Annotated in this window: 40 protein-coding genes; 18 read left to right on the forward strand and 22 right to left on the reverse strand. The window is 55.3% G+C overall.

The genetic code is table 11. The features are described from left to right. The 4 genes from AABZ39_01260 to AABZ39_01275 all read left to right on the forward strand — a co-directional run. Nucleotides 1–432: DUF4432 family protein (locus AABZ39_01260; GenBank protein MEK6793374.1), on the forward strand; the 432-nt coding region annotated here is incomplete at its 5' end. Between the two features lie 138 nt (nucleotides 433–570). Then, complete coding sequence (locus tag AABZ39_01265; protein ID MEK6793375.1) at nucleotides 571–1230, forward strand: hypothetical protein; 660 nt, start codon at nucleotides 571–573, stop codon at nucleotides 1228–1230. 18 nt (nucleotides 1231–1248) lie between these two features. Next, nucleotides 1249–2514: a hypothetical protein gene (locus AABZ39_01270; protein MEK6793376.1), complete on the forward strand. Its 1266-nt coding sequence runs from the start codon at nucleotides 1249–1251 to the stop codon at nucleotides 2512–2514. A gap of 3 nt (nucleotides 2515–2517) precedes the next feature. Then, nucleotides 2518–4101, forward strand: a complete 1584-nt coding sequence (locus tag AABZ39_01275) for a hypothetical protein (GenBank protein MEK6793377.1) — start codon at nucleotides 2518–2520, stop codon at nucleotides 4099–4101. 86 nt (nucleotides 4102–4187) lie between these two features. On the opposite strand, the gene AABZ39_01280 is transcribed toward AABZ39_01275, so the two are convergent. The 10 genes from AABZ39_01280 to AABZ39_01325 form a co-directional block, all read right to left on the reverse strand. After that, nucleotides 4188–5123: a PrsW family glutamic-type intramembrane protease gene (locus AABZ39_01280; protein ID MEK6793378.1), complete on the reverse strand. Its 936-nt coding sequence runs from the start codon at nucleotides 5121–5123 to the stop codon at nucleotides 4188–4190. A 1-nt stretch (nucleotide 5124) separates the two neighbouring features. Next, on the reverse strand, nucleotides 5125–7206 hold the full coding sequence (locus AABZ39_01285; protein ID MEK6793379.1) for a glycosyltransferase: 2082 nt from the start codon (nucleotides 7204–7206) through the stop codon (nucleotides 5125–5127). 143 nt (nucleotides 7207–7349) lie between these two features. Then, entirely contained in the window at nucleotides 7350–8333 is a 984-nt protein-coding gene (locus tag AABZ39_01290; GenBank protein ID MEK6793380.1) for a kelch repeat-containing protein, read from the reverse strand. Between the two features lie 185 nt (nucleotides 8334–8518). After that, nucleotides 8519–9808 (reverse strand): hypothetical protein, encoded by a 1290-nt coding sequence (locus AABZ39_01295; protein ID MEK6793381.1) that lies wholly within the window; start codon nucleotides 9806–9808, stop codon nucleotides 8519–8521. Then, nucleotides 9808–10539: a class I SAM-dependent methyltransferase gene (locus AABZ39_01300; GenBank protein MEK6793382.1), complete on the reverse strand. Its 732-nt coding sequence runs from the start codon at nucleotides 10537–10539 to the stop codon at nucleotides 9808–9810. Before AABZ39_01300 ends, AABZ39_01295 begins: the two co-directional genes overlap by 1 nt. Continuing rightward, nucleotides 10536–11276 carry a class I SAM-dependent methyltransferase gene (locus AABZ39_01305; GenBank protein ID MEK6793383.1) on the reverse strand — a complete coding sequence of 247 codons (741 nt, stop codon included), beginning with the start codon at nucleotides 11274–11276 and terminating at the stop codon, nucleotides 10536–10538. Before AABZ39_01305 ends, AABZ39_01300 begins: the two co-directional genes overlap by 4 nt. Beyond that, nucleotides 11251–11943, reverse strand: a complete 693-nt coding sequence (locus tag AABZ39_01310) for a class I SAM-dependent methyltransferase (protein MEK6793384.1) — start codon at nucleotides 11941–11943, stop codon at nucleotides 11251–11253. The genes AABZ39_01305 and AABZ39_01310 overlap by 26 nt, the downstream gene beginning before the upstream one ends. Further along, entirely contained in the window at nucleotides 11936–13768 is a 1833-nt protein-coding gene (gene asnB, locus AABZ39_01315; GenBank protein ID MEK6793385.1) for an asparagine synthase (glutamine-hydrolyzing), read from the reverse strand. The genes AABZ39_01310 and asnB overlap by 8 nt, the downstream gene beginning before the upstream one ends. A 12-nt stretch (nucleotides 13769–13780) precedes the next feature. After that, nucleotides 13781–14296, reverse strand: coding sequence for an acyltransferase (locus AABZ39_01320; protein MEK6793386.1), 516 nt, complete (start codon nucleotides 14294–14296; stop codon nucleotides 13781–13783). 10 nt (nucleotides 14297–14306) lie between these two features. Next, a complete protein-coding gene (locus tag AABZ39_01325; protein ID MEK6793387.1) occupies nucleotides 14307–15266 on the reverse strand; it encodes a glycosyltransferase in 960 nt (319 codons plus the stop codon). A gap of 80 nt (nucleotides 15267–15346) precedes the next feature. Here AABZ39_01325 and AABZ39_01330 point away from each other — a divergent pair, with 80 nt between their 5' ends. Continuing rightward, on the forward strand, nucleotides 15347–16837 hold the full coding sequence (locus AABZ39_01330; protein ID MEK6793388.1) for a radical SAM protein: 1491 nt from the start codon (nucleotides 15347–15349) through the stop codon (nucleotides 16835–16837). Nucleotides 16838–16843: 6 nt separating this feature from the next. Here AABZ39_01330 and AABZ39_01335 read toward each other — a convergent pair whose 3' ends face one another. The 3 genes from AABZ39_01335 to AABZ39_01345 all read right to left on the reverse strand — a co-directional run bounded on the left by AABZ39_01335 (nucleotide 16844) and on the right by AABZ39_01345 (nucleotide 20297). After that, nucleotides 16844–18268: a radical SAM protein gene (locus tag AABZ39_01335; GenBank protein ID MEK6793389.1), complete on the reverse strand. Its 1425-nt coding sequence runs from the start codon at nucleotides 18266–18268 to the stop codon at nucleotides 16844–16846. A gap of 129 nt (nucleotides 18269–18397) precedes the next feature. Beyond that, nucleotides 18398–19369, reverse strand: coding sequence for a kelch repeat-containing protein (locus tag AABZ39_01340; protein ID MEK6793390.1), 972 nt, complete (start codon nucleotides 19367–19369; stop codon nucleotides 18398–18400). A gap of 67 nt (nucleotides 19370–19436) precedes the next feature. Then, the gene (locus tag AABZ39_01345) at nucleotides 19437–20297 is read right to left on the reverse strand and encodes a CsgG/HfaB family protein (protein ID MEK6793391.1); all 861 of its coding nucleotides are present in this window, start codon (nucleotides 20295–20297) and stop codon (nucleotides 19437–19439) included. A gap of 280 nt (nucleotides 20298–20577) precedes the next feature. Between AABZ39_01345 and AABZ39_01350 the strand changes: the two genes are divergently transcribed. From AABZ39_01350 to AABZ39_01360, 3 genes are all read left to right on the forward strand, one after another. After that, nucleotides 20578–21576 (forward strand): hypothetical protein, encoded by a 999-nt coding sequence (locus tag AABZ39_01350; GenBank protein MEK6793392.1) that lies wholly within the window; start codon nucleotides 20578–20580, stop codon nucleotides 21574–21576. A gap of 171 nt (nucleotides 21577–21747) precedes the next feature. Then, nucleotides 21748–22098 carry a hypothetical protein gene (locus AABZ39_01355; GenBank protein MEK6793393.1) on the forward strand — a complete coding sequence of 117 codons (351 nt, stop codon included), beginning with the start codon at nucleotides 21748–21750 and terminating at the stop codon, nucleotides 22096–22098. After that, complete coding sequence (locus tag AABZ39_01360) at nucleotides 22095–23465, forward strand: hypothetical protein (GenBank protein ID MEK6793394.1); 1371 nt, start codon at nucleotides 22095–22097, stop codon at nucleotides 23463–23465. Before AABZ39_01355 ends, AABZ39_01360 begins: the two co-directional genes overlap by 4 nt. 47 nt (nucleotides 23466–23512) lie before the next feature. Here the strand turns inward: AABZ39_01360 and AABZ39_01365 are convergent, their stop codons facing one another. The 7 genes from AABZ39_01365 to AABZ39_01395 form a co-directional block, all read right to left on the reverse strand. Next, nucleotides 23513–25030 carry a hypothetical protein gene (locus AABZ39_01365; protein ID MEK6793395.1) on the reverse strand — a complete coding sequence of 506 codons (1518 nt, stop codon included), beginning with the start codon at nucleotides 25028–25030 and terminating at the stop codon, nucleotides 23513–23515. Continuing rightward, nucleotides 25011–25622 (reverse strand): sigma-70 family RNA polymerase sigma factor, encoded by a 612-nt coding sequence (locus AABZ39_01370; protein ID MEK6793396.1) that lies wholly within the window; start codon nucleotides 25620–25622, stop codon nucleotides 25011–25013. Before AABZ39_01370 ends, AABZ39_01365 begins: the two co-directional genes overlap by 20 nt. A 195-nt stretch (nucleotides 25623–25817) precedes the next feature. Beyond that, complete coding sequence (locus AABZ39_01375) at nucleotides 25818–26801, reverse strand: 4-hydroxythreonine-4-phosphate dehydrogenase PdxA (GenBank protein ID MEK6793397.1); 984 nt, start codon at nucleotides 26799–26801, stop codon at nucleotides 25818–25820. A gap of 26 nt (nucleotides 26802–26827) precedes the next feature. Then, nucleotides 26828–27211: a polymer-forming cytoskeletal protein gene (locus tag AABZ39_01380; protein ID MEK6793398.1), complete on the reverse strand. Its 384-nt coding sequence runs from the start codon at nucleotides 27209–27211 to the stop codon at nucleotides 26828–26830. A 16-nt stretch (nucleotides 27212–27227) separates the two neighbouring features. After that, a complete protein-coding gene (locus AABZ39_01385) occupies nucleotides 27228–28034 on the reverse strand; it encodes a protein-glutamate O-methyltransferase CheR (GenBank protein ID MEK6793399.1) in 807 nt (268 codons plus the stop codon). A gap of 53 nt (nucleotides 28035–28087) precedes the next feature. After that, nucleotides 28088–28522 carry a response regulator gene (locus AABZ39_01390; protein MEK6793400.1) on the reverse strand — a complete coding sequence of 145 codons (435 nt, stop codon included), beginning with the start codon at nucleotides 28520–28522 and terminating at the stop codon, nucleotides 28088–28090. A gap of 45 nt (nucleotides 28523–28567) precedes the next feature. Beyond that, nucleotides 28568–29035: a chemotaxis protein CheX gene (locus AABZ39_01395; protein MEK6793401.1), complete on the reverse strand. Its 468-nt coding sequence runs from the start codon at nucleotides 29033–29035 to the stop codon at nucleotides 28568–28570. A gap of 136 nt (nucleotides 29036–29171) precedes the next feature. On the opposite strand from AABZ39_01395, the gene AABZ39_01400 reads away from it, so the two are divergent. Continuing rightward, a complete protein-coding gene (locus tag AABZ39_01400) occupies nucleotides 29172–30143 on the forward strand; it encodes a KpsF/GutQ family sugar-phosphate isomerase (GenBank protein MEK6793402.1) in 972 nt (323 codons plus the stop codon). A gap of 114 nt (nucleotides 30144–30257) precedes the next feature. Beyond that, nucleotides 30258–30995, forward strand: coding sequence for a hypothetical protein (locus tag AABZ39_01405; protein MEK6793403.1), 738 nt, complete (start codon nucleotides 30258–30260; stop codon nucleotides 30993–30995). On the opposite strand, the gene AABZ39_01410 is transcribed toward AABZ39_01405, so the two are convergent. Continuing rightward, nucleotides 30992–31837 carry an AraC family transcriptional regulator gene (locus AABZ39_01410; GenBank protein ID MEK6793404.1) on the reverse strand — a complete coding sequence of 282 codons (846 nt, stop codon included), beginning with the start codon at nucleotides 31835–31837 and terminating at the stop codon, nucleotides 30992–30994. The genes AABZ39_01405 and AABZ39_01410 overlap by 4 nt on opposite strands. A 253-nt stretch (nucleotides 31838–32090) precedes the next feature. Between AABZ39_01410 and AABZ39_01415 the strand changes: the two genes are divergently transcribed. The 6 genes from AABZ39_01415 (at nucleotide 32091) to AABZ39_01440 (ending at nucleotide 44002) form a co-directional block, all read left to right on the forward strand. Next, entirely contained in the window at nucleotides 32091–37028 is a 4938-nt protein-coding gene (locus AABZ39_01415) for a LamG-like jellyroll fold domain-containing protein (protein MEK6793405.1), read from the forward strand. A gap of 96 nt (nucleotides 37029–37124) precedes the next feature. Next, complete coding sequence (locus AABZ39_01420; protein MEK6793406.1) at nucleotides 37125–38201, forward strand: Gfo/Idh/MocA family oxidoreductase; 1077 nt, start codon at nucleotides 37125–37127, stop codon at nucleotides 38199–38201. Beyond that, complete coding sequence (locus AABZ39_01425; protein ID MEK6793407.1) at nucleotides 38180–39232, forward strand: zinc-binding alcohol dehydrogenase; 1053 nt, start codon at nucleotides 38180–38182, stop codon at nucleotides 39230–39232. The genes AABZ39_01420 and AABZ39_01425 overlap by 22 nt, the downstream gene beginning before the upstream one ends. A gap of 123 nt (nucleotides 39233–39355) precedes the next feature. Beyond that, nucleotides 39356–40552 (forward strand): ATP-binding protein, encoded by a 1197-nt coding sequence (locus AABZ39_01430; GenBank protein ID MEK6793408.1) that lies wholly within the window; start codon nucleotides 39356–39358, stop codon nucleotides 40550–40552. 104 nt (nucleotides 40553–40656) lie between these two features. Further along, nucleotides 40657–41940, forward strand: a complete 1284-nt coding sequence (locus AABZ39_01435) for a sialidase family protein (protein MEK6793409.1) — start codon at nucleotides 40657–40659, stop codon at nucleotides 41938–41940. 4 nt (nucleotides 41941–41944) lie between these two features. Beyond that, complete coding sequence (locus AABZ39_01440) at nucleotides 41945–44002, forward strand: alpha-L-fucosidase (GenBank protein ID MEK6793410.1); 2058 nt, start codon at nucleotides 41945–41947, stop codon at nucleotides 44000–44002. A gap of 10 nt (nucleotides 44003–44012) precedes the next feature. Here the strand turns inward: AABZ39_01440 and AABZ39_01445 are convergent, their stop codons facing one another. Then, complete coding sequence (locus tag AABZ39_01445; GenBank protein MEK6793411.1) at nucleotides 44013–46514, reverse strand: glycoside hydrolase family 2 protein; 2502 nt, start codon at nucleotides 46512–46514, stop codon at nucleotides 44013–44015. Nucleotides 46515–46719: 205 nt separating this feature from the next. On the opposite strand from AABZ39_01445, the gene AABZ39_01450 reads away from it, so the two are divergent. Further along, complete coding sequence (locus AABZ39_01450; protein MEK6793412.1) at nucleotides 46720–50565, forward strand: sugar-binding protein; 3846 nt, start codon at nucleotides 46720–46722, stop codon at nucleotides 50563–50565. A gap of 147 nt (nucleotides 50566–50712) precedes the next feature. After that, nucleotides 50713–54501: LamG-like jellyroll fold domain-containing protein (locus AABZ39_01455; GenBank protein MEK6793413.1), on the forward strand; the 3789-nt coding region annotated here is incomplete at its 3' end.

Raw genomic sequence — 54501 nt, forward strand, 5'->3', positions numbered from 1 at the left:
GGCTTTCCCGTCGTCGATGCGGGAACGAAGCTCATCGCGCCGATACAAAAGACCACACCGCGCGATGCGGCCGCCGAAAAAGGGATGAAGGAATTCGACCGTTTTACCGGGCCGGTGAAGGGATATCAGGAGCAGTGTTTCTATCATGCGATGAAGGCCGGGAATGAAGGTGTAACGGTCTCGCTTGTCAACGCCGAACTCAACGGCGGCATGGGCGTATTCGTAAAATACGATCCGAAGGAGCTGCCTGAGTTCACCGAATGGAAAATGACCGGCGAGGGCGCCTATGTCGTCGGTCTTGAACCGGGTAATTGCCGCGTGGAAGGGCGTGCGAAAGAACGCGCCCGCGGCACCCTGCGATCCCTTACACCCGGCGAGAAGCGTGATTATCATCTTGAGATCGGCGTGTGCACAGCGGCGGTGCGGCAATGACAGCCGGGCTCAGAACACGGGCTCAGAATCGGGTTGCGAATGGCCGATAATGCACATATAATTGAAGAAGGTATGCTGATGCATCGAGTGCACCTTTCCGGACAGGACCGGTTATAGTATATGATCGAAGGAGATCCCATGAAAGCGATACGATTCTTCCTCATGGCCGTCGGCATCATCGCACTGTCAGGATGCGCCTCAAAGCAGTCCATTTCATCGCAGTGGCGCGAGGAGCGCGGCGTGTTCATCGAGAATGACACCATGCCCAAGAAATCGTTCACCGACGCGGCATTGAAAAGTGTTTCCGTCATGCGCTTCGATGCGAAATCGGTGCGCACCATCGGCGGGCGGCTCATCGACTATGTGCAGCTGGGCGAGAATTTCACCGACGATATCATCAAGGGTTTCTATACGCTCAATTCCGTCAAGGTGGCGGTCGGCGAATACGAGGACACCATCGAGGAAAGCGATTATATCGAAAAGAAAAGCGGCGACCTGGACATCAGCACGTCGCAGCTGCGCCGTACGATAACGTTCAAGGCGGTGCCGTTCAAGAAGATAGACTGCATGCTTTCGGGGCGCATCGAGAAATTCGACGAAGCACCGGATTACTACAAGAGCTTCATCGAAGTGAGCTTCAAGGTGATAGGCACCTATGACGGCGAGGTCTATTGGGTGTCGCGCATACGCGGTTTTTACAAGGACGTGGTGAAGACCATGGTCGAAACGATATCGAAGGGCACGTATACCGAACCGGTGGACACGACGCCCAAGCCCGCGAAAACGGAGACGAAGTAGCATCGAAACGAGGTCGGCATGAATACGCGTACGTTCGTACTGCTGATGGCGCTCCCCGCTGTCATCGTGCTGTCATCCCTCGGCTGCACGAATATCTTCGGCGTTTTCGGGGCGCCGACGCCCAACGGCACCTACGATGAGCTTGTGCTCCTCGGACAGAACGAATCGCAGGCGAAACGCTACAATAATGCGCTCATCTATTTCGATGCCGCCATCGCAAAGAACCCGTCGGGGAGCAGGGCGCGGGTCTATGCCGCTGATGCCATCTTCCTCCGCGACGCCGCTCAGATAGCGACCATAGTAACCACCTATAACAACAATGTATCGGGCAATCCGTTCTCGGCGCTTGTGAACGTTATGAACAATCCGCCGGCCGGCAATGACCTTTTTTCCGCGACCGGCAGCTTTGCACAGATGGCGAATTATCTCAATAACAGGTACGGCCACTCCTACGTCTATGGACGCTGCGACGGGGCCATCTCGAACACATCGCTCTTTGCGAATATTGAATTCATCTTCGCGAGCGCGTTCCTGCAGATAGGCGAGTTCTTCGATTCCAACGGCGATAAGCATTATGCCCAGGCGGACGACCTTTTCATGCTCGACGGGGGCGGGAACATCGCGGTCAATACGAACAGTTTCAACATAGGTGCAATGACGAATACGACCGTGCTCGCCAACGGCAATTTCGCGAACATGTCCTATGAAGACCTGACGAACATGATAGACCTCATGCGCACGACGCACAATACGCTTGAGGACGTCATGTCCCTGTTCAAGAGCATCTATTCCTCGATAAAACGCGTCGATGATGTGAACGCTGCGGCAGTGCGCATCGGCACGGCCATGCCGTCGTCGTTCTTCGGCATGTCCCTTTCCATCGACACCGCATCAATAACCAATTCGCTCCAGTCATTCGATGCTACCGTCCGTGCGCCGGTCAATTCCATCGCGGCAACGCTCAATACGCTCCATGTGGTGCTCACCGGGGCGGTTGCGTACCCGAGCAATGACGTCGTGTATTTCACCCCGTCAGCATGGGCGACACACACCGGCGGCCTCAAGGGGACGGCCGACAGCGCAATAAGCGTCCTCAACTCCATCGCCGCGCTCGGTGTGCCGCTCGCGGGGCTCACCGACTGGACGACGCTCACCAACACCATCGCCACGAACGACATGGCGGCGTTCTCGAACTTCATCAGCAATATATCATCGATGAGCAATGAGATGACCAATATCATGAACATGCTCACCAACCTGACCACGAATTTCACGGGGTTTTGATCGGTGAGAAAGATCCCGCGGCAATGCATCATCACGCTTATCGCTGCAGCGGCATTCGGAACGATGCCCCTTTTTGCGACGGTAAAGCTCGATCTGCGCATACAGCGCTCCGCCCTTGTCACGCCGTATGTCATGGCCGTCGGCGGCGCGGATATCGCGAGCGCCTCCGATGAGGATGTGTTCGGGCAGAACCCGGCGCTTCTTTCCTTCCAGAAGCGTGCCAGCGCACGCGAGGGATACGGCAAATATCTCGATGAAGACCTTGTGTATCTCGCGACAAAAATGGGAGGGCGATTCCGTTTTCCCGGGATGAATTTCGGGATGAGCCTTTTTGCGGACATGGCCGCGATCACGACATTCCTTGAATACTCGGGCATGAGCTCCATGTTCACGGGGGGCAGCTCGCCGCTTCCCCTCTATTTTCTCGGGCTTGCCGGCATATCGTTCAATACGAACCATACGCCCGCGTCGCTGTCCAACGCATCCGATCTCTCGAATTTCATCGGCGCCATGCAGACGCTTCTGCTTTCCGGAGGCCTCGACATCAATTTCTCGGTGTATACATACGTTCCCGTGAGCGGCAATTTCGCGTTCATGGTCGGCGACCGCGCGCAGCTCCTGTTCCTTCCGGGCATACGCAACGATCTCGCGATAGACCTCGCCTTCGCCACACAGCTCCCCGGCGTGAACCGCATGTCCTTCGGGCTCACCGTGCGCGCGTTCAACCGCTATGCCATCGAGATCAAAAGCGATCTTGACCTCATCGACATCGCGTCCAATGATTTTATCAACAGGTCGATGTCGATATATGTGTCAGCCATACAGAACGCGTTCTCAACGTTCGGCGCATCGCTCATCAGCGGCACGCCGTATTCCAACATGGCGCCGGTGTTCATCGGCACGGGGTTCTCCGTCGATCTCGGTTATGCCTGGCGCGTCAATCGCGAATGGCGTCTGGGCGCCGTCATCGAGGACCTGTACTCGCCCATATCGTGGTGGGACGGCAGACGCGATGTCATCCCCATCAATCTCAAAGTGGGGGCCACGTATTCCATTCCGTTCGCGCTGCCGGGGCTTTTTGAGGACCCGGAGATCATCATGGGGCTTGACGATCTCTTCTCACAGAAATACAATTTCCTTATCAGCTCGCCTATCGCGGCGCTGCAATCGATACTCCTGAAAACGCATGCCGGGCTCAGGTTCGGGATATTCGACAGATTCGCGAAGATACATATCGGGCTCAATCAGGGATACCCTTCTATCATGATATCGAAATCGTTCGATTTCTCGTTCTTCAAATACACGCCCTTCCTGAAACCGCTCACCCCGCCGAAATATGTCGGCGGACCGTGGCCGTTCGCCTTCCCCGATTATACACCTATCATCATACCGCTCACCGAGCAAGAGACACGCCGATATATATCCGAGAACATATTCGTCTATGCCGCGCAGTGGGCCGCATGCATCGTCCTTACCGGCAATCTCGAGTTCGCCGCGGGCGTGTACGGGTATGAGAACGGAAGCTATCCGGGACAGCTTCCTGTGTATATTGGTTTCGGGAGATTGAATCTGTATTGGTATTTTTGAAACACGCACCCGCAGCGCGAGGCAGGGTGCCGATGTGCGTCAAGGGAAGGGACTGGGGGGGGGGTGTTCCCATGCATGCTTTGCCCCTAGCGCTTTCTCTGCCGCGCACGCGATATTTCCAGTATAATACCGATCATGACAGGTACTATCGTGAGTATGACCCCGCCGATAAGTGCATCGGTGTTCGACGTTTTCCCTTTTGTGTCGGTCACAACACCTGCGATGAGCAGCGCCCAGAAAACAGCGCACACGGTAAAAAGGAAGCGCGCTATGACGATCTTCCATGTCCCCTTCCCTCTCGCGGGCCGCGGCATGTCGGTCGGTGTCCGCATTCCTGCCGATACGCCGTCCCATCGCTTATGCGATAAGAGCTGTCCCTTCTTGAGATGCAGAACGCCGAATATCACGAGCATTATCACAAGGGGTATGATAAGGAGCCCCGCTGCGGTACCCGAAAGCGCGAACGTATCGTAGACGGCGTGAAGGAGCCAGGCGATGAAAAATCCGGCCGCTATCTTTCCGATGCGCCCTGTTGCGGCGAATTTCGCGAGCCCGATGAAATACCCCATGAGAACGCCGGTGAACGTATGGAGCGGTATCGATGTGAGCGCGCGCATGATGCCGTTGCCGAAGCCGTTGCCGACCACATAGAACACGTTCTCGAGCATGGCGAATCCGATGGCGACAGCGCCGGTATATACGATGCCGTCATTCTCCTCATTGAAGTTCCTGCTGCGCCAGAGGAAAAGCATGACGACGAGGAGCTTCACGCCCTCTTCGACCGGGGCGATGACGACGAAGGACTGAAGCCCCGCGCCGATGAACCCGCCGACCTTGAAGATCGGGGAAGACAACCCGACGGATTCTATGAATGCTGCAGGGATAACGGATATCGCACCGAGCACGACCGCTCTGAGCACGGTCTTGACCGGCTCCGGCTCAACACTGTCCATCCGTACGATATAGATGAGGAAAAGTATCGGCGGGGCGATAGCGAGCAGTACCAATCCGATGGTCACCATATCATACCTTTATCACGCCGGCGAGCGCACTCGTGAACGCATGTTCCGAACAATCGCGCCGCATGCGCATGAGCATCGCCCGCTGCATCCTGTTCCACGATCTTTCATCGGTATAGAGATCATGAACGGCGCGTGCGAACATCTCGGGGGTATCGCCCACCATCACCTCATAGCCGTTGCGCCAGCCGACCTGTTCTGCGATGAGCGGTGTGACCACGGAGGGGATGCCGAACGATGACGCGTGATGGAGCTTGTACGGTATGCCGCCGGCGAAACGCGTGGGCACCACGAAAACACGATGCGACGCGAACAGTGTGCCGAGGTCGGGCACGTATCCGGTGACGATAAGCCCTTCACGCGCGAGGGAGACAACCTCATCCGTAACATTGCCCGCAATGGTCACGGTCGCACCGAGGGACTGCCGTATCACCGGGAATATCTCCCTGATGAACCACGTGAGCGCATCGTAATTGGGGCTGTGCGGGGCCGTCGACAATATGCTTCCGGCGAAGAGTATGCCCTGCCGCGCACGGAACGATGACGACGGCTTCACGGCAAGCGCATGCCCGAGCGTCGTCACCGATGCGACGCCCGCCTCGGAGAATATCCTTCCCTCGGCATCCGATACCGCGGTGACCATATCGGCTTTTTTTGCGAGCGCTAATTCCTTCGCAACGGCAATTTCGCGCTCACGCAGAGGCATCGCCCTCCCCGTGACCTCGCGGAATCGCGCATCGCGGAACGCGAATATCGCCTCCGCATCATAGATGATCCTCGAGCGCGGTGAAAGGCGTCGGCAGGCATCGCCGTATGCCGCCATATTGCCGGGGCGTGCGATGAAAATGATGTCGTAATAGGCGTTACGCGCTTTCAGTATGCGCTTCACATCGGCGTACTCATCGTGGAACACCTCCACGCCGCGGCGCGCAAGATCGGCAGCGATGTCCGCACGGGAACGCATGCGTGTCGGGCACACGCTCACAAAGCAGCCGAGCGAAACAAGTCTCGTGACGATATCGTACGACCGCGGCATGCCCGAACCGACAGCGGGGTCGGGTATCCTGTCCTCGATGAAGAGCACACGCGGGCGCTTGTCGGGAACTGACCGATACGGGAAAAGATCGCGTTCCCCCGCGGGGCATCGCACTGCAAGCTCCTTCTCCCAGCGCGCAAGGAATTTCCTGCGATTTACCGCCTGACGCGCGAGCGCATCCGCCGCCGGCATGCTCTGGAATTCATGATGCACGGCATTGGCGAACGGCGTATACACGACGCGCAACCCCGCTTTGCGCACGCGCATGCAGTAATCACTTTCTTCATAGTATGCGGGGGCATAGAGCTCATCGAAACCCTTGAGTTGTGCAAACAGCACGCGCGGTGTGCAGAACAGCGCACCGCTCACATAGTCGACATCGCGCATGAAGGAATACTCGGGCTTGAACGGATGGTCCATACGCCCGTAGCCGCCGGCAGTGCCGTCGGTTCGGAGCACGCTCCCTGCTTCCTGAAGCCGTCCGTCGGGGAACAGCAATCGCCCGCCGACCACGCCGATGTCCTCACTTCGCATCACATCGATGAGCGCGCGGCAGGTACCCGGCAGGAGCTCGGCGTCATTGTTCATGAACAGGATGTAGTCGCCCTTCGCGCGGCGGGATGCATTGCTGCAATTGCGGAGGAAGCCGACGTTCTTTTCCGCGCGGAGAATTATCGCATTGACCGTGCACTGTTCGATCTGTGCCGTCCCGTCGGGCGATGCGTCATCGGCGATGATCACCTCACAGGGAATATCCGTGACCGTACGCGCTATCGATATGAGCGCTCGGCGTGTATGATGCCACTGATCATACACCGGAACGATGATGGAAAGTACGGGCTTTTTCGAGTCGGGGAGCGTGATGACACCGCTGCCGCTGCGTTCGCGTTCCCAGAACGCCGTCTCGAAATAGTACGGACTCTCCTTCGGCACCTTCCGTCTGCGCACGGCGAGAATGCGTATCGGGGAGATCATCCCTGAGAACAGCCGCACTATCTCCTTCACCCGTTCCCTTCGTGCCGAGCCCGGTGGAAGGAGTGTAGTGATCATCCTCGATATTACGCCGCGCATGCCCCGACTATACGGCAAATGGGAAAAACATCAAGGCAAACGATCACTCGCGAGCGGACGATTATAACAAGGTCAAGAGAACGGCAGACCGTCCGGACCTCCCCCTCGATGGTAATAAAAAATTAATGGGTATTCCACACATTTTTCAGATATGTGCTTCCATCGCTCTTTCCGGCAATGATCCATATTTTGCTGTTATGGACCAGGATAACCGCGCCAGTGCGCGCACCGTATCCCGCACTGGATGTCACCGTGCTCCATGTTATCCCATCCATCGACGATATCACATCCTGTTTTGTCCCCGTTTCCGATCCATAACTATCCTGTCCAGAGGTATAATACATCTTCTCCGTTCCGGCGAACGCGCCATGAAAACTTCTCCCAGACGCACCGGCAAAGGTCGACATCCTCGTCCATGTGCCCCCGTCGGTTGAACGGTACACATCGTTGGTGAGCTGTCCATTGAGTGTTCCACCGATCACCCACATCGCATCCTTGAACACACAAACAGCCGTATGGTAGCGCCCACCTGAAGTGAATGCAATATTCGTGACCAAGGTCCAATTAATGCCGTCGGCTGACTGGTATACCGTATTTTGAGGAGACGTTGTGTAACAGCCGATAGCCCAAAGCATATTGTTGTAGACGACGAAACGTATGCCGCTGCGGCCGGAAGGAAATGCATTGGCATTCGCAAGAGTCCAATTCTCCCCGTCGGTCGAATAATACGCATCTCTCAGGAATTGTGAACCGTCATGACCGCACATGACCCACATTTTATTATCATACACCACCATGGAATGGCCGTATCGCCGTGAAAAAGCGGCTTTGTTCGTGGCCTGTGTCCATGAAATACCGTCCGTACTTGACCAAACATCATTCGTGTACACTCCGGAGCTTATCTCTCCTCCGGCGATCCAGATCTTTCCATTGTATGAAACGGCCGTGGCATATCCCCTCGCTGTAAACGGGGAAGTAGCGACTGCCTCCTGCCACGCATTTGCATTATACGACACCGGTGTCAATGAAAGCGGGTTGTTCCCGCCGCAGGATGTCAAAACAAGAGCAACGACTACCAAGGAAACGAATGATATTCGGTGCCTCATTGGTCCTCCGACGATTGTACTTTAATGTAGTATACGCTATTTTTTGGAAAAAGTGCAAACGCAAAAGCATACGGAACAGCAAGGAGCTAGCCTGACGGATGCATAAAAAGAACGATGCCCTTTACCATGTCCTGTTCTATCTGTGTAGCCCCCTCGGGCGATGCATCATCGAAACGATACGCATATCAAATACCCTTTGCGGGGACTTCGCAGATCAATTGTGCCCGGCGCATGATGAAGAACACGACGGCGGTGAACACAAGTATCGATGCCTGGAAAAGCACCGAAACGGTGACAAGATCGCTCACGGACAGGTGAATGCCGCGCACGATGAGATAGAACGCCGCGATGAAAACGATATACACGTAGAGCGGCCAGTATTTCCTGCATGCGGAAAGGTAATTGCAGAAGAGATTGGTGAAGCTCAGGCAGGCGGCGCCGACGGCATAAAGCGACACGAGCGGCGCGACATCGCTGTAGCGTTCGGTGAATTGAAGGACGATGAGCGGCCGCGCGAACAGCGCGATGAAGATGAGGCCGCCCCCCACGACGAATGCGTTCACCAGGAACGTATCGCGCAGATGGCGGCGTTTCGTGCGGCTCTTGCCGGCGGCGCTTATGCGGGCGAAGAGGAGCGGGCCTATCATCGAAGGAAGGAGCGCCAGGACCTTGCCGAGTATCGTCACGGTCGCGAATGCCCCGGCATCGTCCGCCGAAAGGAAGCGTTTTGCGAGGACAACATCTATCTGCATCACCGCCATGCAGATGGTATAGACGGCCATGAGCGGCAGAAGTCCGGCGATGTTCGAGAACACCCATTGAAGACCGCTTGCCGAGAACGCATCGGAAGATCGCATGCCGGGGAAGGAGCGGACAAGGAACAGCACGAAGAGCGCCGCGAGGACGAGATACGGAAGGAGCGCGCTCCACATCGCGAACGCGAACGTGAAACCCGCCGCGACGAAAATGACCGTGAGCAGCAGACGCACGATGACGGACACCATTATCGATGCGTTCACGGAAAATCCCTTCTTGCGCCCGAAGAGCGCCCCGCTCACAATGGTGGTGACGGTCGAAAGCACAACGATAGCGGCAAGAAAGGTAAAGCCGGACTGCGAACGTATCTGCATGTTCCGCGCAAGCCAGCCGGAGAAAAGAACGAGCACGGCGGCGGCGGCAAGAGAAATACTGACAAAGAAGACGCAGAGCGAAATGATGCGCCGTGCCGCGATGGCACCGCGTGATGAGGCGACGGAGCGTATGACGAAGAAGAGCACGGCGGTTATCGGCATTGTCGCGATGGCCAGAAATCCCATGAGCACGGTATAATCGCCGAAATCGGCCGCGGAAAGATTGCGGTTGGTGAAGACCTGGATGATATAATTCCCGAGACCGGCGATGGCTGAAAAAAGGATGCTCGCGATGGAGGAGGATATGAGCGTGTTACGACGCAGGAATGAACGTAATCGTTTCATCACCGTCGTCTTCCCGCCCGGCCGCTGCCGGCCTTTTTCTGCAAGATGCATTCATAATTGAGCGTAACGGATTTTCGGCGGTCAAGGAAGTCCAGCAGGAAGGCGAGCAGGTTGATGAAGAAAATCGGAATGCTGAAGATGACATGGAAAGGATAATATATCCACGGGTGGTCGTTGAATACTTTCGGCAACGCCACCTGTATGAGACGCGCGATAACACCGAATATGCCGCCCTGCGGGCGAATGGACACTACGGAAAATCCAACGTGTTCCGCGAGACTTCGCACGCCGTAGGACGTATAGCGGAAATAATCATGCGGTTCCATATGCGGCGGATGTATCTGCGGCACACAGAGGAAAAGATAACCGCCCTTCTTGAGAACACGGCACATCTCTTTCATCGCACGTTCGGGATCCGGGACATGTTCGAGCACCTGCATCGACAGTACCGCATCAAAGCTGCCGCTCTGTACCGGCATGCGGGAAACGTCGGCGACGATATCGATACCGTATGCCGGTGTCTTGTCCAGGCTCACATAATCATGGTCTTTGAACAGCGGACGGTATTGAGCATCACCGGCACCAGCGTCGAGAACTCGGCTCTTGTCCGGCATACGCTTCGCCGCCAAAGCCACGAAACGGCGGATGCGGTATGCGAGAGGATTGCTGATCGGCTCCGGGAATATCGTCACATATATCCGGTAACATATCCTGAATATCCTGTTCGTCATGCGCATCTCCATGAACGCTGTTTTTCCTTTCGAGCGATGATATAACACGAGGGTAAAAGAAGTCGGAGGAGCGGCATGCGGGCCAGTATCGATGCGGGAAATGGCAGAGGCTGCATAGCCCCCGAGTTGTGAAGGATACGCAAGCCCTGTGCGCGGAAATACCGCACTATCGGTATGCTGTTGGCAACGACAACGGCGTCATCATCAGGCATGAATTGCGGACGTTCTATCGGCTCGTTCATTTCCAAGGGCACACCGAGCGCGTATCGGAGTACGCGCATGAATTTCTCCCTCAGCGAATATCCGCGGACGCTGTTGAATATCCCGAGGAAATTCGGCGTTGCGACGATGCACACCCCGCCCGGTTCAAGAACACGTATCTGCTCCCGGAGGAAGCCATAGGGGTCGGCGACATGCTCGAATACCGTGAACGATCCAACAACAGAAAAATAGCCGTCGGGATAGGGGATGCGGGAGCCGCTATACCGTCGCACGTTGGCCTTGACCCTGCATTCTTTCAGAAAAAAGCCGCTGACATCGATACCGAAAAGATCTCGGCGGGTACGTGTCCGGGAAAGCATGCGCAGCGCGGTCCCCGTCCCGCAGCCGACATCGAGGAATTTCCCGCGAGGGGACAGATACCGGAGGACATCAGTGCAATATTTCATGTACAGCGATTCCGGTGATGTTACAAGGAATTCCTTGTACCGCTTATCGGTGCGAAATCGCCGCGTCATGCTGCTTCTCCAGAACGCACAGTATGCTTCTACCGAATCCGGGGGCGATACGCGCCAGCGTACGCGAACAAAGCCGTCCGCTGCCGTCAAAATTGATGACATCGGAAGTATGCTTGACCACACGCCAGCCGTTACGGGAAAGAAGGGTGACAAGCGTCGGGTAGATGAAATACCGCACATGGCCGACGGCATCGGGCTCAAGCGGGCTTAACTCAATGAACGGGTTCTTTCCGAACAGCAGCAGCAGTCGTTTGCCAAAACTGGCGAGATTCGGCGTGGTCAGTATGAATTTCCCTGCGTCCTTAAGCACGCGACGTGCCTCAGACAGCAGTCTATCCGGTACGAGAACGTGCTCGATGACCTCGCTTGCGATGACCATATCGAACGACCCGGTTTTGAACGGAAGAGATTTCTCATCGACATTGCAGTAGCGCGCATCCATCCCGCGTTTTCGCGCGATTGCAATCTGTTCACGCGAAACATCGACCCCGAAAAGGCGCAGCCCGCTTAAACCGTCGAAAAGAGACCCGTCGCCGCACCCGATATCAAGGATCGTCCTCGGCTTCGCCGCCGCGATCTCGGCGCGGATGAATGCGTACACTTCCGGCATCCGACGATAATTATCCTCGCGATAGAGATCCCTCGTGATCGATTCCCACTTATTCATATTTCCCCGCCCATACGTTCAGCTGCAATATTCGTAGCAGCGTGAATCGGTGATCCGCACGTCCCGAACAATGCTCGTCGTAAAGTACTCTTGCATATGCATTGGAGAATCGACCCGTTCCGGTATGCTGCTTGAACAGGTCGCTGAGCTCGGATCGTATCCACCGGTCAAGCGGAACACCAAAACCGCGCTTCGGCCTGTATGCAAAATCACGGCCGAATATCTTTTCAGCGATGCGCTTTATGATATATTTTGACGTTCCGTCATTCACCTTCATACTCCCCGGCAATGAGAACACGAACTCAGCAAGATCCTTATCGAGCAATGGATTGCGCATCTCAAGCGATGCCGCCATGGTGGCCCGGTCGCCCTTCACGAGATACCAGTCCGGGAGCTGCAAACGGCAGTCGAGATAGAGCGATCGATTGAGTATATCATGGCCTTTGCATTCTTCAAACCAGGCGAACGCTTCACGGAACACGGAGCGGATATCGATCGTATGGCCGAGAAGCCGCGCCGCGTCCGCGGGCAGGAGTCCGCCGCTGCCGAAGATGAATTGCCGTACGGGGAACGGATAGCGGAGCATCGTGAAGAATTTCCGGTACACGTTGTCCTTCGGGAAAAGGAACGCCGCCGCCGACGCGAGCCAGCGGAGGAAGGACAATCGCTCGATGAAGACCTGCGCGCGGTGCTTCTCATAACCGCCGAACAGTTCATCGCCGCCGTCGCCGGAAAGCGCCACCGTGATATGCTTTTTCGCATACTGAGCCACATAGTAAAGCGGTATGACGGCCGCGTCCGCGAGTGGTTCATCGAGATAGTCGAGCATGGCTTCGAACGCGGGCTTGACCGCGGCACCCTCGAGATAGCAGTGGTCGAGGGGAATGCCGAGGCGTTTCGCCGCGTAGTCCGCGTACGCGCTTTCATCCGCCTCCGGGGCGTTGCGATAGCTCACGGTGAACGCATTCACCTTGTCCGTGTGACGTGCAAGCGAAGCGGTGACAATGCTTGAATCAATGCCGCCGCTCAGGAACACGCCGAGCGGCACGTCGGCCATGAGCCGCTTCTGCACGGCCGCATCGATAAGTGTTTCGGTTTGCGCAACGGTATCGTCCATCGATATACGCCGGTTCACGGCAATGGCGCCAGGCTCCCAGTATACGTTCATATCCTGTATGCGCCACGAGGCGATGTCGAAGGTGAACGCCGTTGAGGGAGGCACTTTTCGTATCTGCGAGAATATGCTCCCCGGCGACGGGATATAGCCGTAGAAAAGGAATTGCGTTACCGCGCGATCGTCCACGGACAGACGCTTTTTCAGCGGAGGATACGCGAGCATGGCTTTGAGTTCGGACGCGAAGACGAAGCGTTCATCGTCGAGATAATAGTAGAGCGGCTTTTTCCCGAAATGATCGCGCGCGAGGAAGAGCTGCTCTCTCGTCCTGTCGTGGATGCAGAACGCGAACATCCCTTCGACGTGACGAACGAGATCGGCACCGTATTCCTCATAGCCGTGAACGAGCACTTCGGTGTCCGATGCGCTTACGAAGCGATGCTTCTCTGTGAGCGCGCTTTTCACCTGCCGGTAATTATAGATCTCTCCGTTATAGACGATGCGTACCGATGCATCCTCGTTCTCAAGGGGCTGCCGCGCGTGTACCGATGTGTCGATGATGGATAGGCGCCGATGACCGAGCGCGATGTTCTTCTCGATGCGTATCCCTTCCTGATCGGGACCGCGCAGGATGAGCGAACGGACCATGGCGGTGAACCGTGTGCGATCGACCGCCTGCGACCGTTCAACAACGCCGACAATGCCGCACATGTACTACCGCCATTATTTCACCTTTTTCCGTTTCCCTTTTGCGCCGTTGCGGAAGCGTATCACCTTCGCGGGAACACCGGCGACGATGGCATACGAGGGGACATCCTTTGTCACGACCGACCCCGCGCCGATGACGGCACCCTTCCCGATAGTGACACCGGGGAGTATCGTCGTATTCGCACCGATCCAAACTTCATCGCCAATGGTAACCGGACGATATTCATCCTTCTGTTTCGCTATCGTGACCGAGATATCGTCAAATCCGTGCATCGTCGATATTATCGTAACATATTGCCCAATGAGCACATGCTTGCCTATCGTAAGCCCGCCGTTGCCGTCGAGCACGGCATGGATATTTATCGTTACGTAATCGTCAAGCGATATGCCGCGCGGGCCGGTTATCCATACGCCGCGCATGATCGTCGTGTATTTTCCCAGGCGCTTGAACAGCACCCCCCAGAGCAGTGCACGCAGCCGGGCCTTTCTGAACAGGAATTGATTGTAAATAAACCGCAGGACCTCGAACATGGAGAACCCCTTATCTGAGAATACGCGATATGCTGTTGACAAGCTTCTTCGTGAAAAAGTATATCATCGCATCGCGCCATCCGTACCAGTACAATCGCACGAGATCGAACCTGCCGAAACGGACGACGAGCGCCGAATAGATGAGGGCCCATATCCAGGAGAAGACAAGGGCGTACACGACGCGATGATACCACCGCCCGTAACGGAATATGATGAACCCGCGATTGCGCATGGTGTAATACGCCTTGTGCTTGTACTCGCCGCCGAGCGTCCGCGGCGTGTACACACCGGTGGGGATATTGTGATGCGTGATCGCAGCGGACACGAACGCCGACTGTATGCCGTACCGCCGGGCATTGAACGCGAAATCAGGCTCGGTGAACGTCTGCACGAGGGCCTCATCGAAACACCCCGCTTTCCTGAAAACGGAACGTGCTATCATGAACACATTGGGGATGCCGTCGCTGTCACTGTACTCGCGGCCGGAGCGATCCACCCATCCATTGGTGCGGCCGGTGAAGAAATTTATCCGCTGCCCGTCAAGTATACGCTTCTTTGTTCTTGCCGAATAGTTCGACGGACCGAGAATGCCGTACTCCGGATGCATCTGTGCGAATGCCACGAGCTCGCGTATCATGTTCTTATCGATGACATTATCGTCATCGATGAAAGCGATGTACTCCCCTCGCGCGAGTTTCGCCCCGAGATTCCTCGCCTTGACCATCTTGATGTTCGTTTTCGCATGCTCGATACGCACCCGTTCGATGCGGCTTCCGGTCATCCGCTTCAAGCGCGGCACGGTAAGGGCCTTCGTTGCGTCGGACGAGTTATCATCGATGATGATGAGTTCGATCGGCCGATACGATGATGCGGCGACCGATCGTATGCACTCGCAGAGCAGTTCGTAACGATCGCGCGTTGTTATGACCGCCGATACGAGGGGCGTGCGGGAGCGTTTGGATGCGGTCATTCTCTGTACCCGGGAGTTGTGATTTCGAGCCATTCAGCATACTATGACATAAATCAGAATTCGCAAGAGGCGCACAGGCGATGGCTCACGCACGGAAAAAGATACTGCTCGTATACCCGGGGGTATTTGACAGTCCGTTCCCGGAGCTGCCGATGCCGCTCCTCTATCTTTCATGGGCGCTCAAAAAACACGGCTACATCGTCGACATACTCGACACGCGCCTCACCGATTTCCGGTCCGTGACCGACCTTTCGCCGTACCTCTTCGCCGGCATAAGCACGATGACCGGTTCGATGATAACGCACGCCCTTGCTTTCGCTTCGCATGCCCGCGCACTCGCCCCGGCACTGCCGCTCGTGTGGGGGGGCATACACCCGACGCTCCTCACCGAAGAGACGCTCGCCGACACCCATGTCGATATCATCGTTCGCGGCGAGGGCGAAACAACGGTGTGCGAACTCGCCGATGCGCTCTCTTCCGGCGCTTCGCTCGATACAATAGCGGGGGTATCGTTCAAACGGGGCGGCGAGATGATACACAATCCGGAGCGGCCGTTCCTGGACATGAACACCTTCGACCCCGAACTCCCGTACGAATTATTCGACCTCAAACGCTACACGGTTTCCCCGTTCCCCGTGCACACGAGCCGCGGCTGTCCGCATCGCTGCGGGTTCTGCTACAATATGGCGTTCAATCATCGCCGCTGGCGCTCAAAGAATGCAGCACGTACGCTCGATGAGATAGCATATATCGTAAAGCGATTCAACCCCGCGCATATCTGCTTCACTTGGGAGGATGAATTCTTCATCAATGTGCCGCGCGTGCGCGAGATAGCCGAGGGGCTTCTTTCCCGCTCGATCACGGTGAGCTGGGAATCGTTCTGCCGCTTCGACAGCTTCACCCGCGTGGATGATGAAGCGTTGAAGGTCATGGAACGCTCGGGGCTTCGGCTCCTCAGTTTCGGCGGCGAGTCGGGGTCGGAGCGCATGCTCGATACGGTCATCTGCAAGGACATAAAGCTCGATCAAGTGCGCGAGGCGACACGGCGTCTTTCACGTACAAGCATACGGCAGGTGATATCATTCATGTCGGGGCTGCCGGGTGAGACGGATGAGGATATGTCGAAAACGTTCTCGTTCATGGATGAGCTCGCGACGATCAACGGCACTATCTACTTCAACGGCGTCTTCCTCTACACGCCGTACCCCGGCACACCGCTTTTTGAGCGCATCGTGCGCGAATACGGCTATCGCCCGCCGACGTCGTTCTCCGCGTGGGGGAATTTCGGCATCTATCGCGATGTCGGCGCTACTTGGTACAAGCCGCGGTATCTCAAAAAATACCGCGCAGTATCGATACTCACGCGCTTCCCGTTCTGGAAAAAGGAATTCGCCCTCTCCGATGTGAAACGCGGCATTGTGCCTGAGCGCTTTGCCCGTTTCCCGCTCAATCTCGTGTACTTTTTCTACACGCGCATGGCGATGTTCCGCTGGAAGCATCGCTGGTTTCGCTTCGCCTTCGAATGGTCGCTGCTCGAACGCATGCTCGCCCGCGTCCGCGGATTTGTATAACGGGAACTACTGCTCGTCGTACCACTGTTTTTCTTTCGAGAACCAGCGGCGTATCCACGGATGCTCGAGTATCGCTTTTATCTGGCTTAACCGTATGTTCAGGAGCAATGACAGCAGGACACGCGGGCGCAGATAGAATCTTTTTATGAAACGCTCCTGCAGCGCGATGATGCGCGGAAGGGAGATGTCCTGGAACGATGGCACGGTCTCGTTCTTCTGGAATGCATCCACGCGCGCAGCGTATGCATCGCTCATCGGCTCGAATATCGCTTCGAAATCCTCGCTCCCGGGATACGGTATGTAATTGCTCACCTGTATCCGGTCGAACGGCACCGAGAGCGCAAAGCGCATCGAGCGCTCGATATGCTCCTCGGTCTCACCGCGCATGCCGCACATGAAGAATCCGCTCACCTTTATGCCGTGCTTGTGGAAGAGCGACACGACCGGCGCTACGACAGCGAGATCGAGGTGCTTGCGTATCTTTTTCATGATATCCTGATCGCCCGTTTCAACGCCGAGCCCGACGAAGTAGCCGCCCGAGCGCGCCATTTTTCCGACAAGCGCTTCCGTCAGACGATCGATGCGTATGCCGTTGGGCGCACGCCAATGCATGCGGACGTTCTCAGCGATCATCATGTCGAATATCGCTTCCGCGCGTGCGGTGTCCATCGTCAGATTGTCATCGGTGAAGAATATCTCGTCGGCGCCGAAGCGCTCCCTGAGCATTTTCATCTCAGCGATGATGTTCGCCGGATCGCGGTAGCGCATGCGCCGTTTATTGGTGAGCCCCGACGAACAGAACGTGCATCGATACGGGCAGCCGCGGCTCGTGAGTATCGGCACCGGGCGTTTGCCGCGTATCGGCATGGACGCACCCTGCAGGTAGGGATAGTAGCGCCGCGGATCGATAAGGTCCCAATCGGGGAACGGTAATTCGTTCGCGTCGCGGAGAAAACCGAAATTGACGGCCGCATGGCACCACCGACCGCCATTCGCATAGATGAGACCGCTCACCGATGAAGCATCACGTTTTCCTTCGATGTGTTCTGCGAATTCAACGATAGCCGTTTCGCCTTCGCCCATGACGCCGTAGTCGGCGCCGATATGATCGAGTGCAAGTCCCTGAAGTGCCGTGATATGCGGTCCGCCGACAATGACAATGACATTCGGGAGGCGTGCCTTGAGAAGCGGGATGAATTCCTTCGTCCAATTATGCGAGCCGGTGTACACCTGAATGCCGACGATGTCCGGCCGCTTCTCTGCGGCAAGTCCCGCGGCATGTACGGGCGTGAGCAGCGAGAGCGAACCGTCGATGAGGGAAACATCGCTGTAGCCGTTCTTCTTGAGCGATGCGCTCAGATAGCCGAGCGAGAGCGGCGGATTGACCTGGAATCGTGAGCCGTATGTGGGGCGGAGAAGGATTATCCTCATTGGCGATATCATATGGGATATGATACTCGAAGAAAAGACATCCCGCAAGTTACGCGAGAAAACACTTCATTATTGAAATGAAAACGTTACATCTGTGAAACCTTAGCCGATGACGGTATGAAATGACAATCAATCGGAACACCATGTATCCGTCAAGTATGCATTGTCATACCGCTGCCCTCCAATAACCCACAATTTATTCATAAACCCGGAGACATAAGAACCTGAACGGCGCGAAAAACCCGCGTTGAGCGTGGCGTAATTCCAAGAACCGTTATAATACCAGACATCGTTCGATGCAAAACTTACGGATGAACTTGATTGACCACCGATAAGCCATATTTTCCCCCCGACCAACGTGCTTGAGCAATAATACCGATTACCGCCAGGGAAAGTTCCGGCTGACGTCCATGTAATTCCATTGGTCGAATACCACATATCATTCAATGCTGCAACGCCGGTCCAGCCCCCGATGATCCACATCCTATCGTTGTAGACGACAGCACTATGAGCCCAACGTGCGGAAAATGCCGCGGAGGCAGTGGCCGACGTCCAAGTTAATCCGTCGCTTGTGTAATAGACATCGTTCAGTGCTCCGCCGGCTCCTCCGCCAATCAGCCACATCTTTCCGTTATACACAAGCATTTGATGAGCGTTACGAGCAGAAAATCCCGGCGATGTTGTCTCCTGCGTCCAATTGGTGCCATCGGATGAACTATATACATCGCCCTTGTTCACCCCGTCATATCCCGCAGTGACCCAAATTTTACCGTTGAACACCGCTGATGCGCATCCATATCGACCGCTCGCCCACAGCGACGAAGTCGCCTGATACCACGTAATACCGTCGGACGACCGATATACATCGTTCACGTACGGGGCTGACCCCCCGATAAGCCACATATTGCCATTGAATTCGACGATACTTCCGAATCCCCTTCCGGCAAACGATCCGGTCGCTTTTTGCGTCCAATTGTTTCCTGAAACGATAATATTCGTGTTTCTAGGATCGTATGGATTGATCCTGCCAATTTTCACCGGAAGGCATCCAATCATTGTCATAATGCCCACGGAAAACGCACATCCGATCATGGACCTCATTTCGTACCTCCTTAACCAAAAGTGAGTGAATATATCATTTCGATTGATAATCGATGATGCATGTCATCTAGAACCGCATGAACATCGCAATAGCAATGCTGTCCGTGGTAATATTAGGCATAACCGAGACCGTCGGAATTGTATCCGGCATGAACAGCCACCAGGTAAATAGTCCCGCCGCTATCGCATAGCAGGACCAGGCAGAAATGTTCAGTATGGTCGCTCGGGTGCCGCGCTCATTGAACACCGTTTCGTACTGCGAATACAACGTGTCGTAATTGCTCGTGGCGTTCCGGTACAGCTGCTCGGCCGCATTGACCGCCGAATAATCAAGAAATCCGAAGATATTCATCGCGCCGCCGGCCGCTGCGACGCCGATGCTGGAAAAGAACACTATCGTTTTTGCGTTTATCCCTTTTGCGTCCCCTTTCTGCTCCGCTGCCGGCGGGCGAATGACCGGCTTCGGCGTATCTGTTCGTGCGAGCGTTTCGGCGATGGTCTTGACATTGTCGATCGCCTGATCGATCTTTGAGAACCGCTCCTGCGCCGTTTTGACTATTTTGCTCGTTTCAACATCGGCAAGGCCGACACTGACTATATAGGAATCCCCGAGCTTCATGAGTGAGCCATAGAACATATACTGCATGTTAAGGACCCTGCCGATCTTCACCGCGCATTCGCTTTCCGTGCAGCCGCTTTTCTGGAATTCCTGCTCTTTGAGGATGGCACCCATATTGTTCCGGTCAAGTACATCGAATTGACCGTTGTCGACCACGGCATTGCGGAAGAGCTCACTTACCACGTCGGCATCGCTTGCGCTTACCCCTTTTGCCTGAAAAGGCAGTATGCCGACACGGGTTCTCTGGGCCGAGAATACCGCCGAAACAGACATTACTGACAGAAATAAAGCGAGGAGGGGTTTATGCATGCAGAATCCTTTACGACCGACGTCTCACACCAAAACCTGTGGTTAGTATAATGCATTGCAAAACGCTTGTCAAATCATCGCGCCAGTGCTGGATCGCAATTCGTATGAAAAATGCACGTGAATCACACCGAATTAACCGGTTGTGAGGGATAGCGGTAATTGTTTCTATATCCCCTTCTGGAGCAGCCTTTGTTATGGATTGCAGAGGACCTTGCGGATTGCACTTTTCAATTTACAGTTCGTATACATTGGTATATAATTAACCTTGGAGGGTACGAAAATGAAGCGTATAGCAGTGCTTTTCGCGGCAATGAGCGTAACGGTATTGGTGAGTATTGGATGCGGGAATATCAACCCATTGAATGTCCTCAACAACCTGCTCGGGGGAACGAACTTCATAACGCCAACATTACCCATCGGCGACACGTGGGTACAGGCGACCGTCGGAACGCCTTATCCCGGGCGTGCAGGACATCGTATGCTCACGTATAATAATAAAATGTGGGTGATGACCGGCTCGCTCGGAGCGACCTATTCAAATGATGTGTGGAGTTCATCGACGGGGAGCAATTGGACCTTGGAAACAGATTCAGCGTTCACGACGGCGGGAAGACTTCATAGCGGTGCTGCGGTGTTTCATAGCGCAATGTGGGTCATCGGTGGTAATATCCCCGGCACGTCGTATTCGAACGATGTGTGGTATTCGCTCAATGGTTCATCATGGACGAAGGTCGGCACTTTTTCGCTCCCGCGGTACGGACACACATTGCTTGTGTATAACAGCAAGCTGTGGCTCATAGGGGGAGAGACCGCGTCATCGGTGACGAATGATGTCTGGTATTCTTCGGATGGCACCAATTGGTCATGCGCGACGAACTCTGCCGCTTTTTCCAAGCGCTTATTCCATTATGCCGTGGTCTTTCTGAACAAAATGTGGGTCATCAACGGGTATACCGGGTCGGGATACCTCAATGATGTATGGTATTCAACTGACGGCGCTGAATGGACGCAGGCTTCCGCGGCACCGTTCTCGGCACGGCATACATCATCTACGCTTGTCTTGAACGAGCGCTTATACGTTATGGGCGGATTCAATGGAAGCTATCTGAACGATGTGTACTATACCACGAACGGCAATAATTGGACGACGATGACAATGTCAACGCCGTTCACAGCCCGAAGCGCTCGCGGATGTACCGTGTTCAAGGATAAACTATGGGTGAGCGGCGGAAATATCGCCGGCAGTCACTACAATGACGTCTGGTCATCAGGCGATTGATACGAATAGCGCTGCGATCGAAAAAAGCCCCCGGGTCATCTCGGGGGCTTTTTTCAATGCGTGCCCGAGAGGACACATCAGACAGAGCAATAACCCGCACTCCTGATCGATCTCGAGTGAGTATGCACGCGGCGCATTTACAAATCACCGTATCGGGTGTATACAATGTGTATGAAGAAGCCAGCAGTTAAGGCCATCGTGATATCGCTGTTCTCTGCCGTTGTGGCCCTCGGGTACTCCGCCGCGGATACGAACGTGTATCTGATCAATCAGAATTTCTTTCACGAAGGAAGCGCCGTCCTCGCCGTTCGCGTCATCGGCACATCCGCCGCGGATATCGCCATTATCGACAGGGCGGGTGCCGTGCGCGGCCGCCCGATATACGCCGGGACAAGCGGCTCGGACACGTTATACCAGTTCACTGTCGTACCTGCATTGGGTTCAGGGACTTATCTCATCTATCTGCGTGTCGGCAGCACCGTATACCGGCGGCCATTCATCGTATACAGGACACAGCCATGACCAATATCGCCGCCGCGGTCATGCTTGCATTCGCTCCGCTGTCATATCAGCCGGAGTATCGCCTGCCGGCATCGGTCATGGCGCTTGAGGAAAGGACACTTGTCCAGGTGCGCTATGAACTTATGAGCGAATGGGCACATCATGCCGTGCTTTCAGCGGTCATCCCATTACCGATACCGTTCATTACCATAGGCGGTTCCTATGACACCTGTATCGAGGATATAGGCGCTTTTGTGAACGGTTATACAGCGGCGGCAGAGACACTGCTGTCGTATGAATCGACATTGCGCATCGGGGCTACGCTCACGTTCATTCGCGGTCTTTCCCTCGGATTATCGTTCGAAGAGGACTTGGACATACTCGCGAACAATCCCGTGTATCAGCCTTATCTATCCGCCGGTGCGCAGTATGATATCGATCTGCCCTTGCTGCAGGGCACGGTAGCGGTGGGCGTCAACGATATCGCGCTTGCCAGGGTCCCGGTGTTCAACATGTCGGCAATGGCGGAATATCGTCCGCTGCCGTTCCTGGCCGTGCGTTATGTGTTCGATAAGCAGGAGAATGTCCTTACGCATCGTCTTGCCGTCGGAGCGGTGTTCGGCGCCGTGGGGTTCACTGCGACAGGCGCCTTCGACGGAACATCGTTTTCCGTTTCCTGCGGGGTCCCGTTCTCTGTTCTCAAAGACCCGTCGGTTATCGTTGCGGTCACCGGACGCTATCATCCCCTCCTCGGCGTGGAGGGCGGTGTGTCGACATCGATGCTTTTCGGGGACGTGCATGCCCGTAACGGGTTCATCGGCGTTCCGCCTCATGCCGGCGAGCATCGGACGAATACCGCGGAAAAGAACGCGGATGCCCCCGCGGAGAATGAACGAAGGGAAAAAGCCGCCGATATCGCGCAGCGAGAACGCATGCTCAAGCGCCTCACCGTCCTGCCTTTTCGGAACGACGGACTGAGATCGTATGAATACCTGAAACGCACCATCGTCTCGGCGATCAGCGCACAGCTCGTGAAGAACGCCGGTTTTCAGACGATACCCTATGACACCGTGATCGATACGTTCACGAAAAAAGGCGTAGCACCCGAGCGCGCCGGACTTACTCCGGAGACCGCCGCGCTCATCCAGACCACGTTCACTTCCGGATTCGCCGTCACCGGCGATATCGTCGTTACCGGCGGTGCCGTGCGTATCACGGCGGTGCTCTATGACACCCAGACGTGCTCGGTCATCGACATGTTCATCGAGAACTGCGCGGCCGGGGACAGACCCCTCTTCAACGCACTTGACGTCCTCGGTGCGCGCATACAATCCCGATTATGCGTACTGGCGTCAGAGCGCGAAAAGAGCGCGCGGAAAGGCGGATAGACCCGCCCGTGCATCGAATGAATGCCGAACGCCGGTCCATGATATGATCATTCCTGCTTAGTATCACTTCGATCGGCCGCGTCATGGTGCAGTTTTCCCCCGCGTACGAAGAACGCACCGTCCGCAGTATATTCCTGCTGAGGATAACGGGCTGCAGCGGTGCACGCCGCACCGTTCCCATCGAAACGGAACGTTGATTCCGCCATGATCGTCACACCCGCTGCATCAGCGTACAAACGCGCTTCGATGAACCTTCCCGTAAGCTCTCGGCGCCACTCTACAACGCGCCTCGGGATATCATAGCGGACAAGAACGCCGGACGGTGAAACGGCATACAAGCTGCCGCCATGTACGGCGATGTCCGAAAAGTTCATGTCGATAATGCGTTCCCGGTGTACGATGCGGTACAGTGAGAATATGACGAGGTATCCGTCGCTGTTCACCGCGCAGAACGTATCGCCGGAGCGGCGTATGGAGGAGTTCCTGAGCGTACCGGTCGGGAGCGAACCCGCTATGCGCATGGCTTTGGTGTCGATAATGTGCGTGGTATCATCATTCGCATTCACGGCGATATACGGCATTCCGCGGCCGAACACGCACGGACGCGAGGATACCGGTGCCGGGAGGACGAGGGTTCTCCGCTCGCTGCGCGTTATGGTCTCGAATGTTCCGTCGCTGTACACAAGCGCCGCCGTGTCCGCCGACAGCGCGGTCACCGTGCTCGGTTCGCGCGCAAGCGTGACCGCCCACACGCCGCCATCAATCACCGTGTGTTCAATGCGCGGCCCCCTTGTCGAGGGCATCTCCGGCAGCGATTCCATATTCGGTGTGAAATAATCCGCAACGGGTACCGCGGCACTGATGTATTGTCCCTTTTTCTGAAGCGATACATCGCCGAAGATGACACGGTAATTGCTTTCGTCAATGACGACGCGTTCGCCCGAACTGAGCACGATGCTGTTCGACAGGCAGGAGACGAGCACCTTGCCGGAATCAAGCGATATACCGACCGATGCCGCATTCTGTTCGACAAGGAAACGCGTGCCCACCACCGAAACGGTCACCGGCAGTACGCCGAGATGGAGAGTGACGGTCACTGGTTTTTGCTGCGGCAGGACCGCGAATGCGCATGCCCCGTTCTTGAGCGTAAAGCGCTCACCCGACGAACCGGAAGCGGGAATAATGGCAAGCGCCGTCCGTTTTCCGAGCGAAAGTACGCCGATACGCCCGTTCGCGATAACGGTGCGCGTATCGTCGGTCGATACGGCGATCGTTCCGTTGTGAGAACGTATGGGGACCTGTGAAAAGCCCCCCGGCTGCGGGACTGCGCGATACTGGGGGCGCAGCGCAAGGGTAATGAAAACGGCGACAACGGCGCACGCGCTCATTACAGGCATAAGCACGCGAAAAAATGGAATATATCCCTTTGCCGGGGAAAGCACCTCTGCTTTCGCTTTATACTGCAGGAACGATTGGAATGACGGCGGTGGTATCGACCCGTCCCGGGTACGTTTACGCGAGAGAAGCCCTTCGACAGTGAGGGACTCATTGTGTTTCAGTGACATGATACCCCCTTGTCTGCATTCGTTCACGAAGCAGACCGCAGGCTTTTTCCACCTTATATTTGACGTTACGAAGGCTTTCACCGCAGATATCGCTTATCTCGTTGTACTGAAGCCCGTCATAGAATCGCATGAGCATGATGCTTCGCAGCCCGACGGGAAGTGCCTTAAGCTCGTCAGTCAATACGCTCATCTGTTCTTTGTCTATCATTGCATCCTCAATGCTCACCCGGTCATCCCCGACGGTCTCGGCGATAGATTCCTCCGTCTCCTCGGTCATCCGTGCCATGTTCACGCTGCGCTTGATCTTGCGGTATCGGTCGATAAGAAGGTTGTTGATCATTCTATAAAGGTAGGTCTCGAATTTGCAGCGGAAATCGAATTTCGGCAGGATGGTATAGACCTTGAACATCACTTCCTGGAACAGATCGCGCGCTGTTTCATCGGAACCGACCCTGGCAAGGATGAAATAGAATATCCGATCTTTGTAAAGCTCGTATACCGGAGAGAACGATGCGTCGTCGCCTTTTCGCTGGAATTCTTCTATGATCGCCCGGTTTTCGCTCTCGCGCCCCGGCGTTGTATTACCGCGCATTATACATACTTTCGGAAAGGATGACCGGAAGTATACATCCGCCCCGCCTTAATTTCAACATGGCTTTCAAAGAACATCTTTCCCGGTATAGGCACCGGTAAAGGCCCCTTCGGTACATAGCAACGCACCCGAAAAACCTTCTTTAATTGTATACGCACGAATAATGGATTAGTGCAAAATGCGCGGCGGGATGATTCAGGTAAGCTCTATAGCCGCACTGATCGCATGCAAGAGCCCGTCCGCGGACGCCCGTCCCTTCCCCGCGATATCATACGCACTGCCGTGATCGACCGACGTGCGCACTACCGGAAGGCCGAGCGTAACGTTCACCGAAGCACGAGGGTAGAGCGCTTTCACCGGTATCAGCCCCTGATCATGATACATCGCAAGTATCAGTTTGAACGACTTGTATCGCTCGATGAAGAATGAATCGGCGGGGAACGGCCCCAACGCGCTCGGCAATGCCGCCATTCCCTCTGCGATGACACCGTCATCCTCGCTGCCCATTAGTCCGTGTTCACCGGCATGCGGGTTCAATGCAAGTACGGCGATGGGAGCTCGTTTTCCGTAGCGGCGCCTGCCCGCCTCCGCGATGAGCGCAAGCGACTTCGCTACCGATGCCGCGGTTATCGATGAGGCGACCTTCGACAGCGGTATATGCACGGTCTCCAATGCGAGTATAAAATCCGGCGTATAGAATGCCATACGCGTATCGGCGGCGCCGAAGGCTTCGGAGAGATATTCCGTATGCCCGCGAAAATCGGGGAGCACTTTCGCCACCGCAGCCTTCGTGACCGGTGCGGTAACGATGGCGGCAACGGCACCGCGTTTCGCCTCGGCGACGGCATGATCGATATACGCTATCGACTCGCGCCCATACGTGCATTCACCGAAACGGAACGACTTCATATCGATGGAGGTGACCGGGATGCATTCGACGGCCGAAAGCGCTGTGAAGGAACGCGGCACGCCCGCGATGGAACGTACGGCGATACGTGAGCGCATCCTTTTCGCGTGCCAGGAGAGATACCCCGCATCGCCGGCGACGACAAGCGATATCCGCTTTCGCGTGAGCTCCCGCTTAACCCTCCGCGCAAGGGCATCGCGCCCGGCGCACATGCGCGCATGCGCTGTAACGATTATCTCTCCGGATATCCCTGCCGGGTCACCCATGGTCATGCAGATGCATTGCCCGTGCGGCATCGTCAGTGTTCGTCGTAGAGTTTTTTGATGTGTTCGGACGCTTCTGCCGTTACATCATTGGCGATGGTGCAGCGGCCTTCGAGTATGACGCCGTTCTGTATGATGAGCTCAGGCGTCTTGATGTCGCCGAGAATGCGCGCGGTGGGCAGGAGCAGTATGCGCGTTGTCGCATGCACGTTGCCGATGATGATGCCCTCGACGACGACGTTCGACGCGCGTATGTTGGTGCGCACACGTCCGGTCCTGCCGATGTACACCTGATCGGTCTCGAGGTAATCGCCCTCGTATTTCCCGTCAATGCGTATCGAACCCTTGACGGAGAACTTGCCCTCGAAATAGGACCGCTCGCCGATGACGGTGTTGATAGCGTCGTTCTGTACGGCCATGGAAAACTCCTTCCCCTCACAGCCCTTTCGTATACACTATGGAATCATCCATCTTGTTGAACTTGAAGCTCGTCTGCATGCCGAAGAGCGATTCCGAATGCCCGAGATAGAGATACCCTTCGGCATTGAGCACATCGTAGAACTGGTCGATGGTGCGCTTCTGCGATTCCGCATCGAAATAGATTATCACGTTCCGGCAGAAGATGATGTCGAGGTTCTTTATCGCGCTCGGGTGCTTGAGATTGTGGTAATCGAACGTGATGAGCTTCTTGAGCTCGTCGCGGACGATATATTCGTCGGCCATCGCATCGAAGTACTTGTCGATGATGGCCTTGTCTATCTGCTCGAACTTGTCCTTGCGGTAACGCCCCTCTTTCGCGGCGATGAGCGATTTAAGCGATATGTCGCTTGCGAATATCGACACCTGAGAGCCCCTGAGCGCCTCGCTCTCCCGCACCGTTATCGCGATGGAATACGGCTCTTCGCCGGTGGAGCATCCTGCGCTCCAGATGCGAAGTACCCGGCTGCCTGTTTTTGCCTTGCGCGCCACTATCTCGGGGATGACCGTCTGCTTGAGACTTACGAACTGCGCTTCATTGCGGAAGAATTTGGTGAGATTGGTCGTGACGGAATCGAGGAATTCCTTGAGCGATTCCCTGTCCTTTTTCAGGTACTGGTAGTACGCGTCGTAGTCGGGAAGCGATCGGGCGCGTATGTTCTCATTGATGCGGGATTCAAGGACGACGCGGTTCACCGAGTTGAAGCAGATGCCGCTTTCCTCGTACACCATCGATTTGAATTTCTCGAAATACTCATCGGTCAATGTCAACTTCCTCGATACATGCGTGCTCGGTGCCGCGCGTGCGCTGCCCGGCGCTATCCCTTCGAGAGGACGGCCTTCACGCGCTCAAGCACTTTTTTCCGGTCGAGCGGCTTGGTGATGTAATTCTTCGCGCCGGTCAAAAGCGCCTTTTTTACAAGGTCTTCCTTCCCGAGCGCGGATATCATCACCACGCGCGCGTTCTTATCATATTCGACGATCTTTGCCAATGCGGTGATGCCGTCCATCTTTGGCATGGTGATATCGAGCGTGACGAGATCGGGCTTCAATTCCTTGTACATGACGACAGCGCCCTCTCCGTCCTCGGCCGTACCGATGATCTCATATTCTTCCGATATGAATATCTGCTGCAGCTGCTTGATGACGAACGCGGAGTCGTCGACCAGGAGCAGGCGGAACGGCTTGCCGTTATCGTCGATGCCGTCCGGCGATTTCGCATTGATCTTGCTGCCGATGTCCATTGTTCTCATACCGCGCCTCCACTCTTCCTCTGTTCCACGTGCCTGTGCACTCGCCTACGCCTGCTCGACGATAGCGACAAAAATGTCCATGGGTCCCACATTCGCTATATCGAGCCGCACGAGGAGCGATTCGTTCTTGAACGACTGATAGGTTATCTGATGCCCCTGCACGACGACCGGCGGCGATACGTTCAGGTCATAGCCGATCTTGGATATCTTCGTGACCGCAAGCGCGCTCACCATGTTCGCCAATTCCTTGATGGCATTGATCACCGGCGGACCCACGTTCACGCAGGGCGTTTCGTTCATCGCGGAACCGACCTTGCAGGCCACCTCTTCGCTCATATCGAGGAGGACGTTGCCGCTTGCCTGCCCGGAGATGCCGATGACGATGGCAAGCCCCGATATCTCCGTAACGCCCTCGCGCAGCGTAACATCGCTTATGCGGATATCGTCCTTCAGGTACGTGCCGAGCGTTTCATAGGCAGCCTCGGCGAACGGATTGATATACTCAAGACGCATGCGTTCTCCGCCTTTTTTCAATGCTGAGATGCATTATACCGCCGTGCGGTCAAAAACACAATACCGCGAATTCCAATTCCATGGTGAAAAGTGCAAACTACTATCCATTTTCGTGATATTTGATACAATGGCGCGCATGAAGAAGGATATCATCCCCTATGCGCAAAGCGTGCTCCGCGAAGAAGCCGAGGCGATAATACGCGTGAGCGACAGGCTTTCCGGCGCGTTCACCGAGGCGCTCGATCTCATGCTCGCCTGCAAAGGACGCGTTGTCGTCACCGGTGTCGGTAAAAGCGGGCACATCGGGCGGAAATTCGCATCCACGCTCGCATCCACCGGTACGCCGTCGTTCTTCGTCCATCCGGCTGAATGCCAGCACGGCGATTTCGGCATGATAATAGAAGGCGATGTTATGGTGATAATATCGCAGAGCGGCGAATCGGCGGAAGTACATGGGATAATCCCGTATGTGAAGCGATTCAAGATACCCGTCATCGCGATATGCAATAAACCATCGTCATATCTGGGAAAGAACGCCGCGGTCACGCTGCCGCTCCATGTGGAAAAAGAGATATGTCCGCTTAATCTCGCGCCGACGACGAGCGCGGTGGTCACCCTCGCCCTCTCGGACGCTATCGCGGTTTCGCTCATGAGGATACGCGGCTTCACCGAAAAGGATTTCGCGATCTATCACCCCGGCGGCAGCCTCGGCAAACAGCTTGCCACCGTCGAGGGCATCATGCGCACGGGGAAAGCGCTCACGCTCGTATCGCCTGATGATACACTTGCGAGCGTTCTCGATCGCCTCGTGGCAGAGCGGATCGGATGGGCGCTCATCGTCGATGGAGAGACAAAGAAGCTTTCGGGCATACTCGTTGACGGCGATGTGAAGCGCATACTCATCGGGGCGAAGGCCGGCGAGAACATCCTCGAGAAAAAAGTATCCGATGTGATGACGCACGACCCCAAGACGATAACGAAGGATACGCTCGTCGCCGAAGCGCTTGCCATCATGGAAGGGCGCATCACCATGCTTGTTGTCGTCGAGGACGGGCGCCCCGTGGGCATCGTTCATATCCATGACATATTGAAAAGCAAGGCGATCTGATCCCCTTTCGACGACGATGATCGTGCCGAGTTCCAATATATTTTCAATTTTATGCATTGTAACATCCCTGAATGCAGATATACTATCGGTGAAAGCAGCTATCGGAGGTATTCCATGAGATCATCTTCATTACTTGTATCAGTGCTCATAGGTGCGGCCGTTTTTGCGGAAGTCCCGCGAGAGGGCTGCGTGCTCTGGCTTGAAGCGGATACGCTTTCCGCTTCGCATAAAAGCGGCGATGCGGTCACTGTATGGAAAGCCGTCATCGGGCCGCAGGCGGTTCGAACGCCGATGAAGCTCGTGAACAATCAAAGCGCAACAGCGCCGGTGTTCATTGCGGATGCCGTGAACGGCAGTCCCGCCGTGCGTTTCGACGGGTCCAATACCCAGCTTTCCGTTCTCGGCAATGTCATCTCGAACCTTGCCGGAACACCGTTCTCGATATTCATGATAAGCCGCTCGACGAACAGCACGTTCGGCATCTGCGGCAACTCGTCGATCGGCGGCGGCGGCGTGCCGCGTTTCTATGTGCAGCGCCATGGAATGTTCTTCAGTGAGATGAAGTATTTCATCATGGTGAACACGATAACCGACGCGGCGGAATTGCTCGGTATACAGCACGACGGCGCGAACACGCTCACAAGCTATAAGAACGGCATACTTTCGAAAACGCTGATTGCCGCGATAGTGCCGGCATACGGCGGGGACGGGAATATATCAATCCCGTTCTGGCCTGCAAATCAGCCGCAGCCGGGGGATATCGCGCTTATCCTCATCTACAATCGGTATCTGAGCGAAGCGGAGCGCACCGAAGTCGAGAGGATCTTCACTGCGAAGTACAAGATACGCTAACTGCGTATACCGACACCATGTTTTTTCGCTGAGGGTGCATCGGTGAGTATCCGCTGCCGATATTCTCGCGGCCCCGCACCGAACCGGTTTTTGAACGCACGATAGAAGTAATGTATGTTCGTGAACCCCGTTGCAGCGGCGACCTCATGCGTTCTGAGATCGCGGTTGGCAAGGAGCATCTCAGCCTTTCGCAGACGGCTTTCGAGCAGATACGATATCGGCGAAACGCCGAAGGCCTTGCGGAAAGCGCTTGAAAGATGGGGTACGGAATATCCCGCGTCAAGCGCGAGCGATGCAAGGGTAAGCGGCTTTGCGCTGTGTGTTTCGATATTCCAGCGCGCCCGTATGACCCATTCGGGAATATGCGCGCTGCCCTGCTCGTCGGGCCGATACTGCACAGAAAAGAAATTTTCAAGAAGGCTCGCGAGCATCCGCGCATCCGGCCTCGTGCGAGTGGATATCTCCCGATAGAGAAGCATGAACGTCGCGTCCGCCTGAACGATGTCCTTGATGGCGGCAGGTGTACCGAGCGCTACACCCTTATCCTTCAGCAAAGCATTCGCTTTTTTTCCGGCGAAGTGCAGCCACTGATGCGTCCATCGGCGCGATATATTCCCATAGCAGTGCGGCCAGCCCTTATCCCATACGACGATAGAATTCCCGCTCACGGGAAGATCACCGGCGGGGGTACGCACGTGAGCGGCATCGACAAATACTATCGCCATGAGATCACCGGTCCCCGGACGTTCAATCATGCCGGGGGGCATGGTCTCATGCATGCCGACGATGCGAACCGAAAGATCGGCGGCGGGGTCGAATGAACGGTTAAGCGCGAAGGGCATGCCAAGCTCCGGTATGATGTAAATTCACCGTGATGACAGGTGCGGACATTTTATGGTATACCGACGGGATTACAACAATACGCGTCGCGTAAATGCGAAAAAAGCGCGTCCCCATCTGCTCATCGGATCACGGGCCGTTCCGTTTCATACTGATTTTTTCTGTTCTCTATATTGTATTCATACTTTCAATGTACTATACTTACGGCTTATATTAAGACAATTGCTCATGATAGTATTCATGCAGGAGACCACAATGGCAAAGCACTTTGCTCATCAGCATTTCATCCGGACGTTGATGCTGACGGCCATTATTCTTGCACCCTGTACCGTAAACGCTCAGATGCCGCTCTCAGCCGATGCTTCGCTTTATCTCTGGCTCTCGGCAGACAAGGGTGTTATTACGAACACGGATGGATTCGTGAGCGTGTGGCAGGATCAGTCGCCGGAAAAGAACAATGCCGTGCAGACGTCTGCGGAGAAAAGCCCGGTTCGGGTTGCTGCAGCAATAAACGGACAGCCCGTCGTGCATTTCGACGGCGAAGACGATTCGCTTGTTACAGCAAAGCCGATGCTGCTTACTAAGAACTGCACGGTATTCATTGTCGCGTTAAACACCAAGCAATCGGCAACGGGTTCCGCGCATAAGGCGATATTCGCCGGAGCGCAAAATGTTTATAAAGCGACTGCGACTTCGTACGGATTCGGTTATTCAAGGCTGAGCGATACGTTCATTATCAGGACAGGCGACGGTTCGAAAGAGACCGGACTTGCCATTCCCGACCCGGCGAACGATACCTTTGAACTCATAAGCGTTTCGATAGAAAACGCGAGCTGCCGAGTGTTCCGGGACGGGAAAGCCGCCGGCACATCCGACACCGGACGCACGAGCGGATTTCAGGCCGAGACGTATGTCATCGGCGATCAGTACGGGAGCGAGCTGCGGCAATACACCGGCGCGATAGCGGAGATCGTGGTCTTCAATCGAGCGCTTTTGGACACGGAACGCAGTTCCATCGAACAGTATCTGACGAAAAAATATCTTTCGGGAGAAAGGAAGATCGATCTCGCCGTGTTCCCAAAAAGAAAGGTATGGTCGCCTACCGGCTGGTTCGTTCAAGCGGCGGCAGACCCGAATACCGCGCCCGTCGATGCGAATTGGAATTCGGTACGCGTACTGAATACGGCACGGGCCATCATAGGCCGCGGCGGCCTCGGCAAATTGCCGAGCGGCGTAAAATCCGCTGACGATATCGACGCTGTCTGGTATAAAAAAACCTACGATATACCGGGGGACTGGAAAGACAGATCCGTGTGGATACGATTCACTATGATCGAAGGCCAGGCTGCACTTTTCGTCAACGGCAGAAAAGTCCGGGAAATGCTCCGCGGGGATTGGGAAACGGACATTACGTCGTATGTCACTCCGGGCACGCAGGCGGAAGTGCAGCTCTATTGCACAAGGAATTTCAACGGGCTTACCGCGACGATAGAGGACGATGAGCTTATGCGGCAGGCGCTTACGCATGCCAAACGCACGAAAATGGAATCCCTGGGTCTTACCTATGATGCCGTTCTTTTTCCCCGCGGACGTACGGCATGGCTGAGCGATGCATTCGTCGAGTCGAAAGTCAGGGAGAAAAAGATAGTTCTTGCCGTGACCGCCGGCGGCGATCATGCGCGCGACGGGAATATATCCGGCGTCATTCGCAGCATTACCGAGCCGTCACAGAAACCCGTATCGTTCGGCCCGTTCGCCGTGACCGCAGATGAGAACACATATGAGATTGACTTTAGCGGTACGCCATGGTATCTCGATGCCCCGCATCTGTACCGGATCGAAACGGAATTGCGTGTCGGCGGAAAGGCCGTACAAGCGATGAGCAATACATTCGGTTTTCGCGAAGTTTCCATTGCCGGGAACAAAGTGTATCTCAACGGGCGTCGCTCCACGTGGCGTATGATCGGACCGTTCCACGGCGGCGGCACCTGCAGCACGACAGCGATGAGCACGAACAGCGTGTTCCTTGACCTTTTCAGAAGCATGGGCTTCAATGTTATTCAGCTTCAGCCGAACGGCAGCTTCTGGTGGGGATATCTGACATCGCAATGGCATAACCTTACGACCTACAACCTGCATGACGACAATTTTCTTGACCTCTGCGATCGACTTGGCATCGGCGTGACATTGCCCATCCCCCCCAGCGGCAATAATCAGCGGCTGGCGTTCAAGCTCGACAAAGGATCGAAGGGGTATGAGCAGTATCGCCGCGAGATGCTTGCGTATATAAAAAGGTATCGTCATCATCCCTGCATTCAGGCGTATACGATCGGGATGAACATCATCAATTATGACACGTATGCCGAAAATCTTTCGCCGCGCGGGATGGGTCAGGAATTCCCGGTGGGCAAGGAACGCGCACACGAAGCAGTATCAATAGCCGCCGGCATCGATATCGTGCACGAAATAGATCCGACGGTGCCGGTCTATGTGCATGCCGGCGGTTCATGGGGCGGGGATATTTCCGGCGGGAATCAGCATATGAATCTGCTGCCCATCAGCGAATACGAAAAATGGCCGAGCTATTGGGCGGAGAACGGAAAAAAGCCGTGGGTGGGCGATGAGTTCGGCTGCCCCTGGCTCGGCGATTTTATGTTCAAAAAATACTCGAAAGCCGGCTGGGGGCTCGAGGACAAAGATCCGGTGATCGCATTCACCGAGTTCTGTGCGCTCCTGTACGGCGATGAAGCCTATCGCAATGAGCCGGAACATTATCGGCGGCGGCCGACCGAGGGTCTGGGCGATTATGAAAAATACGGCACGACGTATCTCACCGCGCCGATGCGCTATAGCCGCATACCGGCGTATGAAAATTTCCTCAGTGACTACTATTCCCGCATAGCAAAAAGCTGGCGCACCTGGGGCATTCAGGGCTGGGTGCCGTGGCTTATGGAATTGACCGTCAACTGGCAGAATCCTGTCATCACCGATGTTTTTGTCCAGCGATATGCAGCTGTCATGCAGCCCTTGCTCGTGTATATCGGCGGAAGCCCGGATTTCATCAATCGCGATCGGAACTACTTTCAGAACGAAACGATAACGAAACAGATAGTGATCGTATACGACGGGCCGGAGAGCCGTATCGAATTCCCGGTGCGCTGGCAGGCGAGTTGGGATGACGGCGGCGTGATCGCTTCCGGCACGGAGACGGTGAAGATCGATGCCGGGGGCATTCAGTTCAAACCGATCGTATTGAAAGCGACGACGACGGCAAAAAAACGATATGCGACGATCAAGATCACGACGCTTTACGACAAACAGAAATTCGGGTTGCAAGATGAGTTCCATTTCGGTATATGGCCGGAGATCAAAAAAACGCCTATAATAGCCGCTTCTCTATATGATCCGATCGGCGATTCCTCGAAATGGCTTGACCGCTATGTGAAAGCAGAGAACGATCAAAACCTCATCATCATCGGGCGCGGGTCATTGAGCAATGCCGTGCGATTGCCTTTTTCCGCTGATGATATCAATAGAGGCCGCACCATTATCATGTTCGAGCAGACGCCAGACGATCTTCTGCGCTTGGGGTTGCGCTGCGAGGAGCGCGGCGTGCGAAAGGTGTTCGTGCGTGAAAAGGCGCATCCGGTCATGGCAGGAATACAGAGCAGCGACCTTGAGGATTGGCGCGGCAGCGCATCGCTTCTCCCCGAAGAAACGCCGCCGCGATACTGGACGCATCGCGATGTGCCGCAGGCCGGTTTCCGCGCGCAGCGCATGACGCGGTGCGGGAATCACGGGAACGTCGCATCGGCCATAATAGAAATTCCGCACAAGGGGAATTTCCGACCGCTTATCGATTGCGAATTCGATATGGCGTATTCGCCGCTTCTTGAATGGCGCCATGGAAAAGGGAGGATAATCTACTGTCAGCTCGATCTTACCGGCAGGGTCGGCGTCGACCCTGCCGCGACGGCTGTTGCCGAGCAGCTGCTCAAGTACGCGGCCGCACCGTCGGATGATGTGAACAGAACATTATCAATCGGCATGGACGAGAGCGTAATGCGCGAATTCGCTTCGCTCGGTTTCGAGCAGGGCAAAGGCGAGCAGGCTGTGCGCATTATGCCGCCGAAAAAATTCGATGACACTGCTCGGGAGAAGATCAAGAGCGGTTACACGGCGCTTATCGCGGCCGATGGAACGCCGTCAGCAGGGTATACCCTCGTGACCAATGTTACGCGCTCGCCGTCTCTCGACGATGCTGTCATCGGAGCGGGTACGATCGGCCCCGGATTACTGCGCTGGCGTCAGCCGATCGATTATTTTGTGGATGCGAACGGATCGCTTGTGAGCGACTCGGTGCTTGGAAAAGGGCGTGTCGTGTTTTGCGGAGTGCCGGTGACCGCGTTCGATATCGGCAATCCATCGCAGGCGCGTTTGTCACAGCTTCGTGTGCGCGGACTGTATAACCGCATGCTGAGCTTTCTCAACGTCAAAAGCGAGGCCGCGCTTGTCGAGCGGATCACCACGCTCATCGATGTCCCGTCGAATCAGAGCGACGACACGCGGATTGTCGAAGATCAGCTCTTGAACGATATCGAAATTTCGGCCGTGAAAAAAGGACCGCTCAGCCAGAAAGCGCTCCTTGATGAGAAGCTTTCCGAGGAGAGCGTGTCCTGGAAAAGCCTCACGCTTCTTGCCGCCGCTTCCGATCTCGCCGGCTACGGCGGTGCAAAATCAAGTATCATCGATGTCGCAAGCCTCTACAAGATCCAGCCGGGTATGGACCAGGTCGTATTGATCCGCGGGTCGTTCGATCTTGCCGCCGACAGCCGCGTCAATTTTTATGCGGGCGGGGACTACTGGGCGTATATATGGGTCGACGGGACGTTGACGATAGACTTGAGCAAACAATCCGGTGCTCCGGGGAAAGCCACCGAAATAAAATCGGGCAATTTCACCAAAGGCAAACATACCGTGCTGATAAAACTCGTTTCCGGGAGCCGAGGTTTTAACGTGAGCTTTTTCATGGACAATCTCGCGGCGCCGCGAAAATTTTCCGGGACAAAGGCCATCGATTTTTCAAAATATTACAGCCAGCCGATGCGGCACTATGATCCCCCCGGCACGTATCCGCTCTACCTGCGGCCGATGGAGGATTTCGAAGACCCCTATTTGTATTTCGCCTGGTGAACCATAAGATACGTCAACTTTTTCATGTCCTGCGGCATTGCATCCATCAATCCGACGCAATAGATTCGTATTATCTGAAATGCAGCGGAGAACGATATGACTTCACAGAACGCGGTGACCAGCATTGCCATTCTCGGTACCGGTTACATGGCGTCGATGCATGTGCGTTCGCTGAAAGCGATGCCCGATGTACATATCGGCGCGATATGCGCCCGTTCGAAAATGAAGGGCGATGAATTCGTAAATGATCAATCCCTGTCGGGTGCAGCAGTATACAACGAATACGGAAGGATGTGTGACGAGGTTTCGCCCGATGCTGTCATAGTGACGCTCCCTCCGCATGCGCATGCCGGCGAGGTGGAATGCGCCGCCGAACGAGGCATCGCCGTGTTCCTTGAAAAGCCGCTCGCACGCGATCCCGATCGCGCGCAGTCGATGGCGGATGCGATACGAAAGCACAATGTCGTAAGCCAGGTGGGGTATCATTATCGGTTCAAACGGTCGGTGAAGCGGATGAAAGAGCTCATAACGAGCGGGCGGGCGGGAAGACCTGCGCTTTTTGAGGGGAGATTCTGGTCAAATATGGAAGGAAAACCGTGGTGGCGTTCACGATCGATGAGCGGCGGACAGACATTCGAACAGGCAACGCATATATTCGATACAGCCCGATTTCTCATGGGCGATGTACTGACCGTGCAGGGGCATATCGCTACGCTTTGCCATCCCATCAAGGATGATCGTATCGAGGATGTAAGCGCGGCAATCCTGAAAATGGAGAACGGATCGCTTGCGCTCATCAGCGCGAGCAATTGCGCCTTCCCCGGAAAATGTATCGGCGATTTCCGTGCAGTGTTTCAGCGCTGCGTACTCGATTATCGAAGCACCGGTGATTGGTGCGACAAGGATACGGCGACAATAACGTTCACCGACGGGAGCGGCCCGACAGAAGCATTCATAGAAGACAGCGATGCGCATGCCGAAGAAATGCGCGATTTTCTGGACGCGGTCAGCAATGGTGGTCCCACGGTCACGCCGGCGGCCGATGGGATCATTACGCAGCGTACGGTCGAGGCGATGCTTGCGTCAGCAGAGCATGATGGTGTACCGATAGCCGTTGGAACAGAACAAAATATGAACAAAGGAGCATTACAATGCCAAAACGTCTTGCCTTGATCGGTGATCATGTATGTGATTGGCTTTCCTATGGGGATACGCCTATCGGGACTCATGATGTGCGTATTGCAACCGAGTACGCATCGGGCAAATACGGGACCTGGGCGGCGCTCATGGATGCCTCAACCTTCGGCGGCGAGCGATTCGATATCGATCGAAGGATGTTCGTTGCGTCGGAGTCGGATGCATCGCCGGCGACGGTAAGCCGCGAGAAGCCGATATCATTCGGCACCAGCACCGTCGGGGTCGTCAGCGAGATCGGCTCCGGAGTAAAGAGCGTGCGCGTCGGCGAGCGCGTGTTCGCCATCAACGCCGATATACGCGAGACGAACACGATGAATGCTGCGTATGTGCATGCGCTCGGGGACCTGTCTCCGACACTCGCACTCTGCGCGGAGCCTGCGTATGTTTCATTCCACTGCGTGCGCGAGAGCAATGTTCGTTTCGGAGAAACGGTGCTTGTCGTCGGATTGGGCGCGCTCGGTCTTATCGCGGTAGCAATGGCGCATGAGAGCGGTGCTGAACGTGTGATAGCCGTCGATATGAGCAGCGGGCGAAGGCGCATGGCCGAATCGCTCGGGGCCGATATTTCCTTCGATCCGCGGGAAGGCGATACGGCGGCGCGCGTTCATGATATCCTCGGCGGCACCGGTGTGGATGTCGCCATCGAACTGAGCGGTGCGAGCGCAGGTCTTGCCACGGCGATACGTTCCTGCCGCGTCGGCGGGACGGTGTGCGCTGCAGGGTTCTATCGCACGGATGCGCACGGCGTATTCCTTGGGCGCGAATTCCATCACAATCGGCTTACGATGATAGTGCCGCATGGATGCGGTTTCGGTCATCCACCGCGGGATATTCCGCGCTGGGACGAGCGCCGCGCCGTCGCGGCAATACTGTCGATGATGCGTCAGGGGAAATTGAACGTGGGTGGTATCGTCGATCCCGTTGTCGGCACCGCGGAAGCGCTTGACATGTTCCGGCGAATGAGAGATGAACCGGATGCAATTGTAAAATTCGCCGTCAAATTCTGATCAAAAATACCGCTGAAATATGATGACCTGCCGATTCTGACTATTTTATACTACATGATAAATCGGTCTTGACTATTTTATACTTGATGATAAATTAGTCATATTAGAAAATAGGAAAATGCCATGCATAGATACGTTCACGATGCGATCGCACATGATATTACCCGGAAAATGGTATTGCTTTCCGGGCCGCGGCAATGCGGGAAAACGACGCTTGCGCGCCATATCATGGAACAGTATCCGAAGAGTATCTATCTTAACTGGGACAGCGCCCCTGACAGACGCATCGTACAGAAAGGTGCTATCGATGAGTCATCACCGCTCATCGTCCTTGATGAGATACATAAATTCCGCAACTGGAAGAATATGCTGAAAGGGCTTTATGATACGCGCCGTGATGCGCAGCATTTCCTCGTTACCGGCAGTGCGCGCCTCGATGTGTATCGCCGCGGGGGTGATTCACTTCTTGGACGATATCATCACTGGCGCCTGCACCCTATTACCGCCGACGAACCTGTCGAGGGTATGAGCGTTAAGGATGTCATAAGCCGCCTCCTTGTTACCGGCGGATTTCCGGAGCCGTTCCTCGGGAATGATGAACGCGAGGCGAGGCGCTGGCGCACCGAACGCTGGGACCGGGTGATAAAGGAAGACATTCGCGATCTGGAAGCGGTGCGCGAGCTCGGATCGCTTACCATGCTCCTTGATCTGCTCAAATCGCGTGTAGGAAGCCCGGTCGTGATGAGCAATCTTGCCGAGGACCTGCAGGTTACATCGAGAACGGTGCTGCACTGGATCGAAATACTTGAACGCATGTACGTCATATTCAGGGTATTCCCGCTTACGGCAAAAGTCGTGCGGGCGATACAAAAGCCGCCGAAGATATTCTTCTACGACATTGCGGATGTTGACGAGGATATGGGCATGCGGGCGGAAAATCTTATTGCCGCGGCGCTTCTCAAACGCTGCCATTTCCTTTCCGACCGCGACGGATACCGATACGAACTGCGCTATATACGCGATAAAGAGAAGCGGGAGGTTGATCTTGTCGTTCTCAGGAACGGTGTTCTCCTTGATGCCGTAGAGGTAAAAGTGAATGATGATGCGGTGAGCAAACCGCTTATCCATTTCCGGAAGCATTTGAATATACCGAACACGTGGCAATTGTCACTTGCCGATCGGTCCCCGGCAGTCTTGTCCGGCATCATGCGAGAATCGTTCTCGCATTGCCTTTCACGGACCGTGATCACCGACATCGACGAGAATTGTGCCAGTGTCATCACGGGGAAAGCAAAGGACGTGTCTTCGAAGCGCGAATAAGCGGATGGGGCATTATCCGAATTATTCTGCTAATTTCCATTTTCTCCTGTTGACATCACACCGTACGCTGTATACCTTTAGCGCAAAGAACTAAGGAGCATGCAATGAGTTTTGATATCACCCGCATGGAAGAAGAGATACGCCGCACACATCCCGATTATATCGTTCATGTACCGGGGAGCCTCGACGGGAGCACCGGTGACGGCGGGAACGAACACTTTCTCGTATTCGACGGCCCCGACGGTTCGCTCATGGCGGTATGGACGCAGAGCACATACGAGGGACAGCCCGATCACCGAATAGTATTTTCGCGGAGCACTACCGAGGGAATGACCTGGACGCGGCCGAAAACGATCGCGGGGCCGGGCAAGGATATCGATCCGAAAACCGGCAAAGGGATGACGAGCTGGGGCTTTCCGCTCATTTCAAAAAGCGGGCGCATCTACGTGCTTTACAACAAGCAGATAGGGCTTGTCGATACGCATCATCAATTCACCGGCGTCATGGCGGGGAAATATTCGGATGATAACGGCGAGACCTGGTCGGCGGAGGATATTGTTCCGATGCCGAAAAGCAAATGGGATGACCCCGACCCCGCGATGCCGGGGAATTGGATAGTGTGGCAGAAGCCCGAGCGGCTTTCCGAGGGAAAATATTTCGCCGGATTCACGCGATGGCTTTCGACGAAAGTACGCAAGGAGCCGCCGAAAGGGCATTACTGGGCATGGGAATGTGTGGTCGAGTTCATGCGCTTTGAGAACGTCGATAATGATCCGGCTATTCGCGATCTGAAGATCAGCTATTTCGCCGAGAACGATGCGGCGCTGCGCGTGGAATATCCTTTCGACAGCACGATGAGCGTTGTACAGGAGCCGTCATTAGTTAAGCTCCCTGACGGCAGATTGTTCTGCGCCATGCGCACGTTCACGGGCCATCCCTATTATGCTATTTCCGCCGATGCAGGGAAAACATGGTCGAAACCGGAAGTGCTCCGCTACAATGACGAGAGCGTCCCGATGCTCCATCCGATAAGCCCTTCGCCGATATACGAAGTGGAGGACGGCGTCTACGCGCTTTTCATCCATAATCATAACGGCAATTTCGGTCCGTGGACGGGCGGAGATGCCGAAAAGCCGGGCGATTCGCTCTGGCATAGGCGTCCGATATGGATACTCCGGGGTACGTTCATGCCCAACGCAAAACAGCCGCTTCATTTTTCTCCGCCGCGATTCCTCATGGATAATGACGGCGTTGCACTTGGTTTCGGCAACGGGCGCACCGACCTTGCGATGTATGCGAGCTGTACGCGGCGCAACGGGAATGCGGTGTTATGGTATCCAGAACGGAAATTCTTCCTGCTTGGCAAGAAGCTCAAAGGCTTATACTGATATCATGAGCGCGAAAGGCTCCTGGTACGGCGATCGATGCTATTTCGGCATGCATTATGATATGCATGTGCGCACCGACGATACTGATATCGGCGCACGACTGACCGTCGACGATATTGCCGCCAATCTCAAAGCAATGAAATGCGACTGGGTACAAACCGACTGCAAGGGACATCCCGGCGTCACCGGATGGAAAAGCACTGTGCCTGCGGCGACGGTGAATGCTCATATTCATAACGACATGATGACGGTGTGGCGCGCGGCGACGAAACGGTTGAAGCTTCCGCTCCATTGTCACTACTCAGGAATCATCGATCATGCGGCCGCGGAAAAATTCCCCGCATGGAAAGTGGTGCCCAATCCATCGCAGAAAAAGCCGCCGGAAATGCATCGCCTCTGCCCGCGTTCGCCGTATCTCGATGAACTTCTCATACCGCAGATGAAAGAGCTTATCGACCGCTATGATGTGGATGGCTTTTGGGTGGACGGTGATCTCTGGGGCGTCGATCCCTGCTACTGCAGCGCCTGCCGCCGCGTGTTCACCGAAGAGACGGGTATCATCGAGCCGCCGGTTGAACTGAGCGATGCGAATTGGCCGCTCTGGATGAAATTTCACCGCGCGAGTTTCGACGCGTATGTGAAAAAATACTGCGATGCGGTACACGCGCACAGACCCGGCGTCCGTGTCTGCTCGAACTGGCTTCAGACATTCGGGGATCCCGGCGAACCGACAGCGCCCACGGACTGGATAAGCGGGGATAATACACCGGTGTTCGGGCTCGATTCAAGCCGCTGCGAGGCCCGCTTCATTTCCACACGGGAAAAACCGTGGGATATCATGCTCTGGAATTTTTACTGCTCCGGCGGCTTCGAACATCTCGATACATCTCCGTGGACGGCGAAACCGGCAGAAATGCTCATGCAGGAGGCGGCTGTCTCGCTCGCGTTCGGCGGCCATGTGCAGATATATGAATCCCCCCAGTACATACGCGATGGACGTCTTGTTCCCTGGCGATCGAAACGCATCGGCGAGGCCGCATCGTTCATCAAAGCGCGGCGTGCCGTCTGCTCAGGCACCGAGACCATACCGCAGATTGCGGTTCTTCACTCCGAACATCATTATCGAAGTCTTCCATCGAATAATCTTCATTGGGGGTACGATGCCGACGCCGTGCGCGGAGCGGTGTTCTCGATACTGGAATCGTCCTACGGTGTCGATGTTCTCGACGAATGGGCGCTCTTTCCGCATCTTGCCGATTTCCCGGTGGTTGTAATCCCCGAGCAGTACAATATGAGTAATGCGATGGTGAATGCATTGAAGCAGTATGCTGTCGCCGGCGGGCGTCTCCTCGTGGCGGGGGCGAAATGCCTTGACCGCTTCGGGGCCGAATTTTTCGGCGTAAAAAGTGAGGGTATTACCGATGTAAAAGAAAAGGTGAACGGTGAGCCGAAAAGTCTCTATCCGTTCAAGAATTCCCATTTCTGTGTTTCCTCAGCGCTCGGTGTGACGCCGGTGTTCAGCAAAGAGCTGCATCGCGTCATCCCGGCAGGCGCGGATGCGCATTCGTATTTCTGGACAACACCGATACCCGACGATGACCGCGCCCCGTTCGCCGCGGCGACGGTATATCGCGTCGGGAAGGGATATGCCGCATACATACCATTCGATGTTTTTAAGGATTTTAAGACGAATAGATATATCATGGAACGGGCGTTCATAGGCGAAGTGATAGCGTCGATGAGACCCGATCTTTCGATACGGGTGAAAGCCCCTGCGGCGATAGACGTCGTCCTTCGTAAAAAAGGCACGGCAAGCATCGTACATTTCATCAATCGCGCATCGGGCATTCCCAATCAGCCGAACAACGGCGTCATCGATGAGATCCCCGGCGTGGGACCGATGACGATAACCGCAGCGCTGCCGCGCCGTCCGAAAAAAGTGGAGCTCTCCCTTGAAAAAGGCACGTTGTCGTGGAAATATACGCCGGGAAAGAAAGGACGCGGCGTGCTGTCAATTACGCTTCCGCGTGTGCATATTCACGCAGCGGTACTGATAGACTGATGCAGGGCCGCTATCGTATTGCCGCGCTCGTAACCACAACATCTTTGGCCGCCAATGTCTTCGCGCGAACGGCAACCGTGCGTGATGCCCCCGGCAATAGATCGAAATAATCGTCATCGGGTACGGCACTGTCGGGAAGTTCCAGGTGCACCGCATGCGCGAACACATCGCTTGTCACGGTGACCGCATAGATGCCCTTCGCGGTTTTAACCGTCTTCACTGAAAGTTCCGGCTTTGTGAGCTTCATCTCACGAATATCCGCGGCACGGAGCGTCGCCGGGAGAATTTCGCTTTTACCTCTGATGCGCGCGAACCAGACCCCGTCCTTCGGGTCTTCCTTCCCGCGCTTGAACGAAGCGATGACCGTCCGCGATGATGCCTTCGCGATAAAGATCTTCGACCGAGCGGAGATACTTTTGCCGTCGAGCGTTGTGTACCCGAATTCGATATATCCTTTCACCGGTTCCAGGGTATCATTCGCCATGACGACAGTAATAACCCTCTTTTCTTCACGGAGGATAAGCCGACGATGCGCGAGTGCGCGTTTGACGAAATAGTACGATATCTTCCGCCTGAGATAATAATCGATGATGGTCCAGCCGAGCTCGCCCCAGCAATCCTCGTACATCCAGAAAAGCGCACCGTGACAGTTGCCCCGAAAGCGCATGGCCTCGAGGGAGTAGGAATACATGAGCCCCTGACAGAGGCCGCTGTAGAGAAAGTAATCGACGAGCGGCATGCCGTCCGTATCGCGATAGTGCTTTTGTATCCCCGCGAGCACGGTGTCCTTCTCGAACGTGTTCGTGTGATGCTTCCACACATCGCCCGTTATGTCGATGTCGTTCGTGTCGAGGTAGTCCTCCGTGGAGCGTTTGCTGCACGCGCCGATATATCCGTACTCCGAAACGAAAGGCGATGTGCATGCGTCATATTCTTCCGGCGTGATACGCTTCATCATATCCTTGTTCATCATGCAATCGCCCCAATGATGGCGGTCGCCGATGCTCGGCGAATTGGGCGAATCGGCGCCGCCGTAGGGCGAACCGTTCCAGTAGGGAATGTCGGGGGAATAGGCGCGCACGGCGTCCGGGAGAATGTGATTATAGATATACGCCCCGCTTTGTGTTCTATCCTTCCACCAGTCGCAGAACCCCCAGTTGTTCTCATTGTTACCCGACCACACAGCCATACAGGGATGATGGCGCAGGCGCTCGATCTGATATTTCGCTTCAAGCTCGACCTCGCGTCGGAACCATTCGAGATGATCGGGATACGGCGCGCAGGCGAACATGAAATCGTGCCAGACGAGAATGCCCGCACGGTCGCATTCGTCGTAGAATGCTTCGCGCTCGTAGAGGCCGCCGCCCCAGATACGGAGCATGGTGAAATTCGCCTCGGCCGCTTCGCGTACGAGCGTATGGTATCGTTCGTCGCTCACGCGGGCGTAGATCGCGTCCGCCGGTATCCAGTTCGCACCCTTGCAGAACATCTTCACGCCGTTCACTTCGAATGCGAATGTGTTCACGTCGAGCAGCTTGATGGATCGAACGCCGAAGCACTTTTCCATCCGTTCATGCTTTTTTCCGCCGATGAGAAGCGCCGCTTCGACGGTATAGAGGTGCTGTTCGCCCATACCGTTAGGCCACCAGAGCTTTGGGCGTTTCAGCGGCACGTCGAACGTGATGACGGTGTTCCCTGAATGCACGAGCACCGCGCGCTTCATCGATATTTTTTCCGCTTTCACATCGCTTTTTTCGCCGCGAATGAAAAGCGAAAGTTCGGCATCGAGCGTGCGGTAAAAATGCATGCCTTCGACGGCAACATCGACGATAACCGATATATCGTCGCCGTGCCGCTGTGATCGCACATGTATGTCGCGAAGCGCCGCTGACTTCAATACCTGGAGCGTAACGTCGCCGGCGATGGCGGTGGTGGCAAGCCGCGGGCTCCAGTCCCAGCCGAAACTGTACTGCGGTTTGCGTACGAAGGGACGCCGCGCATCTCCGCGTTCGGGACGCCCGTTGCCGGCTTCCGTTCCTGCGCGGATCGCCATCCCGATCATATCGTCCTCGGTGATATTCTCCACGCCGGCGGAAAGCCGTACGAGAAGGACATTTCCCGCAGGCTTAAGCACGGGTTTTACATCGCATACAAAAGGGCGAAATGCGTTCACATGCCTGCCGATGATGACGCCATTGAGGAAAATGACCGCGTTCGAATCGAGACCGTTCATCGAAAGCTCGACGGCATCCGCATCCGCGTATCCGTTCGGCGCATCGAATGTTCTCTTGTACCACCACGAGCGTTCCTCGGTCCAGGCACACTCACGGCTCTGAACGCCGGTAAGCGGCTCCGTTATCTTCCCCGCACTGATAAGTCCCTGATGTATGTCACCCGGCACCGGTGAGGAGATCCAATCCGACTTTGCGAGTACGGCATCCGCGTTCGTTATATCGAGATCTATCGGCTCGTCGGTTATCTCCCACATGCCGTTCAAGGAAATAGTGCTCACATCGCCCTCCGGGTCGCCGTTTGCATCAATATAGCATCCGTGCGGTATTCGGGAAATACCCCTTCCTGCAAAATGGATATACCTGCCCGCAACGGCGCATCAGGATGCGGCTATTCCGTTTTCTCCATGCAATTACCATTTTGTGCATGGCGCATTCAGGGACAGTATACTATACTGGATGGAATTCTCCCGCGGGGGTTCTGTTATGAACACAAGAAGTTTCACGATGCTTATCGTTTCGACGATGACCGCTCTTTCGGTGTACGCCCAGGCGAAGCCCGAGGTCGAATTTCTCTTCAACGGCGATCTTAAGAACACCGGCACACTCGGCGGCGAGGGGAAATTCCTCAATCCGGTGACGGGGGAAGAGGCGTGTTTCGGCGAAGGCATGAATATTCGCTGTCTCGATGTGACACGGACGAAAGGCGGATCAGCGGAGAAAGCGAGCGATCACGGCGGGGCGGTGATCATTACGGCAAAGGGTATTGACGGCGCGAAGTCGCTTTCAGTGAGCGGCGTCATCTACGCTGCGACAAAGGATGATCTTCCCCGGCGCATCGTGTCGGTGAGCCCGCTCCTGCAGGTGTATGTACAGAGCGGGGGCATGGTGTGTGCGGTGGCGAACGCGAAGAATGAGACGAAGTGGTTCGGCGCGAAGATGATCGCAGAAGTGAATAAACCGATATTCTTCACCATAGTCGTTGACAGCGAGAAGGACACGGTCACGGCATATCAACTGCAGAGAGGTGCGCTGGTAAAGACCGCTTCCGAGGGGGCGCTGCCTGTGGACGCGAAGGTCATCGGCGGGTATATCGAGATAGGCAATATGAACAAACAGCGCCCATTCAAGGGTTTCATCGATAATATCCGTATATTCACAAGTGCGCTCGCTGAGGGCGATATCAATGCGGTCATGACCGCGGACAGATCATCGCTTGTTCTTCCCTCGCCGGGCATTGTCGAAGCAAAGGATGCTCCCGAAAGGAAAGCGGATGCCGGTAAGAAAGCGCTCCCGCCGCTCGAGAACGGCGTGCTTGTCGATCCGGACAAGAGCAGCAAGATGCCGCCGTGGAAGATACAGATAGTGCGCGAGGGTGTGCGCGGGAATGTACTGCCGGCTGTCGACGGTAATTCCTTTGTCACAAAACTCAACTATTCATTCGTGCCGAATGCCGCCAACAATGTCTATATCAAACTCGTTCGCGGAATGCCTACCGGCGTCGACGATTCATCCGGGCTCACGTTCTCATACTTTGCCGCGGACCCGAAAATAACCTGCTTCGTCAGACTGTCGGACAACACGGGGCAGACGCATCAGCATACACTGAAGATACCCGCTGCCGGCTGGCAGAAGGTCTCTCTTGCATTCGATAAAACGGTGTTCACCGATTGCTGGGGCGGCGACGGCAGCGGCGCGATAAAATTCCCCGTACGTTCGCTGTCCATTGATATTTACAAGGGGTCGGCAGACTCGCCGGACGGGACATTTCAGATAAAAGAGACCATGATCCATACGTTCTCATTCAATCCTCATGCCGTGTTCGGTATTGCCATCGAGAACGATCTGCCGAGCGGCGTTGCGTTCGTCGGGGAGCGTGCCGTGTATCGTGTGTCGGTCATGAACCGCCGCTCGCTTGCCATCAACACCGAACTCGTGGTGAAAAGTATCGCCGACGATAAGACCGTGAATGAGCGTCGTTTCCCGCTGTCGTTCAAGGGTCTCGGCGAGACGATAACGAAAGAGATACTCTTCCCTACCGACGTGCCGCGGTTCTTCGGCATAAGCGCATATCTTGCTATCGAAGGGATAAAAGCCGGACGTACGCGCTCGGGCTTGAGCGTGGTGAATAAGATCGCCAGTTACGGAAAGGACGACCCGAAAAGTTTTTTTGGTTCCATGCATGTTCACGAGGATCCGCATGCGCTCGACCGCATCGGCTGTAAGAATTACCGCGAGTTCTACTGGTTCCTGCCGTGGACGTCGAAGGATGCATCAAAGTACGATTTTTCAGAGCTCGATAAGCGTATCGATTCAGCGCGCGAACGCGGCATTGGTGTTGTTATCTGTCCCGAAGTGAATTTCCAGTATATACCCACGAACTGGGGCATGAAGGAAATGAGCGACATCATGAAGCCTGAAATAATGGAGATATACCGCGCCCATATTCGTGTCGCGACCGAGCGCTACAAGGGGAAGATCGCCGGCATCGAGGTGCAGAACGAACCGAACAATGAGATCTGCCATGTGCCGGGGTATACGATAGAAAAGGGCGCCGAGATATATGCCGCGATGATAAAGGCTGCGCACGAGGAGATACGAAGTGTTGCGCCGAACATGCCGATACTTGCGCTCGATGTAAGCGGACGCGATTTTCATACGTTCGCGGGCGCCGATCCGGAAAAAGTACCCGGCGATTTCAAATTCACAAAAGCGGTGCTTCCGCTCACGAAAGGGATGTTCGACATCAATTCCGCCCATCCGTATTCGCATAACCGCATCATACGACAGAACGGCAAGGTGCAATTCCCCGAGGAGATGGACTTGCGCGGGAAATTCATACTGCTCGGCGATCTCATGGAACAGCACGGTTTTCCGCGGCGCATATGGACCACGGAGATTGGATATTCCATTCTCGGCGATATCGACCCGCCGGACGATATGACGACGCAGTATGCCGCCATCGTGGGGCAGGGATTGGCGATATGCAAATCGGTGCCCGGTCTGGAAAAATGCTATTGGTTCATCACGCATTATCATAATCCGACCGGGGACGATTACGGGCTGTTCCACTGTAACCTGCCGCAGCGGGCGGCGGTCGGCCATGAATGTCCGGACACGCTTTTTCCGACGCCGATGGCGAGCACATTCGCCGCCTCCGCGTATATGCTGCATGACTCCTCGTTCGTACGCGAAGTAACGTGCAATGACACTGTATCGGCCTGGCGATTCGACAGGAATGACGGGAAGTCGGTCGTTGCGTTCTGGTCGAAAAAGGACGGCGAATTCATTCTCTCGATGACAGCGCCGACTTCGACGGAAGCGGTGAACAGCGTCGGGAGGCGTATCGCAGGCGGAGCGACGCTTTCACTCGGTTACAACAGGCTGCCCTTGTATGTTACATCGCCGAAAAAGGACGCCGATGCGCTTGAGAAAGCGTTCGCATCGGCAAAGGTCATCGCGGCCGAGCCGCTTATGGTGAGGAAAGTATATCTTTCGGATGACAGAACGGTTACCGCGGTGGTGGAGAACACTGTCGGGCGGCCTGTCGACGGCGTATTCGAGGCCGGCGGGAAACGCATGACGAGAACATTCACCGTGTCCGGCGAGGATACGGTTTCCGTTGCGCTTCCGTCAGCCGTAACGCGCGGCGATACGCTTTCGCTTGCCGTCTCTGCTGAGATAATGAAAAAATCGTTCGTTGTGCCTACCGATCTTGTAACGGTCGGGTATATCGCGACGCCGAGAATAGACGGCACGCTCGATGAGACGAAAATGCTCACCCCTGTCACCCTCGATAATCGCAATTTCCTCTATCCGCCTGATGCGCCGTGGAAAGGAACGAATGATCTTTCCGTTGAGGCGTATATCGGCTGGAATGACGATGGCCTGTATTTCGCGGCTCGCGTGCGCGATGACGTGCATGCGGCGCCGTTCGACGGCCCGAAAGAGTCGTGGAAATCCGACAGCATTCAGCTCGCGATCGACCGAAGCGGCGATTCGATGAACGCATACAATGACGATGACCGTGAGGTAGGACTTGTCATAGGCGAGCATGGCGCAAGCGCATCGCTCTATATCGTCGGGAAATACTGGGGCGAACTGAAAGCGGAGACAGCGGGGAAACATGCCGATGGAGTGACCGTCTATGAAGCACTGCTCCCGTGGAACGCGCTTAAGCTCGATGCACCGAAAGCGGGCACGGTCATGGGGATAAACTTCATCGTCAACGAAAATGACGGCCTCGGGCGAATGTCGTGGATGGGATTCACCCCCGGCATCGGTGAGGCGAAAGCACCGATAAATTACAAGCCGTTCCACTTCGTTCGGTAGGGGAACGCCGGGAGTGGCAGCTATAGCCCTGTTCCGACTTGTCCCGAAAATTTCTTTATTGTGCTGAAATCGGCAAGATCGGAAAAAGATAAGAAATACACGGATTGAGATAATGTGATTTTCTGATTATCGACTATACTAATATTCATGAAGTATTTCAAATATAATGCGACTGCCCCTGTGCATGTCGCCCTGTTGCGATCGATATTCTTCTGCCTGTTGCCGACCATGCTTTTCACCGTTCCGATCGCGCACTGGTCGTTGGACGAGAGAAGCGGAGAATCGTATCTTGACGCGATTGGCGGACTTACGGCGGTCACGGTGAACGCATCGGCATCCGCCGGGGTGACGGGAAATGGATTGTCGTTCTCCGGCACAAATTCATACGCCGAGATCAGTATAACGCGTACTCTGGAAAGTTTCAGCTTTTCCGTGTGGGTGCGGCCGCGTACCATACCGCAGGCGGAAGCGGGGATTTTCGGACGTCCCGGCCATCACAATATCCTCAGCTTCAGGCCGACAAAGCAGTTCGCTTTCCGCGGCTATACTGCCGATAAAAAGCAATTCGAAGCAGTATCAGAAAAAAAGTACGAACAGGGCGAATGGCATCATCTTATCGGTGTGTATAATAAAAGCTCTGCAACCGCCTTCCTTTTTATCGACGGGGAGCTGGCAGCTGCCGTGTCCGTGCCGGGCGCGCTTTTCACTTACGGCAATACGTTTTATGCGGGTTGCGGCAATCCGAAGAGCGAGCAGTATGCCGGATGGTTTGCCGGTGATGTGGACGATGTGCGTATGTATGACACGGCATTGACCGAAAGCGAAGCATCGGCGATATATGCGCACTACCGCGGCGGGGAAGCGTTACCTGACAATGGAATATTGGGCTATTGGAAATTTGACGAAACAGGCAGTTATGCGTTCGACAGTGCACTGTCAAACAGGACCGGACGTGCATTGAATACGGTATCAGTACCGGGGAAAACAGGTCAGGCATATCAATTCAACGGGAGCAATGCCGTCGTTTCTGTAGAGATACCGACGAAGCTCATGAGTCATACCTACGAGGCGTGGGTAAAGCCGTCGGCGCTGCCGAAGACAATGGCCGCTGTGATGGGCCGCCCCGGATATCATAATGCCATCGAGTATTCGCCGAAGAAGAAATTCATCTTCCGTATCAGCGACACCAAAAAGATCTCCTACGGTGTGACAAATGATGCGGTGTGCGAGGTCGGCGAGTGGTATCATGTCGCCGGCGTGTATGAACACGTTGCGCGGACACTGACGATCTATGTTAACGGCAATCCTGTCGCAGCGGAGCTTCCGCGCTTTGATATCTATGATTACCCCGGCGTGTTCAATATCGGCTGTGCAAAACCGGAAAGTGAAGTCGTCGCATTTTGGTTCAACGGTGTTATCGATGATGCGAAGGTGTATACGCGTCCGCTGACTGCTGATGAGATACGATCGCATTATCAGAACCCCGCCCTTCTCGCAGGACAGTATGGCGAAGAAGCGAAGAAGATCGTGAATGTTTCAACGCGGTACACCGCAGGCACGGCGCCGAAAATAGTCCCGCCGCCGATAACAAGCGCAGTGACCAATGCCATCGCCGCCCGTCCGATCGCCGCCGCGCATCTGTCGCGCAGAGATAACGGCGGAGTTGACCTTATCGTGAATGGGGATCTTCAGCCGCGCATGGCCGGCTATCAGGAAATGTTTTCTCCGGAAATAACCTATATGGATCCTTACCGGGAAGGCGGTGTTGAGATAATCGTTGTCAATGTGAATCTAGGGTATTCGGGCTCGAAAAAACCATTGTCGTATGGCTTCTGGGACGGCAAGGGAAAATACGATACTGCGGGCATCGAAGAAAACCTCTGGCATCCGCTGCGTTCCAATCCCAACGCGAAACTGATAATCCGTTTGTGGATAGATACCTATCCGCAGTGGGGATTTGAGAATCCCGACGATGTCATTCAGAACGGACGCGGCGAGAAAATGATAGTCAGTGGGCATTTTCTCCGGTTCAGCAACGTACCGCCGGTAAAACCTGAGCAGTATGCATGGTCATTCCTCTCGAAGCGTTTTCGGAAAGACACCGGAGATATGGTGAGCGCCTATATTCGAGCGGTGGAAAAAACGATACCCTCGCGGGCTATCATCGGCTATTTCGTCGGCGGCGGACAGGACCAGCAAATGTATCACTGGCATGCACCCGATGACTTTCTTTCCAAGGACCCGTATCTCTGGGGGGATTACAGCCCCGTTGCACGCACCGCCTGGCTTCACTGGGTAGAAAAAAAATATAAAGCCGTCGATGCATTATCACACGCATGGGGCATGAACATCACTTCCCTTGATGCTGTTTCACCGCCGCCCGCGGAGGATCTCGCGCTCGGCAACGGTTTTCACGACCCGCGTTCTGAACGACGTGCCATGGACTGGAAGCGATTTCACACCGAGAGCAGGCTTTCACTCATGGAATACCTTGTCGACACCGTGCGCAAGGCTTCAACAAGGAAGATCATCGTCGGCGTTGCCGGCAGCGGCGATTCGGGCCGGCGGGACCTGACCGTTGTGAGCGAACTGGTGCGCAATAAGAACATCGATTTTTTCTATCACCAGCCAACCTATGCTCAGCGGCTTCCGCCGTCGCTCGGCGGATTCAACGCATACCTTGATACGTATGCGCTTCACGGGAAATTCTTTTCAAGCGGCATGGACCATCCGACCTGGCTTGTCAAGGAATCGACATGGACATCGGGCGTCGTATCGCAGAACCCCACCATGCGCGGACATGCGAAGAATATCGAAGAGCTTCGCGCGATGTACCGACGCGAATATGCACATCTGCATGCGAGCGGGAGCATGTTCATATATCAGGCGCTGCTCGGGGGGCCGTGGCAGTATAACGATGAGCGTATCATCGACGAGATGAGATTTCTTTCGGAACTCGAGCGAACGCTTCCGCGTGCATCGGTGAAAACGCCCGTGCAGGATGTGGCGATCATTTACGATGAGCGTGCAGTCGATTACATCCGTGCCGACGCGAAATATCACGTACGCTGGGCGCGCAATGCACTCGATGAGGCGCTTGGATCGGGCGTCCCCTGCCGTACCTATTACGCCGAGGACATTCGCGACGATATAGTACCGCCGGTAAAAGTGATCGTGTTTATCAATCTGTACAATATCGACGAACGTCTTCGCGCGAGCATTGCGAAGCTTAAGGCAGACGGCCGTACGCTGGTATTTCTTCAGGGTACGGGCTACGAGCACTCTAGCGGCGGTAATGACACGATCGTGGATGAAACGATCGGTATGCATTTGACGACAATGAAAAATGCATCGCCCGCCATCCCGGTGAAAGAACACGCACTGCTGGGGAATAGAAGCTCTCGAAACCGCGATATGGCATTCAGTTCTGTTCACGTATCAGCGCCCATTCGTATCGAGAACAAAAAACAGCAGGAACTGCTCGATGCCATGGATACGAATACCGCGGTATGGAACGAAGTGGATGATTCATTCGGTGTCACATCGTCAGGGGATTTTGACATGCGCTCGATAGCGAAACTCGCTGCGCGCAATGATACCGGAGCGCTCATCCGTTGCCGGTTTTCGCTCGAGAAAGATGACACGGTCAACTTTTACGGCGGTGCTGATTATTACGCGAAATTCTACCTGAACGGCGAGGAGATCCTTGACCTAAGCAGACAGAGCGCATCGCCGCAGAAGTTCGCTACTCTTGTGACGCGAAGGCTTGCGCGCGGTGACTATGAAATTCTCATTCGCTTGGTGTCAGGCAGCGGCGGTTTCTGGGCGAGCATGCAGATGGACGCCGGGGGCGAGCCGAGGGAGTATTCGGCGGCAGCGTATTTCAACTTCGACACGCAGGAACAGATCGCGCGTGGTGTCGACGATGCATCCCCT

This window comes from Spirochaetota bacterium (assembly GCA_038043445.1).
GTDB lineage: Bacteria > Spirochaetota > Brachyspiria > Brachyspirales > JACRPF01 > JBBTBY01.

Excerpts from the sequence above, each read along its gene's own strand:
- AABZ39_01265 (MEK6793375.1), top strand. The coding sequence starts at position 571 with ATGAAAGCGATACGATTCTTCCTCATGGCCGTCGGCATCATCGCACTG.
- AABZ39_01270 (MEK6793376.1), top strand. The coding sequence starts at position 1,249 with ATGAATACGCGTACGTTCGTACTGCTGATGGCGCTCCCCGCTGTCATC.
- AABZ39_01280 (MEK6793378.1), bottom strand. The coding sequence starts at position 5,123 with ATGGTGACCATCGGATTGGTACTGCTCGCTATCGCCCCGCCGATACTT.
- AABZ39_01285 (MEK6793379.1), bottom strand. The coding sequence starts at position 7,206 with ATGATCACTACACTCCTTCCACCGGGCTCGGCACGAAGGGAACGGGTG.
- AABZ39_01290 (MEK6793380.1), bottom strand. The coding sequence starts at position 8,333 with ATGAGGCACCGAATATCATTCGTTTCCTTGGTAGTCGTTGCTCTTGTT.
- AABZ39_01295 (MEK6793381.1), bottom strand. The coding sequence starts at position 9,808 with ATGAAACGATTACGTTCATTCCTGCGTCGTAACACGCTCATATCCTCC.
- AABZ39_01300 (MEK6793382.1), bottom strand. The coding sequence starts at position 10,539 with ATGACGAACAGGATATTCAGGATATGTTACCGGATATATGTGACGATA.
- AABZ39_01305 (MEK6793383.1), bottom strand. The coding sequence starts at position 11,276 with ATGACGCGGCGATTTCGCACCGATAAGCGGTACAAGGAATTCCTTGTA.
- AABZ39_01310 (MEK6793384.1), bottom strand. The coding sequence starts at position 11,943 with ATGAATAAGTGGGAATCGATCACGAGGGATCTCTATCGCGAGGATAAT.
- asnB (MEK6793385.1), bottom strand. The coding sequence starts at position 13,768 with ATGTGCGGCATTGTCGGCGTTGTTGAACGGTCGCAGGCGGTCGATCGC.
- AABZ39_01320 (MEK6793386.1), bottom strand. The coding sequence starts at position 14,296 with ATGTTCGAGGTCCTGCGGTTTATTTACAATCAATTCCTGTTCAGAAAG.
- AABZ39_01325 (MEK6793387.1), bottom strand. The coding sequence starts at position 15,266 with ATGACCGCATCCAAACGCTCCCGCACGCCCCTCGTATCGGCGGTCATA.
- AABZ39_01330 (MEK6793388.1), top strand. The coding sequence starts at position 15,347 with ATGGCTCACGCACGGAAAAAGATACTGCTCGTATACCCGGGGGTATTT.
- AABZ39_01335 (MEK6793389.1), bottom strand. The coding sequence starts at position 18,268 with ATGAGGATAATCCTTCTCCGCCCCACATACGGCTCACGATTCCAGGTC.
- AABZ39_01340 (MEK6793390.1), bottom strand. The coding sequence starts at position 19,369 with ATGAGGTCCATGATCGGATGTGCGTTTTCCGTGGGCATTATGACAATG.
- AABZ39_01345 (MEK6793391.1), bottom strand. The coding sequence starts at position 20,297 with ATGCATAAACCCCTCCTCGCTTTATTTCTGTCAGTAATGTCTGTTTCG.
- AABZ39_01350 (MEK6793392.1), top strand. The coding sequence starts at position 20,578 with ATGAAGCGTATAGCAGTGCTTTTCGCGGCAATGAGCGTAACGGTATTG.
- AABZ39_01355 (MEK6793393.1), top strand. The coding sequence starts at position 21,748 with ATGAAGAAGCCAGCAGTTAAGGCCATCGTGATATCGCTGTTCTCTGCC.
- AABZ39_01360 (MEK6793394.1), top strand. The coding sequence starts at position 22,095 with ATGACCAATATCGCCGCCGCGGTCATGCTTGCATTCGCTCCGCTGTCA.
- AABZ39_01365 (MEK6793395.1), bottom strand. The coding sequence starts at position 25,030 with ATGTCACTGAAACACAATGAGTCCCTCACTGTCGAAGGGCTTCTCTCG.
- AABZ39_01370 (MEK6793396.1), bottom strand. The coding sequence starts at position 25,622 with ATGCGCGGTAATACAACGCCGGGGCGCGAGAGCGAAAACCGGGCGATC.
- AABZ39_01375 (MEK6793397.1), bottom strand. The coding sequence starts at position 26,801 with ATGACCATGGGTGACCCGGCAGGGATATCCGGAGAGATAATCGTTACA.
- AABZ39_01380 (MEK6793398.1), bottom strand. The coding sequence starts at position 27,211 with ATGGCCGTACAGAACGACGCTATCAACACCGTCATCGGCGAGCGGTCC.
- AABZ39_01390 (MEK6793400.1), bottom strand. The coding sequence starts at position 28,522 with ATGAGAACAATGGACATCGGCAGCAAGATCAATGCGAAATCGCCGGAC.
- AABZ39_01395 (MEK6793401.1), bottom strand. The coding sequence starts at position 29,035 with ATGCGTCTTGAGTATATCAATCCGTTCGCCGAGGCTGCCTATGAAACG.
- AABZ39_01400 (MEK6793402.1), top strand. The coding sequence starts at position 29,172 with ATGAAGAAGGATATCATCCCCTATGCGCAAAGCGTGCTCCGCGAAGAA.
- AABZ39_01405 (MEK6793403.1), top strand. The coding sequence starts at position 30,258 with ATGAGATCATCTTCATTACTTGTATCAGTGCTCATAGGTGCGGCCGTT.
- AABZ39_01410 (MEK6793404.1), bottom strand. The coding sequence starts at position 31,837 with ATGCCCTTCGCGCTTAACCGTTCATTCGACCCCGCCGCCGATCTTTCG.
- AABZ39_01415 (MEK6793405.1), top strand. The coding sequence starts at position 32,091 with ATGGCAAAGCACTTTGCTCATCAGCATTTCATCCGGACGTTGATGCTG.
- AABZ39_01420 (MEK6793406.1), top strand. The coding sequence starts at position 37,125 with ATGACTTCACAGAACGCGGTGACCAGCATTGCCATTCTCGGTACCGGT.
- AABZ39_01425 (MEK6793407.1), top strand. The coding sequence starts at position 38,180 with ATGCCAAAACGTCTTGCCTTGATCGGTGATCATGTATGTGATTGGCTT.
- AABZ39_01430 (MEK6793408.1), top strand. The coding sequence starts at position 39,356 with ATGCATAGATACGTTCACGATGCGATCGCACATGATATTACCCGGAAA.
- AABZ39_01435 (MEK6793409.1), top strand. The coding sequence starts at position 40,657 with ATGAGTTTTGATATCACCCGCATGGAAGAAGAGATACGCCGCACACAT.
- AABZ39_01440 (MEK6793410.1), top strand. The coding sequence starts at position 41,945 with ATGAGCGCGAAAGGCTCCTGGTACGGCGATCGATGCTATTTCGGCATG.
- AABZ39_01450 (MEK6793412.1), top strand. The coding sequence starts at position 46,720 with ATGAACACAAGAAGTTTCACGATGCTTATCGTTTCGACGATGACCGCT.